We start from the raw sequence: 57671 nt of genomic DNA, 5'->3' as shown, positions 1-57671 counted from the left end.
GCGACCAGCTTTTCCAGTTTTGGGATTTGCCCAATGTTGGCGCACTCGTCGATGAGGCACCGCACATGAACCGGCAGCCGCCCGCCGTACACATCGTCGGCCTTTTCACAGAGCAGGTTGAAAAGCTGGGTGTAGCACATGGAGATTAAAAAATTAAAGGAATCGTCCGTGTCACTCATAATCAAAAACAGCGCCGTCCGGCGGTCGCCCAGGGTGTCCAGCTCCAGCTCGTCGTAGGACGTGACCTCCCGCAACTCCGCAATGTCGAACACCGCCAGCCGTGCGCCGCAGCTCACCAATATGCTCTTAGCGGTTTTGCCCGCGGCCAATTTATATTTGGCATATTGCCGCACCGCGAAGTGGTTGGGGTCCCGCTCTTTCAGCTCATCGAACATCAGGTCCACGGCGTTTTTGAACTCCTCATCGTCCTCCCGGACCTCCATGCTGTTGATCATCTCGATGAGGGTGGAGAAGTTCTGTTCCTCCACCGGGGCCTCATAGTGGATGTAGCCGATCAGCGCGCAGTACAGCAGCGTTTCCGCCTTGACCCAGAAATCGTCCCCGGCCTTGCCCTCTCCCTTGGTGTTGGCGATCAGCGTTGTCACCAGCTTCAAGATGTCCTTCTCCGAGTGGATGTAGCTGAAGGGGTTATAGTGCATGGACTTTTTGAAGTTGATGGTGTTCAGCACCTTGATCTGGTATGGCTCATACACGATTTTGCCGTGTTTGTCCTTCACCGGCTTGCCGTCCTTGCCCAGCTTGGGCGCACCCCGCTGGAGCATTTTGCCGCACTCCACCAGGATGGTGCCCTTGGGATCGGTAACGACGTAGGAGCTGTGCATCTGCATCAAATTCGGCTTGAGCCAGAAGCGGGTCTTGCCGGAACCGCTGCCGCCGATGACCAGCACGTTCTTGTTGCGGGCATACTTGGGGTTCTTGGGACGGCTGGACATGGTAAGCCGCTCGGTCTGGGTCAGAATGACGTTATTCTGGAACACCGGGTCGATGTAGGGGGCAATATCCTCATGGGTGCCCCATCGGGCCGAACCATACTCCACGTTGTGGCGGTATTTTTTGGCGTTCTTGCCTTTCAGATACACCGCCAGCCGCAGGCCAGCGCCGCAGCAAAGCCCCACCAGCAAATCCAGCGGGTGCAGGCTGGGCCACCAGCTCTCCAGCGCCACCGGCAGGGTGGAGAAGAATGAGAGCATCTTGGCAGACGCATCCGCGCCGGTCGCCAGCCGCCAGGCTTCCCCCAGGTTGGTTGCGAACAGGCCCAGCAGGAAGTAGGGCAGGTTCAGCAGAACCAGCTTTTTGATATTCAGCTGCTTCATCGTTCCAGCTCCTTCCGGCGGCTGCGGTCCACCACGGTATTTTTGAGCAGCTCCTTGAACTGGGCCAGTTTTGCCAGCACGGAGGGGCGCTCGCTGCGGTCGGCCTTCTTGACCTTTTTCTGGGTGTATTCAGAAAAAGCAGCGGTCAGCGCGTCGGCGTCCCGGCCCTTGAAGAAGATCAGATACTTGGGCGGCGAGGCGCTGCGGTCCTTTTTCACCGCATAGTCCACGCCGTACTTGCGGGCGATGCGCTCAAAATCCTTGATGGACGGGTCGTTGATCTCGATGTTGGAGACGCCCTGGTTCTGCCCGATGAGCTGCTTCACGGTCTGCTTGCCCTTGGGGGTGACGGGGGAATCCCGGCCGCGCTGCTTTTCCAGCTTTTTCTCCCTGCGGTGGGCCATGTACTTGGATATGGCGGCCTTGAACAGCCGCCCGGTGAACTTTGTCCCGCTGACGATCAGCGTCAAAGTCCTGTTTTCCACTTCCTCCTGCATAGGTCATCGCCTCCTTTCCACGGATTTTGCAGGGGTGGCGCTTGATACTAAGGCGGGACCACCAGCCGCCGCAGCAGATACCGGCCTGTCATACCGTCACCAGGATCAGCGATCGCAGTTCCGCAAAGTGCAGCTTGCCCTTGGGCGTCACCAGCGTGTAGGAGCCGGTGTGGCCGTTGCGGCAGAAATCCTTCACACAGAACAACCCCTCGTTGGCGCTCTTGGCGTAGGGCAGCACACAGCCAGAGGGGGTGCGGTAGACGTACCGGCGTTCCAGCAGAAAGCGGACGAAGCGCCGTTCCGGCACCTCCAGCTCCTTGGCGGTGGTGCGCAGGTTGGTGCTGTGCCGCAGGTCGATAAACAGGTCGTAGTAGACGGCCTTGCCTTGCAGCCGGGCGTTGTCCGCTTGCAGTGCCGCGTTTTTCTCACGCTCGGCCAGCAGGTCGGAGCAGAGCTTCAGCAGCGCCTCCGGCGAGGTGGCGACCTCCCACAGCTTTTCTCTGGTGAGGTAAGCTCCGTGCTGGCGGATGCTGGGCAGGACTTCATCGAACACCCAGCGTTCAAATCGCTCCGCCGAGGGCAGCTTGCTGTGGACGATGAGCCGGTAAACGTCGCCTTCGGGGATAAAGAGCATCTCCACCATCTGTACGGCGGGTGAGCCATCTGCCTTCTTGCCGGTCTGGACCCCTATGGAACATTTCGTTCCACAGCGGGTGTGGTCGCGGACGGCCTTACGGGGATTGGCATATCCCAAAGCAGTTGCTACATCCGTTCCGCAGAACAGCACCTTGCCGTCCTGCTCAAAAGTGCGGATGCTTCCAAACTCCGGGTTTTTGAAAATTTCCATCTGGTTCATATCGTGCCTCCTTGGGCGGTGCAGCAGAAAAGGCGGCCATTACCAGCCGCCTGCGTGCATATCGTGGTTGACCTGGGCCGTGTAGTGATTGTTCATGGTGGTGGGCGCGTTGAACAGCACGGTCAGCAGGTACTGCTTCATGTTGCGGACCTCGGTGGTGTTGTTGTGCAGGCACTCCATGACGAACTCGATGTGGGAGCTGTCCAGTTTCAAGAACCGGGACCGCACCACCTCATGGGGGAAGTCCGCCCCGGCGATCCGGGTGGTCTTACGCCTGGCGCAGACCGTTTCCACGATCAGCTCCACGATCTCGTCCAAATCCTCCCGGTAGGTGGCAAACTCCCGGCACAGGTGGTCGTACTCGATGTTCTCCAACACCAAATCCCGATAACTCTGCATTTCTTCCACCGACATTGCATCCCGTCCTTTCCGTTCCGGCGGCCTGGCCGCCGCAGTTTCCCGGAAGGGAATGGAATCGGTACTTGATCCCTGGGTATTTGATTTTTGGGTCTTTGATTTCTCTATATTTAATTCTGCGGGCTTTTCCGTATCCGGGCTATCCAGATACGGGTTTTCCGTATCTGGTGAAGCCGTATCCGGCTGGGGCTGCTCATAGATGACATACTCGGTGTCGCTGATGCGCCCCTGCCGGTCCCGCATCTGGTGGCGGACGATGTACCCGGCGGCTTCCAGCTCCCGCAGCGCCCCGCCGATGGCGTCCACGCCCTCCTTGCAGATTTTGGCGAGGCCGCGTGTGGTGTAGTTCCAGTCCTCCGGCAAGGACAGCATCATGGAAAGCAGCCCCTTGGATTTCAGCGACAGCGCCTTGTCGCGCAGGTGGTGGTTGCTCATAACGGTATAATCACGGGTCCGTTCAATACGAAAAACGGCCATTTCATCACTCCTTTCGGCATTCATGGCATGAAAAAAGCCGCAATCTTCAAAAAGACTGCGGCGGTCAGGTGCGGTCGTTCCGGCTGCGCCAGGAATACGGCGGCTTCGGCACAGGGGGCCGGGTAAAAACGTCCTGCGCGGTGCCGAAGGGCAGGCGCTGCATTACCTGGTCGATCTCGGTGCTTTCCATGTCATGCTGGGATTGGCAGTGTTCGCGGATGGCTTCTTCAATGTCTCTAACGGTACACATAGTTCAGTCCTTTCTTGGCAAGCGGTGGGTTTACGGGTGGCGGCGCTTTTTCTTCGGCTTGAAGTCGATGATGTGCCCCTCGACAACGTGGGCATGGCGCTTAATTTTGATCTGCTGGCTGCGCTGGGCGTCCAGGGCCTGCCGGTAGCCGTCCTCGGTGAGAAACAGGCGCACCTCGTCGCCGGGGCTGCCGTAAGGGGTGCGGGGCTTGCGGACCGCAAACTCCACCATCCAGCGGGTGCTGTCCTGAAATCGCTCCACAGCCAAAATGTTATGTCCTTTCAGCTCGCGGGCTGAAATATCCCTCATAGGCAACTCCTCTCTCAGCGTTCATGCTGTTGCTGGCGCTTGCGCTGCCACTGTTCCAGCAGCTTGATGATGGTCTCCTGCATCCGCTGGGGCGTATAGCTCCGGGGAAAATATTTGCGCAGGGTGTCGCTGGTGAAGGTGATCTTGTCCAGGTCGCTTTTCTTTTCTTCGCCCATGATGACCCGCATCATGTCGAGGGTCAGGTGGCCCTCCTGGCTGTACTTTTTCAGCCGCTGGGCCTGGGAGAGCGACGGCGTGGCCTGTTCGCTGTCCATCGCGTCCAGCAAATCCACCTGTTCCTCTTTTTTGAGGAAGGACAGCTCGTAGGCCGGATTGAAGGCGATTTTCTTCTCGTCCACCATGTCCAGCAGTTCGGGAATTAGCTCGGTGAGGCGGATATAACGAAAAATCTGGTTTTTACTCTGGCCGACCTGTTCAGCCAATACCTCGCTCGACTTCTTCCCAAAATCGTTCCCAACTTGGGAACAATTTTCTTTGGACGGTCTGCCAGCTTGTCGCTTCATAGCTTCCAGCTTCATCTTGTAGGCAAAAGCCCTTTCACTGGGGAGCAGGCTTTCCCGCTGCAAATTGCTGTCAACCATGATGATGGTGGCCTGGTCATCGTCCAGGTCGCGGACAATCACCGGCATGGTTTCTTTACCCGCCAGCTCGCTAGCTCGGTGCCGCCGGTGCCCGGCAACCAGCTCATAGCCGCCATTAGGGTCCGGGCGGGCAATGGCCGGGACCAGTACGCCGTACTGCCGGATGCTGTCGGCGGTCTCCATCATGGCCTCATCGTCCTTGACCTTAAAGGGGTGATCCTTGAATGGGTGCAGCTCCGACAAGGGAATTTCCATGACTTTTTCACGCTGGGCGTCGGCGCGGCTTTCCTCGGTGGAAAACAGGTCATCGACTGAGGCCAGCTCTACTTTTTTCGCGCTGCTTTTCAAGTTTTATCACCTCCCGCGTCAGATTTTTATAGGCTTCCGCCACCTTGCCGCCGGGGTCATGTGCGAAGATACTCTTGCCCTCGGCGCTGATCTCCTTGGCTCGAACCGAGTGGGGAATCTCGGTGCCGAACACCTTGATTTTGCTGCCGTAGGTCTCCCGCAGCAGGGCGGCGATCTCTTTGGCAAAGTTGGTGCGGTTGTCCACCATCGTCAGCAGAATACCGTCGATCTGGAGCTTGGGATTTAACTGCCGCTTGACCTTGTTGATGGTGGACAGCAGCTGTTCCAGGCCCTTGGCGGGCAGATACTCCGCTTGGACGGGGACTATGATCCTGTTGGCGGCGGCCAGCGCGTTGACCGTGAGCATTCCCAGGGAGGGTTGGCAGTCGATGAGGATATGGGAATACTGTCCCTTCACCGTGTCCAGATACTGCCGCAGAATCGTCTCGCGGCTCATGGCATTCACCAGGGATACCTCCATGCCGGAGAGCTGGATGTCGGCAGGCATCAGGTCCACGCCCTCCGGGTGGTGCAGGATGCCCTCGCCGGGTTTGATCGGGTCGTCCATGAGAATACGGCCCATCGCATCGGACAGGGTAAAGGGCAGCTTGTCCGGCTGCGGGTTGCCCAGGCTGATGGTGAGGCTGGCCTGCGGGTCAGCATCCACCAGCAGCACCTTCTTTCCGGCCTGCGCCAGCCCGATGCCTAAGTTGGCGCAGGTAGTCGTTTTGCCGACGCCGCCCTTCTGGTTGGCAACGGCGATGATTTGTGGGTTCAATGACTTCACCTCATTTCTGATTGGGTGTTGTCATGTGCCTGCATAACAGCCCTGGAAACAACAAAAGCCGCCACTTAAAACAAGTGACGGCTTCGCTTAAATCCAATATTCTGTTGTGTTTGGAATCAAAAGGTTTTGAGTTCCTTTCTGCTATTCATTTGTCGTTAATGAAACACCTCCTGCAATTCGACTTATTTCAGTATGATTTTTCGGTTTGGAAAAGGATGAAAAAATCAGACTGAAAACCTCAAAACCCTTGATCCTACGGGGCTTTTCCGGTTTGTCGTAATTATACCGTAAGGGCACAGCCATATCAGTCTTTTAATTGATATGGGATTTTCCGCCGTTGCTATTGCTGACCGAGTGGGACACGAAAGCATAGAAATCACTTACCGCTATGCTCATCTATTCCCGTCAAAACAAAAGGAAATGGCAGTTAAACTTGATTTTATGAATAAAGGAGTGTGATGATATGTCAGCTAAAAATGTAGACCGCCACAACCGTTTCCGCAGTATTACCGTAGGATTTCGAGTATCACCCGAAGAACAGGAAGAACTCAACAGAGCAGTTGCTCTTTCGGGACTGCCGAAACAGGAATACTGTTACCGCAAGTGTATGGGGCGTGAGGTAGTGGTTCAGCCAAATCCGAGAGTTTATAAGGCGCTGAAAACGCAGATGGCATTTATCCTTGAGGAATTACAGCGTATTGCCGCAGGTGAGAATGTCCAAACGGAACTGCTCGACACTATTGACCTTATTGCCTTTACAATGCACGGACTGAAAGGAGAGAATGCAAATGAATGATAAAAAAGAAATGACCGCCCGAAAATCATCTGTTGGCGCAGATGAAAGGCAGTCACTCAATGTATCTGTTAATAGTATAACCACATATCACTTGAAAATCAACACTTTTATTTTGAAAGGCGGTGGTATGAATGGCAGAACTTAAAATTATCAGTATGGATGAAGTCCAGAGCAAACAAGTGAACTGGCTTTGGTATCCATATATCCCATACGGAAAAATCACAATTATTCAGGGCGATCCCGGTGAGGGCAAAACAACTTTGGCGTTAAGACTGGCGGCGCTTCTCTCTAAAGGAGAAGCGCCGCCCTATGATGATACTGAGCGTGAGCCTGTAAAGATCATCTATCAAACTGCAGAGGACGGACTGGAAGATACCATCAAGCCGAGGTTGGAAGCGGCTGAGGCAGACTGTACGCAAATTAAAGTTATAGACGAATCGGAAGTCGCACTCAGTATGCTGGATGAACGCATTGAAAAAGCAATTATAGAAGTCGGTGCAAGGGTGGTAATCCTTGATCCGATTCAGGCGTATGTCGGTGCGAATATCAATATGAACAACGCTAATGAAGTCCGCAATGTGATGGCACAGCTGGGAAGAATCGCAGAAAAATATGACTGTGCAGTTCTGCTCGTCGGTCATATGAACAAAGGAAGCGGAAACAAATCTTCCTACCGTGGACTTGGTTCCATTGACTTTCAAGCTTCGGCAAGAAGTGTTCTGATTGTCGGGAGAATCAAAGACAATCCGCAGGTGCGAGTGATGGTGCAGGACAAGTCTTCCCTTGCACCCGAAGGTGAAGCGATTGCCTTTGAACTGGACAAAGAAAACGGATTTAGTTGGCTCGGTCATTACGATATCTCGGTTGACGATCTGTTAAGTGGCATTCCGAAAGAAAAGAAATCAGAGCAGGCTGAAAACTTAATACTCGAATATCTTTCAAAGGGCAAATACCCGCAGAAAGAATTGGTAAAGAAAGCACAGGCGATGGGAATTTCAAAGCGTGTGCTGGATGAAGCAAAGAAAGCACTAAATGTCCAATCGGTTAAAGAGGGCAGTCAGTGGTACTGGCAGCTTCCCGAAAAAACAGAGTGAAGTTTTTCAAGGTTGCAACATTGCAAAGACAGGCATATCTGCAACCTTGCAATGTTCTTTTTTCGGGAAGTAATAAAGTTTGGTGGAGAGTGCAGAGAACACCTTTTCAAAGGTGTTCTTTGCCCCTCGGAGAGCCCACGACATCTTTGCAGCCGAAGCGCTGAAAGTGTCATAGTGGGTTACACACTTTGAAAAAGTTGTGTAACTGCGGCTCCCCGAAAATACACCTTCGGAAAGGAGTGAGAAAATGGCGAAACAAAACTTCAGTGTCGCCCGTATCGAAACCCGTACAAGAGCAACGGTTGGCAAGTTTGAGCGACACATCGAGCGTAAAAATGACAGCTATGAAAATATGAATGTTGACCTCTCACGCACACCTATGAATGTAAGTTTTAAGAGCTGCGGAGAGCTGACCTATAACGAACATCTTGACCAAATGATTGCCGCAGGAGAGGTATCCTTGAAAGGGTTAAAACCTGATGCGACAGTCTTTGACGAGATGATTATGGATGTAAATACCGACTATTTCGAGCAGAACGGCGGCTATGAATATGCCTGTCGGTTCTATGAAGAAGCCTTCCATTTTGCAGAAAAGCTCTACGGTAAAGACAATATTGTATCTGCAGTAATGCACGCTGATGAACTGAATACAGCAATGACTGAGAAGTACGGCAGACCGATTTATCACTATCATCTGCATATTATGGCGCTGCCGGTGGTGGACAAGGATGTGCGCTGGACGAAACGATGTAAAGATCCTGAACTGGTAGGAAAGGTAAAAGAGGTCATTCATCAAGTGAGCCATTCAAAGAAATGGAAGTCCGAAAAGGCGCTTGATGAAAACGGAAATCCCATTCTGAACAGCAAAGGAAAGCCAGTCTATCACGCTTCCTATAGCATATTACAGGACAAGTTTTATGAGCATATGCAGGAAGCTGGCTTTAACGGATTCAGCCGTGGAGAGCGTGGAAGTACTGCTGAAAACTTAGCTTCACTTGAATTTAAAATCAAGAAAGACAAAGAGAAACTATCAAGTCTTCAAGAAAAAATCGCTGGAGAACAGGTACGGTATGAAGAAAATCACAATGCTTTTATGACCTTTCATGAGATTGACAGCTCAGGCAAAAAGTCGTTTACAGGCAAATATACCGTGTCGGCAGACGACTACGAAAAGCTAACCACCCTTGCAAAACAAAGCTACTCAGCGGTGTCCGAAGCAAAGAAATTACAGGAAGAAAATCAGTATCTAACAAGGCAGATATGGTCATTACAATCTGAAGTTTCACGGCTAAAAACAGCTTTATCTGAGCTGACGGAAAAATGCAGACCGTATCTGGAAGCGTTAAAAGCGGCGCCTAAAGCGGTCAAAGAATTTATTGACGGTATCCTTGAGAGGTTCAAGAAACAGGAAAAAAGTATTCTTTATGAGCCGATTCCTGCACCGAAAACACAGTCACAAGAGCGTGAAAAGCGTTCAAAAAATAAAAATTATGAAAGGTAGGAAAACAAAATGGCAAAGACGATTTTTGAAGAAATGGGCGGCACTTATGTACGGCAGGGAGATTATTATCTCCCTTGCCTCTCACTGTCCGAAGAAGAACAGAAGCCAGTGGGCGTGTGGGGACAAAGACACTTGAGGTATATTAAGGAGCATAAAAGGACTCTTTATGTGAATCTGCTGACTTCCTGCAAGCTGAACAGTTACCTTGCCGGGGTTAATGAACAGGCAGAAGAAATGTTTTCCCGGCTGGTAAAACAACTGGCGGAAAAAGAAAATGTAACAGAAAAGCTCAAAGCTGAAAATCAAATGCTTTGGGTGCAGAGGATGAATAACATTCGTAACAGAGCGAGGGAGATTGTAGATAAAGAATTGATTTATACAGTATAAACAAATTGACGGCAGGAGATCAAAACTGTCCCTGCCGTCAATAACTATTTTTTATTTGCCCAAAAAGTCAGATACATTTGAGAGACCGATTCAAGTAACACAAACAATATGTGTAAAATAATAAAGAGACAAATAGATACAATGAATTTCAATGATACAATGGGCAAAATAGTTTTTATAAGAGAAATAGCTATAAGCCCAACTAGGTATATTATTTCTACAATAACATTGTATGTTATATTAGAAAGCAAAATTTGAAATAGAGATAATTGCTTACCGTTAACAGGCTTATATTGTGTTTTGTTTGATTCGGTTTCTTTTAAGCATTGTATATTCTTGTTGTCAGCAGACACTAAAATTGTAATAATCGCTATAGAAAAAGAAATTAAAATTGCTACAATATTTATCTGCGTATCTATAAATCCAGAAAAGGTTGATATAACTTTTTCTGAATTACCTATATTAAAAAATATAGATAATAATAATGCAGCTAAAGCAATCAGCATTGGAATGAGAAATTTAATTAATACATTTTTCCTTGAAAAAAAGTAATCCTTTAGAGGAATAAAAATTATACTTTTCATTGTTTATCCCTCGTTTCTTCTATGAATTCTTGTGCTTTTTCAAAGAAATCCGAACTGTTTACTTCGTTGGTTACCATTTCAGCTGAAACTGATAAATAATGTTTCATTTTCATAAGCTCAGTATCAACTTCAAATTGACCGAATGAATTTGTTCCTTTAATAGTAACTTTCTTGATTTTTCCTGTTACCTTATTCTGAGAATTATCAAAATACGCCTTTATCAAATTTTCAGGGAACTTTTTAGCTCCTTTTGGGCGTTTAAGACATATTTCAACTTCATCAGCAATATCATTTCTTCCAGCAAACATCATAAAATCATCTTTGATATCTTCTTTGCTCACTACCAGCTTTAATATTGACATAGTTTTTGCTTTTTTGATTGATGAAAGAAAATCTTCTCCTGGCATAATTTCATACGATATCGAATAATGATATTTATCATCCGTATCTTCATTATAACTTACGAATTGAGTATTCAAATAGTCGACTATACAATTTAATGTCACACCATAATGGTTGCTTTCGTGAACAGTAAGCAATCGGTATTCTCCGGCGTTATAACGAATGCATAAATGGGTCTTTTCTTCATCGCCATCCTGCTTGCGCTTACGTGTGCCCAATTCAGTCATTGTTTCTGTGTCAATCTCATTTCTAACGTGATTATATTTTGCGGACTTAAAAATAATATTGTAATTTCCGTTTTTTAAATCTTCATATGAATCAAGCCATACAACTTTTTCTGAAGTTTTGATGTCCTTTTTTCTATCGGTCAGATTCTTCGCTGTAACATATGATAGTAATCTAGAAAATGAATCCAATATTTTTTGTATATCGTAAGCGGAAGAATCGTTACTATCCTTTTGTTTTGATATTGTAAGATAATAAAAGTAAATTGGAACATTTTTCTTTGGTTCTTGACTACTCATTTTTATTTTCCTCTCTTATAATACATCAGATAGCAGTTTCCAACTGTCACTTTTAATATCGTCAGAATATGTTTCTGTGCAAATGCAAAGTTCACTGCTTTGTTTATCTTGTCGAACAATACCGCCAAGCAGTTTATATTTGTCGATATAAGCCTTTAAGACTCCAAATTTTTTAGCAGTATACTTATCGATGTCTTCACTATCGCCAGACTTAGTAAATCCACCTTTTGTTTCGATTATCCATACCTTATTGTCAGTTGTTCCAATAATATAATCAGGATAAAATGATTTTTGCTTTCCAAAGTTATCCGTATAAACGATAGAAAAATATTCAATCCCCTTATCTCCGTTTTTGTAAAACCACTGAATGTTTTTGCTGTTTTCACAATAGCGTTCAAAAAGCTTCTCAGGTAAGGAACGCTTTTCGGCAGAGGAAAGATATCCTTTATATACATTTTTAGAAAATTCTGTCTGCGATTTCGAAGTCCCATCGTAGGTAAAAATCATTTCTAACGGAAAACCGATGGGTTTTTCTGTTGTTTTCGGAATTGTCAAAGCCAGTTGTAGGGATTCATCCGCCATAGCATCACGAACATCCTCAATCAATAAACGCTTATTATTGATTATGAAAGCATATAGCTCTCTTGTTTCGATTTTTAAAATTTTAGACTCACAACGCAATCCGTTAAGGAACAGTTTACGCATAATAGTATTCGTACTATTGTAATCCAAATTTACTTTATATCCTATTTCTGCGACACAATGATGATATTCTTTGCCGTGTTTATGTGTGTTCAACGGCTCGTGTATCGATATATCGTTCAATCCAGTTATATTTTCTTTTGATAAGGTACTTACAGCCCCCGACTTTGTAAAATCAATAATATCTTCAGAAAAGGAATAACCGTGTGCTTCCAACAGCGCTTTGTTTTTAGCAGTGTCACCTGTGATATGATATTTCTTTTCAAAATACTTGTGTATTACTTTAAGTGATAGTTTTGCATCACGAGGATATGGGACATCGGTTTTGTATTCGCTGATGAGTGTAAATGAACGATACTCCGGTTTTAAAAAAATCTTGTATGCGTCGAGCGCTCCTTGTCCTAAGCTCAGCTTTACGCTTTCTGTGAACTTCTCATCTAAAGTATATAGATAGCAGCTATCAAGCAAATCACTCTCATAGTGTTTTGCTTCGGGCATACGGCGAATTCGTCCGATAGTCTGAATTTCAAACACCTCGCTCATATTATCACGGAGCTTTACAAGAATCTGTGCACGAGGACAATCCCAACCTGTAGCCACAGCCTGTTTGATAATAACTGCAATAGGTTCTGCATTTGGTTCCTCAATATCTTCAAGGTTTTGTTTTTTGTCCGAAAGCCATACAGCAAGTAAATTATTTTCGTAAGTAATCCCTTTACTTTCAAAATATTCTTCAACTCTGTCAAGTAAAGCGTCAGACTTGTTTGGAATTTGTACGATAATAAGAGGGTTGATTTCTGATTTTTGATTCAGGTATTCAGAATGTAGTTCTCTCTGCTTATCTATCGCTTTATCAATCAAATATGTAATCTGATCATCCACATTTATGTGTTGCTCAAAATTCTCATTAATAATAAGCAACTTTTTAATTAAGCCCTCTGCAATAACATCCTCTTCGGGAATATCGATTAAAATGGCATTCTTATAATTTTTAGGCGTAGCTGAACATCGGATTATTTTATCTGAATGAAACAACTCAATAATATCATCCGCTTTGATTGTGTCGTTTTGATGGGACTCATCAACAATAATTTTAAAGCACAGCCCGCTATCAAGAGCGTTGCGTATGTGTTCGATAAAGTTTGTGCGCTCGCTGTCTTTCAAAGCATTGTTCCCTTTCTTAGTCAGCTTTTCCCAGTTAATAAAGCAAGCATCGTTTTCTTCAAATCCGGCAGTCATAATGTCGGAAATTAATTTTGTCTGACTTCCGTGGATATACCGATCCATTTTTTCTTTACTTTGTTCCTCAAGGTTGCCTTTACCGGGAGTAAGCCAAATAAATACCGTTTTATGATTGCTTTTTAAATATTCATCCATAAAATGAGTGAGTATAATGGTTTTTCCGCTTCCCGTACAGCTTTTGAGGATAATATCCCTATTCGGCTGTTCCATCGCTTCAGTTAAATCGGCGATAGCTTTTATCTGAAAGTTCGCAAGGATAATATCCATTTTTAGCCCTCCAATTCTTTGTAATAGTAGTCAGGAATGATATTTGCCGTAATCTTCCTATCCCTCAAAACTTGTGCTTGCTGTGCGTCTATCAGAATATCGTGCCCTAAATATAGTTTCCGACATTTGGTGTTGTTTTCAAGTTGAGAAATAAAGTTATCAAGTTCTTCTTCTGTAAGAACGATAGCTATTTCTGCGTTGTTTGTGAAGTTAACGCCGTTTTCAAGTTCGACAAGTTCACGGATATGCTTTAACAACTCGTCCGCATATTCATAATACATACGCTCACTTATGGGGATATAATCTACCTTGTAATATTTCAACGAAGCGGAGTAACCCTCTTTGTCAATAACGCGCTTGATACGCTCGTATGTGACCTCACGGCAGATGTTGTTTTCGTTGTTGGTGCAAAGGATAAATTTACGATTACCGCCATCTTCTGCATTTAGTTTCATCACTGCGTGTCCCGTTGTTCCACTGCCGGCGAAGAAGTCGAGAATTATATCGTTAGGATTTGTTCCAATCTGTAAGCATTTTTTTAGTAAAAACAATGGTTTTGGAAACGGAAAACGCTCTGCAAGACCGAGTTCACCAAGTTCTACAGTACCTTTTTCAGTAATGACATCTGTTTCAACCCATATTGATTTTGCCTTATAAGTTGTTTTACGATATTTTTCGTATATGTTAAATGCGCCATCTCTTTTGGCTCGAGCAACAACATTACTCATTTGTGTATCAGCATTTACATTTTCGCTAAATAATTTTGTTCCCCAACGCCAACAACTTTCTACTCCTGTTGAGTTATAAGGGAAAACTTCTATGTAATATTCGTCAGTTTGTGTTAATGAAACAGGGCAAAATCCATCTTTGTCAATAGTCAAAGGATTTACATATATCGGGTAAAACAAATTAGGACGGTTGTGTTTACCAAATTTAGGATTACGATTTCTTAACTCTCTTACATTGTATGCACTGATGCCGTCAAGAAGATTAAGGTCATTATCCTCATCAGTTTTATCAATCTCGTTAAATTCTGCTTCTGGAGAGCGTGTGTAAATAAGTAAATATTCGTGTGTTTTTGCAATTTGCTTATAGGTTTGCCCCCTCTTGTTTGACTGAACAATAACCTGAGAGAAAAAGTTTTCTTCTTTGAATATTTCGTCACACAACAATTTTAAGTCAGCCTGCTCGTTATCATCTATTGAAATAAATAGAATACCATCATCACTTAACAAATTTCGAGCAATTTTGAGTCTTACTCTCATAAAAGATAGCCATTTGCTATGTCTAAATGTATCAGTAGCATCCACTCTTGTATCATCATACGCAAAATCTTTATTTGCTGTATTATACGGCGGATCTATATAAATCATTTTTATTTTTCCCTTATGTGTCTTTTCGAGTAATTTAAGAGAAGCAAGGTTATCCCCTTCAATGAGAAAATTCATTTGTCCGCCGTTGTCAATGAACAGGTCTTTCTCTTCGGTCAGTACCGGTGTATGGGTATCAAGCACATCGTCGATTTCCTCACGGTGTTCTTCGAATACAAGTCCATATTTCTTGCCGTTTACATCTTTCTCTAAATCGGAAAGATAGGAAAGAAGATTGCCCGTGTTCTCATCCTGTTGAGCAGCAGAAATAAAGGTTCGGATTTCTTTGATTTTATTCAATAAGTCCTCACGCTTTTGTTTTGATATATTAGTGCTCATTGTTTTCATCCACCTTATTATTTTTGGGTATCATATGTTGCATATTTAGCAAAATATCATTGTATGCTTGTCGAGATGCTGCTTGTTCCTGCTGTTGCCGTATCATTCCATCTGGAATATATGGATTTTGAATGGTTTCCCAAGTAACCTTATCCTTATATCCCAAAGATTTTGCTATTGTTTCCAATAATTTATATTGAGCGTTCTGAATTTTTTTGAGTTGCACTTCATCTGGGTTCTTAACGCAATATTTGTCATATAAATCTTTCCAGGCATTACGGACTTTTTTATCATCTGAAAATACAATATCAATAATATTAAGGCAATGCACACTTTCCTGTGTCCAGCCATATATTCGAGAAGTCATAAGCACTTTGAAGATGTGCATTTTATCTTTTCTTATTTCTGCTCTATTTTGCAAATGTTGTCCAATCAAGACGGCAACTATAGGAATTACAATTATAGCTATTAAATTTAAAATGTCTTTACACTCCATTTTCTCGTCCTCCTAATTACATCCATTCGCCATTAGCGGCAGACCATTTTTCAGTAAATTTTTCACCTTTGACCGCCACTGTAAACGGTTTTGTCAAAAACGCCTCAATTATTTTTAACACCGTATTGAAATCATCAGTTTGAGTATCAATCTTCCGACAGAATGCTTTCCACTTTTTCTGCATAGCAGAATCGTCTGCAAAGCTCATAACCTGTTCAAACTGTTCAATCGTAAAGGCGTGTCCACGATTTTCAAAAGTTTTCTTCAGTGCTTCGGTGAGCACCTTGCCGTCAAAATCAAATTTATTAGCAAGATAGTAAATGTCATAATAATCCTTCATTCGGCTGGAAAATTCCATCAGACTGAGGATTGCGTCTATTTTCTCAGCAATCGTCGTTTCAAGAGAATATGTATTTACTACCGGCGCAGCGAAGTCGTCAAGCTGTGTCGGGATTTTTCTCTTTTCCTGTTTCGGCACGATAACATCACCCACACCAAAGTCTATACTAAACGGCGTTCGTGTGTTTTTAATACGAGCCACAATAGAAGCTCCGATACCGGCATATTTCTTTGCAACTGCAATGGGTGCAATATCTTTAATTTCAAAGGTAATAAAATCATTGCCGGTGGGCGTGGATATGATTTCTTCCAGTACAGGTTTTAGCTGTTCTGGAGTATTTGGTACTCTCCGAAGAAGAAAATCAACATCTACCGTTACTCTGCTGTCAAAGTCGGTAACAGAGTAAATAAACAGACCACCTTTAAGAACGAGATTTTCCGCATATTTGGATTTTTCCAAACGGCGCAAAAATTCTTCCTGACAAAAGAGCTGCAAACAAAGCTGATAGCTTCTTCCGCTTTCGGCAGCCTTATTTTTCAGTCGTGCAAGCACGGATGCGGCAATATCAGCCATTGAGCAGCACCTCCATTACATTCATAAGTTTTGTATAAACGCCCATATCCTTTGCGTATTTAGAAAGATTTGCGAGATTCTTTTTCGGATCTGCTACATAAGCGTTGATTGCTTTGTTGAACATTTCACTATCAAGCTTTGAACGATACTTAAAGCAATCACAGATTGTTCGCTCTCGGTCATAAACTTTTAATTCAACACCATTAAAGTCACCTACAGTAGCACCGTAATGGTAAAACTCGTTCTGAACATAATAAGCTTTGATAGGGACTTCCTGCATTGCTTTGATTGCTCTTGAAAAGGAACGGGGGACAGCAACTGTCCATTCACGAGGAGCAAAGTCACTGTACCCATAATAAAATAGAGCAGACTCTACACAAACAATTCCTTGCGGCAGGAGTTTAGAAATTAGAGCTTCTTCTTTTGGCTCTTCAGCGTTAGGCAGTTTGTAAAAGCCATTGCGAATACGCTCTATATAACCTTGATTGCAAAGGGAAACGACATCATAGTTTTTTAGCCCGACGGCAACAAAGTCTGCTGTCTTCGCAATGCTTCCGACTTTATTAAAAACATCAATTGCTATTTCGTGTTTATTCAATAGTTCACCGACTTTCTGCACGCATTTTTTATTATTTGCGTGATTATAGTATAGCATTAATCGATAAAAATTACAACTATTTTTACACGATTAACAAAAAATATGCGTGTAAAAAATCAAAAAGTTATTGCAAGGCATATCGCTTTGTGCTATAATACATTTGGCAAAACCAATCCGGTTGCACTTATTCTTTTCTCGCAACCATCGGTTTTATCGCACCTGATAAGATATTGATAAATTCTCGTCGTACAGGCAGTATAATATGGATTATCAGAATAATACGAAAACTACATCACACGGTTTATAAACAAAAAGCGTTAAGTTGTAGTTCTCGGCAACGAGTTTGAATAATTTGCATGTCGTAAAAACACTGTATTCATGTGGGTTTGCACACTTAAAGGAATATCAAAGACTTACCTGCACAAATCTGCTTACAAGAGGAAAACTGAATACTTACCTTGCCAACATTGACAGGTAGGCACAGGAACGCTTTGAAACACTTACAGAGCAGATGAAACACGCGCAGGGTATTTTACGGGAATGCCTGAAGGAAGAAAACGCCTTAGAATGGACAAAAAGAATGAATAATATTTGGGCGTGCAATGGAAATTGTGGAGAAAGAAAACATCTTCGCATGAGACCAAAGCGGCAGGGAGAAATCTCTGCCTTTTTTGCCTTTTTTGTTTGTTTCGTAATTGACAAATAACAAATTCATTGTATAATACAGTTATATAAATAGATTATATAACTGTATTATATAGGAGGTAGGAAATGCCAAAACAGAGAATTACAAAAGAAATGGTCGTTAATGCTGCTTTTGAGATTGCAAGGGAAAGCGGTATGGAGCAGGTTATGGTGAAAAATATTGCTGATAAAATAGGGTGTTCTGTTCAGCCCATTTACAGTTATTGCAAAAATATGGATGGGCTGCGGCAAGATGTGGTTGAACAGATCAATTGCTTTATACGGGAATATGTAGCAACGCACATTAACAAAGACGATCTGTTTCGGAGTACAGGTAATTCATACATTCGTTTAGCACAAGAGGAACCTCACTTATTCAGAATATTCATTTTACATCAAAGAGAGGGGATTTCTTCATTGAATGACTTGTATCAATCAGAAACGAATCCTCATATGGCTGAATTTATTGCGGAAAAATTGAATATCAGCATAAAACAGGCAAAACGGTTACACTTGAATATGCTGATTTATACCATCGGCATAGGCACTATATTTTCAGTAACTACACCGGGGATTTCCACCGATGAAATATATACGCAGCAAGAAGTTGCCTATGAAGCTTTTTTAAGGCAGGCATTATGTTCTAAAGAATAATCATAAAAGCTGATAAACTATTTTGAAAGAAAGGTATCGACTATGAAAAAAGGGATTATTATTTATCAATCGAAATATGGAGCCACAAAAAAATATGTTGAATGGCTACGCAAGATGACAGGTTTTGAATGTGTTGAAACTCCGAAAGCGTTGATTAGTGAAGTGATGAATTATGAAGTAGTCTTATTATGTGGTGGTATATATGCCTCTGGAATAGCAGGCTTGTCTTTCTTAAAAAAGAATATAAATAGTTTGAGAAATAAGAAAATAGCGATATTCTGTGTTGGTGCCTCACCTTATGACGAAAGTGCGTTTGCGGAAATCAAGACACACAATTTAACAGGGGATTTAAGAGAGATTCCGCTTTTTTATGGTAGAGGAGCTTGGGATGAAAGTAAGATGAAATTTATGGACAGGACTTTGTGTAAAATGCTTCAAAAGTCGGTGGCAAAAAGAAATCCAGACACATATGAACCATGGATGAAAGCACTTATGTGTGCAGTAGGACAAAGCTGCGATTGGACAGATGAAAAATATTTGTTACCCTTAATAGACTATCTTGAGAAATAAGGGTGCTTGCGAGAAAGGTGGTTACTCTGAACAAGGAAGCAAGGATTTTATGCCCTGTTTGCGGTGGGAAAAAACACACAATGATACGAGAAGATACAGAACTGAAAAATTTCCCTTTATACTGCCCGAAATGCAAGCAGGAAACACTTATCAATGTCAAAAATATGAAGATTTCACTTTTGGATAGCAAATCATAAAGTTGAAATTACATAGAAATTTTGAAACCGTCTCATTGCATAGGATTTTTCTTTGACTTATACTTGAGTACAGGAGGTGCTGACAATGGCAAATGAAGATAAAAAAGATTTTAATGCAATGCTACAATTCTACACGATAGCAAGGATATGCCCAAATTCCATACGATTACGGATAAGAAAAGCATAGAGAAGTATGGCGGAGATAAAATGTATTTTGCACCGCCGATTGAATATGACAAAGTAATGCGGCTTGTGCCTTTTGGTAAGTTGCTTACACTAGGTACGATTAGAGATTATTTTGCAAAACAAAGTGGAGCTGATTTTACGGAGCCGATTACAGCAGGAATATTTGTTTCGATTGTTGCATGGGCAAGTTATCAGCGTTCTGAAGATGAAACACCTTATTGGCGTACATTAAAGGCAAATGGGGAATTAAACGCAAAATATCCCGGCGGCATTGAGGCACAGAAAGAGAAGCTGGAAGCGGAAGGACATACGATTGTCCAAAAAGGCAGGAAGAATATCAGATACTATGTCAAAGACTATGAAAATGCCCTGTTTGCGTTATAGGTGTTTTTGGAAAGCGCTTTTAATATCTGTCAAGCGAAAATGAAAATGTCCCAAAAAAAATCAAACATTAGCACCGTTCATTCGGTGCTTTTGTTTTGCCACATAATTGAGATAAGAAGCATGTTTCCAAGGATGAGACATAGACGGTATATAGTACTTTCTTTGTTTAGGTTTCTCATATTGTACATCAAAAGTTTTAGACAGTTCTTCATGTTCAGGAATTTCTACCATAACGAAAAGCTGATCAAGAATATTGACATATAAACTTCCTTCAAAGGATTCGATGACCATGGCTGTAGTACCTTTTTTCAAGTATGTCCTGATTCCGTTTTTTGTAACAGGTATGTAATACTTGTTCTTATAGCGTATACAGTGACCGTTGTCTATTTTACGTGTACTCAATACAGCTAAGATTTGATTGATTTTTGTGTTCTCTGGTTGCTTTTCAAATACTGTTTTTAATCAAAAAGTAAAAGGATTTTTTCCAGAGAATGTGCGCAGGCATTCATTGCACTGATATCTGTTGTTTTTGAAAACGATGATACATTTACGATCAGTAAGCTTAGGATGATCGATTGCTTTAGGTTTTGAAAATCCGTGTAAATGAGTAAAGCCATGACAATATGGGCATCTAAGTTTTTCAGGCACTAAAGAGATGTGAAATACGGTTAAATCTTTTGAAGAGACTACTTCATTTTTTTGATCATCTTTTTGTCAATATTGAATAAATCTGTGATAAAATCGTACATAGGTATATTACCTCCTTCGTGTGTATTTTCTCGGCAAAGAAATGATAACACGAAGGCTTTTTCATATGTAAAAGTAGGGTATCCACACAAATGTTAAAGATACCCACACATAATGTTAAATAGGTTTGAAAATAGCAACACCAAAGTTGAAAGGTATGGCACACCCGCGCACGAATTTAAAGCGCCGATCTGAATTACATAATGAATGTAGTTAAGATTTTTTTGTTTAATTAAATAAACAAGTAAAATATATATTTACAAAACAATATTAAACATGTATAATTAAATTGTACAAAATAAAATGTGCTAAGGAGGATATTATGGCGAATAAAGAGTTTAGTAAAGCAATTAAGCGAATACGTAGTAACAACAAATTTACTATGCAAGAAATTGCGGATCAACTAGGCGTTACAAAAGGTGCAGTTAGTATGTGGGAAAATAAAGGAGTTGTACCTCGAGATGATATTTTATTAAAAATATCAAAATTATATAGTATTTCTATTGATGATCTATTAGGAAATCGAGTAGAAGATGAAATTGAAACAGTGAATAAAAAACTTTCATATATCCAACGTGGTTTGGAACAACTTGATGACCAACAGATTCAAAAAGCAGAAAAAATGCTAAAAGTTGTTTTTGACGATATATTTAATGATGATGAGGGGGAAGATGATGATTTATAGTGATTGCTTAAAACCAGATTTTAAAAAAGCGTTGGAAAAAGCAAATGATGTTTTAGTGTCTTCAATTGTTATAGAAACTTTTCCCTTTTCAATAAAAAAGGTTATTAAGGAGAAAACTAATATTGCATGTCGAAGTTACTTAAAAGCAGGAATGTATGGTATAGATATTAAAACATTTGGTTCTCAAGATGCAATTTATCAAAATTTAGAGGGAAAAGGAATAATTTTCTATAATGAAGAAATTTCTAGTAAAGAGAGACAACGTTTTAGTCTAAATCATGAATTTGGTCATATTCAATTGAATCATGATTTAGATAATAAAAATATGTATGGAATTTATGAAGTTGAAACGAACTTTTTTGCGGCACAGATGTTAATGCCAGAACAAATTATCAATGAGTTAATAAATAGAGGAAAGCAAATTACCGTTGAAAATTTGATGTCTTGGTTTAAAGTGTCTAAAACGGCAGCCAAAAAGCGATTGGATACACTTCGAAAAATAGACTTTAGTCATCGCTCTTATGACGAGAGAGTAATTGATGAAAGTATTGTTTTAAAGTATCAAACATTTATAGATTCAATTGCTCCAAAAAGAGTAGACTATTATGATCCATATATGGAAGAAGAATTACAACATGAAAGAGATTCATGGTATTGATATAAGATTCTTCTTTAAGGAGGTGATGCAAAATGGATGTAAATAAAAACACATCATTAAGTTAGTGGCAATAACTTAATAATGCGTTCTGAGATTCAAATATGCTATTTGCATAATGATTTCATCTCGTTAAGAATAACATATTTAAATCTCTTGGTCAAATCAATATGAAATTGTTAAATAAAATCAACTATGAGTAAATGTTGATAGAAAGGAAAAGGTATATTTATAAGTGGCATTTACATTGTCATGTATATATATTAGGTTGAAAAATGTTTGATTTATCGTCTAAATTTAATGAATTTTACAGTTCGCATGTTGTTTTATCTCAAGGAAACCAAGATAACTTATATGCAAAAAAGAACTTAAATATACAACGTTTGAAGGATGGACTAAAGGAATACAATGATGAATATGATACAGCGTATTCTATTGTAGAAACATGTGTACAAGGTAGTATGGCAATATCTACAATCATTCAAAATGATGAGGGTGATTATGATATAGATGTTGCAATTGTTTTTGATAAAACATCTCTTGGGGATAAAGGGGCTCAAGCAACTAGGAATATGGTTGCTAATGCACTCAAAAGAAAAACAAAACAATTCAATGCTGAACCAGAAGTGAAAACAAGTTGTGTTAGGATAAAATACGTAGAGGGTTATCATATTGATTTTGCTGTCTATAGAAGAACATATGATACTCAAAGTGATAGTTGGATTTATGAACATGCTGGAAATGAATGGACAAAAAGGGAACTTAAAGGTTTAACAGAATGGTTTCAAACACAAAATGACAATTCAGATGGAAAACTTAGAAAAATAGTTCGCTTGTCCAAAATGTTTTGTAAATCTCGATCTTCATGGAAAAATATGCCTAGTGGATTAATTCAAACAATTTTGTGTGATGAAAAGTTGCAAGATTCATATGAAAGAATTGATGAACTTTTTTATTATACGATGAAAGAAATTGTGAATAGATTAGAAATTGATACTTCTGTTATTGCTCCTGTTGATGATGGTAGAGATTTAACACCAAGAAAAAGTGATGAACAAAAAATGATTAATTTTAAAAATAGGTTAAAAAGTAAACTTGAAGATTTAGATGTATTATTTAAAGATGAATGTACTAAATCTGATGCGTTTCAAGCTTGGTATGGCTTTTTTAATCATCAGTATTGGAGTGATCAAATTAATGAAACTGCTAATAGTTCTTTAGGATTGTTAACAAAACCTATTTCTTCATATGTGGATACTGAAGAATATATTGAAGAATTATATCCAGTGAATCTTTCATATCGTTGTAATGTATCCTGTAATGTTAGTGGTGATGGATGGCGACCTAAACCTCTTTTAGAGTTTTTATCAACATTAAGGCGTTATTTGCCACATAATTTTAAAATAGAATGTGAGATGGAATATACAAATTGTCCAGTACCATATAAGGTTTTCTGGAAAGTTAAAAATGTTGGACCTGAAGCAGAACGAAGAAATCAGCTTAGAGGCCAAATTGTAGAAAAAGGAAATAGTATAGTAGAGCATAGCAGTTTTTTTGGGAATCATTATATTGAGTGTTATATTGTTAAAGAGGGCATCTGCGTCGCAAGAAAAAGAATAAATGTACCGATAGGAAGGATATAATATGAAGAAAATTTTGAAAAGTATTGTATTAGTGATTATATCAATAGCATTACTACTTACCATATTAATTTTTGAAATTAAGGATTGGCCTGCTGGAAGTAGTATTGCTGGTATATTTACTGGATTTTCTCTTCCAGCTCTTTGGTTCTCATTACAAAATATTTTTGATGATACTGATTGGAAAAATTCTCAAAGGAAACTTGAACGAGGTAAGCTTATTAAAAATGACACAATTATACGTGTTTCTTTTGCATATCTTTATAGAATTAAAGTCGATGATAAATATTTTTTGGTTAAAAATGAGCGAGGGACAGGAAAATATCAACCAGTTGGAGGTGTTTATAAATTTTATGAAAATGAAAAAATGTTGATGAAAAATCTTTTCCAAATTAAAGATGACGATAAAATATCTATTGACAGTTCCTCTCGCAATGATTATCGTCTTAGATTAGAAAATAAATATCTTCGCAAATTTATAAAGCATTTTGACAAGAGAGCTGAAAGAGAGAAAATATATAATCTAAGTAGAGAATTTGAGGAAGAAATAGTAGAAAAAGAAATATTGGATTGGAATCAAATTTCATATCGCTACTGTGGGAGACATATGACTACAGTGAAATTTAGTGAACATTTTCAAACCTATGAACTACTTTTAGCGGATATAGTAGAGCTTATTCTTACGGAGGAACAAGAAGCTGATTTGAGATTATTGATGGAAAATGAAAATGGGACTAGTTTATATTGTTTTGCAACAGCGGAAGAAATTGTTTCTTTAGGAGTTGATACTAAAAATAATAGACTTGCAGAAGTTATTGCAGATCATACAAAAAAGATTATTCAAGAAGAAGAAGGAAAGCTAATGAAAGTTTCATATGTTGGAGAGCAATATACAGTAAACCTTAGAAGTAAGTAAACTACTTTTAAATACTTACTTGTGAATTTGTTTTACTGAATGATTTAGAAAAATAAATTGATTTTTGTTTTTGCTGCCGTTTTGATACCATTAGGTCATATAGTCAGTATAATTGAGATAAAGCATGCTAAAAATAGTTAAATAGTATATGTTATGTGAACAAATATGTTTAATGTTTAATGGTGCTATCCAAGTCGAATAATTTGCATGTCGTAAAAACACTGTATTTATGTGGGTTTGCGCACTTAAAGGAATATCAAAGGCTTACCTGCACAAATCTGCTTACAAGAGGAAAACTGAATACTTACCTTGCCGACATTGACAGGGAGGCACAGGAACGCTTTGAAACACTTACAGAGCAGATGAAACAGTACGTTGTCTAAAGGAAGAAAACGCCTTAGAATGGACGAAAAGAATGAATAATATTTGGGCGTGCATTGGAAATTGTGGAGAAAGAAATCATCTTCGTATAAGACCAAAGCGGCAGGGAGAAATCTCTGCCTTTTTTGTTTGTTTCGTAATTGACAAATAACAATTTCATTGTATAATACAGTTATATAAAAAGATTATATAACTGTATTATACAGGAGGTAGGAAATGCCAAAACAGAGAATTACAAAAGAAATGGTTGTTAATGCTGCTTTTGAGATTGCAAGGAAAAGCGGTATGGAGCAGGTAATGGTAAAAAATATTGCTGATAAAATAGGGTGTTCTGTTCAGCCCATTTACAGTTATTGCAAAAATATGGATGGGCTGCGGCAAGATGTGGTTGAACAGATCAATTGCTTTATACGGGAATATGTAGCAACGCACATTAACAAAGACGATCTGTTTCGGAGTACAGGTAATTCATACATTCGTTTAGCGCAAGAGGAGCCTCACTTATTCAGAATATTCATTTTACATCAAAGAGTGGGGATTTCTTCATTGAACGACTTGTATCAATCAGAAACGAATCCTCATATGGCTGAATTTATCGCGGAAAAATTGAATATCAGTATAAAACAGGCAAAACGGCTACACTTGAATATGCTGATTTATACCATCGGTATCGGCACTATATTTTCAGTAACTACACCGGGGATTTCCACAGATGAAATATATACGCAGCAAGAAATTGCCTATGAAGCATTTTTAAGACAGGCATTATGTTCTGAAGAATAATCATAAAAGCAGATAAACTATTTTGAAAGAAAGGTATCGACTATGAAAAAAGGGATTATTATTTATCAATCGAAATATGGAGCTACAAAAAAATATGTTGAATGGCTACGCAAGATGACAGGTTTTGAATGTGCTGAAACTCCGAAAGCGTTGATTAGTGAAGTGATGAATTATGAAGTAGTCTTATTATGTGGTGGTATATATGCCTCTGGAATAGCAGGCTTATCTTTCTTAAAAAAGAATATAAATAGTTTGAGAAATAAGAAAATAGCGATATTCTGTGTTGGTGCCTCACCTTATGACGAAAGTGCGTTTGCGGAAATCAAGACACACAATTTAACAGGGGATTTAAGAGAGATTCCGCTTTTTTATGGTAGAGGTGCTTGGGATGAAAGTAAGATGAAATTTATAGACAGGACTTTGTGTAAAATACTTCAAAAGTCGGTGGCAAAAAGAAATCCAGACACATATGAACCATGGATGAAAGCACTTATGTGTGCAGTAGGACAAAGCTGCGATTGGACAGATGAAAAATATTTGGTACCCTTAATAGACTATCTTGAGAAATAAGGGCGCTTGAGAAAAAGTTGGTGACTCTGAACAAGGAAGAAAGGGTTTTATGTCCTGTTTGCGGTGGGAAAACACACACAATGATACGAGAAGATACAGAACTGAAAAAAACCTTTATACTGCCCGAAATGCAAGCAGGAAAGTTTCGTAGATGTGAAAGGAATGGCAGTACTTGTTCGTAGTGATAAAGATAAATAATTTTGCGGATGTATTTCCCGGATTTGAAAAAATGTTGATTTTGGGAAATAGAATAGTATATAATCTTAAAACTATTTACTTTCAATTGTAGACTCTACAGAAAGGAGGTAGTTTTATGAAAGGTATCGAACCAAAACATTTACCAATCGTTATTGTTGCTAGTGGCTTTTCTATTTCATTAATTATTTTCTACAAAAACTGATGAAATGGAAGCTCAAAAAGTATTTGTACAAATCACTAGTATAGTTGAGAAGTGTGTAGTTACTTTTTATGTGTGCCGGGTATAGCATACGTAAAAGGCAGTTATTACGTTTTTTGCAACAACTACTTCTAATGAAAAAAACTTTTCGAGTTGATTATTACAATCTTGATGTGATTATCTCTGTTGGTTATCATATAAATCAAAAGAGGAGTGCAGTTTAGAATATGGGTAAATAATATTATCAAAGAATATTTGAAAAAAGGATTTGTGCTTGATAATGATCGTTTGAAAGAATTAGGTGATAGATGATACTTCAAAGAATTACTTGAAAGGATTTGTGATATTCGTGCATCTGAAAAAGCATTTTATAGACAGATACTCGAGATATTTGCTACAAGTGTTGATTATGACTCAACAGTAGCTGCTAAAAAAGATTTTATTTCCTGACTACGTCTAAACTATAAATTCCTTTATCATTCATTCAAACAACTTCAACTGAACAGCATACTCTTTCGTCTCGAAAGTTGATAGATAAGTGAATATTTCTCGGTTATCATGGACAATACCGTTTTCCTCACAAAGCTGATGAAATAACTGCATCAGCTCTGCTTCTTTCGGACTGTCCACCTCATAAAGCATACTATAAGTGTTAATATATCTTTCCTTCATATGGGGAAACAAGCAATCCAGTTGCTCATAAAAATACTCACGATTCCCTTCGCGTAAGGTAAGCCCCATCCCAAAACAAATGATCCCATATACTTTTGCATCAATGCAGGCATGTAATATCCCCTTGATATTTTCCACCGTATCATTGATAAAAGGAAGGATCGGACAAAGCCACACAACTGTTGGGATCCCCTCATCCCTTAACTGTTTCAAAACAGCGATGCGCTCACTTGTCGGACATACATGAGGCTCAAGTTTACGGCATAAATTATCATCATAAGTAGTAAGGGTCATTTGTACAACACATTTTGTTTTTTCATTGATCGCTTTCAATAAATCCAGATCCTGCAAGACCCGATCAGATTTCGTTAATAATGTAAAACCAAATCCATAACGCCCTGCCAGCTCCAGCGCTTTACGCGTATAACCGAGATCCTGTTCAATCGGCTGATAAGGATCACTCATTGCACCGGTTCCTAGCATACACTTTCTACGCTTGCTTTTAAGTGCCTGTTCCAATAATAGAATTGCATTTTCCTTAACCTCAACATCCTCAAATGCATGCTCCATGTGATAGCACTTGCTTCTGGAATCACAGTAGATGCAGCCATGCGTACAGCCTCTATATAGGTTCATCCCGTTTGCAGCAGATAATATTCCTTTTGCTTTTACAAAATGCATGATCATTTCTCCTTTACATGAGCGAGTGCATATTTCTTCAAATATGTCTCATTAAGCAGATGATGTGTCTTAAAACACCCATTATAAAAAACCGCCCAATTATTGAAAACACAAGGCAGATTTTTCGCTTTTTCTAAAGTATCAACCGCGAATAGATGAAGAGGTATGTTATTTTTGCCGCAATATGTCCGCACTTGTTTGATACAGTCTACAACACAAGGACATTGGACACTATAATAAATCGTCAATTCTTTTTCCGCAATTTCCATGGTCTTGGCCGCAGCAGAAAAAGAAGGCATTTCTCCGCTAAAAGATAAAGCAAGCAATTCATACTCTTCATTGATTGCATCTGCTACCGTGAAACCAAATTTTAGAAAAAATTGCTTGTCCGCTAAAAACGGCTTTTTCTTTTTTGAACTAAGAACACAGATACCGGATTTTCCTTTTTTCTTTGCATCTAGAATACAGGATTCCATCAGTGCTTTTCCATACCCTTTCCCTTTGAAAGATCCGCTTACCCAAAGACAGTAGATGTACAAATAACTCTTCCCTTGGATTGGCACCCAAGCTGTCTCTAATGGTGCATATTCAATAAATACTTTCCCATTTACATCCAGCTTGCGGAAAATATGGCCTTCTGCAATACGATCAGCCAGCCATTTTTTCTTAGCTGTAACACCGGGCTGGTGTTTTTTATCTGTCATTGCACAACATAAGTGTTCTTGTTCCAACAGATTACCAGAGATCGTGATAAATGCTTCGCTCATAAATAGCCCTCCCTATTTCATTCACAATCCTATTATAGCAAGGGAATCTTGACACCCTGTGTCAGGATATATTTTTATTATATATTTTTTCTGCTTCTATTGCTAAGGCCTTACGCAGCCAAGAAGGCTCTAAAATTTCTACTGTTGAACCGAAAGAAAGCAGATATCCGATGAGCCAGTTATCTTGTGGCATTTCCACTGACACCAGCAAAGATCCGTTTTCTTTTTCTTTGATTTCAGTTGCCTCAAATTCATCATAAACGCGATATGCCATCTCTTTTGGGAAAAGGAGTACTGTTTTTGGATATGTTTTTTGAAGATCATCTATAGGATTTGGATATTCCATTGGCGCAAATGTTTCACTCAATAAGTGTAGTTTGAGCATACGACTCATCTTAAATAGGCGGAAGTCATTTTTATTTACACAAAAAGCTTTCAGATACCATTGTCTCGTCTTAAATACCATTTTAAGAGGGTAGATCGTCCGTTCCGTCTTTTGACCGTTTGTATTGACATAAACGATTTTTACTGCATGATGAGATAAAATAGCTTTTTTCAATAAGGAAAAAGATGTATCATCCTGCGATTTGATGCCCCATCTGGAGAAATCGACTTCAAACCAGTTATCAGATGGCTGTTGAAATAATGCGGATAATTTGGTCAAAGTCGCATTTTCCTGCAACGCATTGACAAGAGAAGTGCTTTGTAGGGCAGAAAGAATTTCTTGTTTTTCCTTGTCGGTGAGCATCGCTCGATTCAAAATATAGTTTTTATGGATCTGAACACCGCCGTTTCTGCCTGGTGTTACATAAATCGGAATACCGGCGCTGCTGATGACATCAATATCTCGATAGATCGTCCGTACAGAAACTTCAAATTGCTTAGCCAACACAGGAGCACTCGTACGTCCGTTTTCTAGAATATAGTATAAAATTCGAAACAATCTGCTTTCTTTCATACGTCCTCCTCACAATTTGATTATAACATATAAAGCATGACATATTTTATCGATGTTAAAGCGTTATGAAGTTCGCAACATTAGAAATCAAAACATAGAATTGACTTTTATAATTTCTACTGTGTACAAAAAATATGCTTTCCTAGTAAAAAAGAATGATAGCAATATACTGCGGAGAAACTGTTGTCATCCGATGCTTTTTTCTAACAGATAAATAGAATTGTAAAAACTATCATCATTTGATAAAGAAGTTTTTTAGAATTTGAAATTGAGAGCAAGGATACTGAAAATTTATGAAATGAAAAGGACAAGCGATAAGAAAGTACGGTCAAATGTAACTAGGATAAAGTTATGAATTATTTTTCGCAAAATATCTGGATTTATATCATATTTAATAATTTTAGAAAAGAATTGAAGAAAAATGATATTACTTCTAGAATTTTACGATAGAGGATCTATCATTGGGCGATCGGCTTCCAAATGGCTGATTTATAATAATGTATCAGAAATGTTTTAGAATGATAAAAACACTGGCATAATGCGTGCATTATGTTGATATTGCACATATAAAAGTGCTATAATTTATATATAATAAAAGTGGAGGTGTTACTATGGCGTCTACAAATTTGAATATCCGCGTTGATAAAGAAATTAAAATGCAAGCTGAAGAGATCTTTGATGCATTAGGAATCAATATGACTACTGCTGTAAATATCTTTTTAAGGCAAGCAATCCGTGAGAAAGGCATACCTTTTGAATTAAAGTTAAATATTCCAAATGAAATGACTATCGCTGCTATTACAGAGGGAAGAACTTTAGCATATGATAAAAATGCAACGGGTTATTCTTCTATCTCTGATTTAAGGGCTGCGTTAGAAGTATGAAATATGAAATTCGATTTACAACTCAATTCAAAGAGGATTTGAAGCTTGCCAAAAAGCAAGGGAAGGACATTGATCAACTTTTTTCTGTTATTGAACAGTTAGCGAATGGGAAGTCTTTGGAAGAAAAATATCGCGATCATGATTTAGGTGGGAATTACAAAGGGTGTCGCGAATGCCATGTGGAACCTGATTGGTTGCTTGTGTATGAAGTAATTGCAAATGTTTTGGTTTTAATACTTTATCGTGTATGCAGCCATGCTAATTTGTTTAAGTAAGAAACAGTTATGGCTTAGTATATTTCTAAACATAACTGTTTTTATATGTTAATTCATTTGATAGGTGATGTTTTTTATAAAGAATTGAAATTTACCTAGAGATGCTGCTACTTTTTGTGAACTGTTTTGTTAGTATTAGCAAGTAAAACGGTTCAACTTATTTTTAGTCAGCATTATGAGATAAGAAAACTGGCAAAGATTTCCAAGCAGGTTTGTTGCCCTTCTTAAATAAAGCAGATAATATCTTGCGAATGGGGGAATAGTTTGTATTTATAACACTTAAAGTGTATTTATGTGGCTGTATCGTTGAATTAAAATTTCATTTAATTAAAGAACACAGAAAAGACTACTTTAAGTGTTATTTAGGAGACTATATAATAAAATCACATTATAAGTGTTTTATGGCCGTCTATTACCTTTCATCAATCTTTTCGGTTATTTTATTCAGATATATGAACTTTTTGGAACCAGAGATAAGAAGGGATGCTAGACTGCACTTGCTTGTTTGATCATAAGCTCCATTCAATGAGATAAACTCTGCAACAAATAAAAAAACGAGCTCTGTTTGATCCCCGATAAAAGTATAAACAAAGTTCGATCAATTACCAAATGGCGGAGATGGTGGGAGTCGAACCCACGCGCCCTTGCGGACCTATCGCATTTCGAGTGCGACCTCTTCGGCCTCTTGAGTACATCTCCATTTCTACATCTGTCGATCTCTTTTCAAAATAAAAATGATTTGAAAAAGCAGAGAAAGCAGACCCATTTGATATAATACGCTGAAACTCATGAAAAATCAAGATAATCAAATCACATTTCACAAAATCTTATCGACAACTCTTTTTGTATTATCCTTTTTCTCACCCATTCCATCAATTCGCTAAGATTCTCATTCATCGGCACATAAAATCCTTTTCAATCTCTTCTTTTCCAACTTCACTTCACTATCAATAGTGAAGTTTTTCTATATTCAGTTTTTCTTCCCCCTTCTATATAATGAAATCAGAAAAACAGAAAGGAGGAGGTGAATGCATGCGTGCGATTCTGAGAGTGGATGATCGCCTGCTTCATGGCAAATTGTCTATCTCATGGACAAGCTACCTAAAAACAGACACCATTCTGATTGCCAATGAGAACGCCGTCAATGACGAATTTACCATGATGTCATTGCGCCTTGCCAAACCGCGCAACGTCCAAATCATCATTCAAGACATTCCCGACGCCATCGCCTATTTGAGAGAAAGCAGTGAAAGCGAGCGCCGCATTTTAGTCGTCGTCAAAAAAATTGTCGATGCCCTGCCGCTGCTCGAAGCGTTTTCCTTTTTCACATCGCTCAATATCGGCGGTCTGCGTTCCCGCAATGCCAAGATTGAAATTTCACCGGCTATTTTTCTAAATGAAGCAGATCTTGCGATCTGTAAAGAACTCAGCCGAACCATTGAAATTTATTTCCAAGAAATACCGGAACACCCAAAGATCCATTTTCAGGATTTGCAAATCAGCGAAAGCAGACAGATATGAAACAGTTGGATGAAAAACAAGTTGTCTTGATTACCCATAAAGGGGTAGGCAAAGGACTGTATGAAACCTTAGGATACTTTGTCGCCGATCTGTCATCATTTCACTACTTCGAGATCAGTGAAAACGAAACACTGGATCATGTGGAAGCACAGATCAACGCCATTATCGATCAAAAGCATACCTACTTTCTTGCGACCGATTTCGGTTTATCCAGCAGCACCCAGATTGCCGTACATGTTTCCAAAGGAAAAGAAAACGTCCATTTGCTGACCGGCGTCAATCTTATGATGCTGTTTACCCTTTTATCCACAAAGATGGATACTGATATCGAAAGTTATATCGAATACGTCCTGACAACTGCCAAACAAGACATCCGCTACTGGAATGTATCATAAACAGAAGGAGGACAACGGGATTATGGAAAAACCAAATATTTTATTAGGAAGAATTGACAATCGCCTCGTGCATGGGCAGGTAGGCGTTTCATGGACCAATTATCTAGGTGCCAATTTGATCATCGTTGCCGATGATGAGGTTGCGCAAAATGAGATTCAGCAGGAAATCATGGAAATGGTCGCTATGACATCAAGCGCCGATATCCGTTTTTTCAGCATTCAGGATACGATCGATCTCATATGGAACGCTGCTCCGGAACAAAAGATCTTCATCATTACCAAGACCCCGAAAGAAATGCGTGCTTTGATTGATAACAATGTGCCGATCGAACAGGTCAATGTCGGCAATATGCATTTCAGTGAAGGGAAAAGACAGATCAGTCAAAAAGTCTTCGTAGATGATGAAGACATGGAAAACCTGCATGCCATGCAAGAGAAAGGCGTGCGTGTCTATATCCAGGAAATTCCCGGGAAACTAGAAGAAGCACTAAAATAAAGGAGGAAAAGATATGATTACACTTACACAAGGGTTATTGCTTGCGTTAATGGCCTTTCTTGTCGGCTTTGATGATTTGATGGAAGCTTTTTTCGTCATGCGTCCGATCATGGTGGCAACTTTTACCGGTATTATTTTAGGGGATATTGAAACCGGTGTAATTGCGGGAGGATTAGTGGAGCTGGCATTTGCGGGATTGACGCCGGCTGGCGGAGCCTCTGTGCCGAATGGTACGATTGCCGGGATCATGACCGTATTTCTGGCAGTAACACAAGATATTTCCCCGGAAGAAGCATTTCCGCTGGCATTGCCGTTTTCCTTTTTGATGCAGTACCTAGGTACGATCAAAGGCGCCGCTTTTGCATTCTTTATGAAGCCGGCTGATGAAATGGCGGCAAAAGGCAATGTAAGAGGACTTGTCTTAATGCATATCGGCACTTTGGCGATTACCGGTCTATGCTTTGCGGTAGTTACATTCTTATGTACGTATGCAGCGCAGGATCTGATTTCCGATATTGTAGCCGCATTCCCGCAGCCGCTCATGAATGGGTTAAGCGTTGCAGGAGGCGTGCTGCCGGCAGTAGGTTTCTGTATGTTACTTTCGATCTTGCTCAAAAAAGAGTTTATCGCATATCTGATCATCGGTTTTGTGAGCGCCTGCTTCATCAGTTTCGGCAACATTCTGCCGGTTGCACTGATCGGGTTGGCACTTGCACTGTTAGATTATTTTAATCATGAAAAAGAAGCAAAACAGGCAAACGGAGGTGTGAAACGTGGAATCTAAAAAACTAACCAATCGCGATATTAACCGTCTGGCATTCAATTCTATTTTTTTACAAGCTTCATTCAACTATGAAAGAATGCAGGGAGCCGGTTGGGCAGCGGCAGTTGCACCGACTCTGGGGAAAATTTACGGTGATGACAAAGAAGGGCTTGGAAAAGCGCTTTCCCATCATACCAGTTTCATCAATACCCACCCGACCTTAGCGCCGTTTTTAATGGGGATCCTAATGGCGATGGAAGAAGCGCATGAGCCAAGAGAACTGATTGACGGCTTAAAGAATTCTATGTTTGCGCCGATTGCCGGTATTGGCGATGCCTTATTCTGGTTTACGGTGCTGCCGATTACTGCAGGTATCGCTTCATCTATTGCTCAGCAAGGCAGCGTACTGGGACCAGTACTGTATTTCATCGTATTCGCCGCATTCTTCTGCTGCCGTTTTCCGCTGGCAAGAATCGGCTATCGCTTAGGTACAAAAGCAGTCAGCACCTTAAAAGAACAGACCGCAAAAGTATCACGAGCAGCCACCATTTTAGGAACAACGGTAATCGGTGGATTGGTCGCATCGGTCATTTCCATCAATCTGCTTCCGGAAATCGTGTTAAATGAATCCAGTACGATTTCCTTACAGGCGGATTTGATCGATAATATTTTCCCTAACTTGCTCCCGGCAGTCATAACCGCAGGTGTTTATTACCTGTATAAGAGAAAGAAAGTTAAACCGACGATCTTGATTGCACTGATCATCGTCATTGCCGTGATTCTTTCTTATTTAAGCATCGTATAAAAAGGTATACAGGTATGCAGGATGATTCACTACATTATCACAGGGCATGCAAATTATGCGACAGCGATGCGCTCGGCAATCGAGGCGATCTGTGGGGAACAGGAGTGTCTTTCTTATATCGACTATGATACGACAAAACCGCTGGAAGAATTAAAAAGACAGTATTTGCAGACGGTAAAGCAGGGAGAACAATACATCTTTGTCTGTGATCTGGCAGGAGCGACGCCGTTTACGGTCAGTTCTATGCTGTTTCAAGACCATCAAAATGTAAGGATCGTTGCGGGAATAAATCTTGCCGCTATTTTAGAGGCAATCTATATCCGTGAAGATTCTTTAAGTGAAATTTGTAAAACAATGATAAACGCGACAAAAACAACAGCGCTCTGTTTCAAAATGAACGCAGAGCGCAAAAAGAAAAAGGAAGGTGGAATATAATGATTGATACAAGTGGGGTTGCCTTAGAGATCATAAAAGACTCAGAATCGGTCATTCGGGAGATTTCTCAGCAGCCGCGTATTTGGCGAGAAGTCTGGGAGTTGGTGCAGCAGCAGGAATCGGCCTTGCAAAACTTTATACAGGGGCATGATGTGATTCTTTTTACCGGTGCCGGCACCAGTGAATTTGTCGGGAACAGTATCTATCGTTCCTTTTACCAAAGAAAAGAACAGATTCTTTCCATTGGTACCACCGATCTGATCAGTCATCCTTATTATTATCTTGATCCTGATAAAAAAATCTTATTGGTAAACTGTGCAAGAAGCGGTAATTCACCGGAGTCAATGGCTTCCGTTGAATTAGCTAATCAGGTTTGTTCGCATATCGACCATTTGTTCATTACCTGTAATCCAAATGGCAAATTGGCGCAATATGCGAAAAACAATGATCATACATATCTATTGCTGATGCCGGAAGGTACCAATGATGCCAGTTTCGCAATGACATCCAGTTATACTGCAATGGTGCTCGCCGCTTTGTTGATCTTCGGTACGGAGACAGCGGAAACGAAAAAACACAGTGTTGAAAAGATGGCGGATGCCGGCAATTATATTTTAGAGGAATACGGCAGTAAACTGCGTAAACTCGTTAAAGAAACCGCTTTTGAAAGACTGGTGTATCTGGGCGGCGGCACTTTGAAAGGTGTTGCGCAGGAAAGTGCGTTAAAGGCCTTGGAAGTGACTGCGGGAGAACTGTCTACCATGTATGAATCACCGCTTGGCTATCGTCATGGTCCAAGCAGTTTTGTAAAGACCGATGATCATAATCTTATCGTCATGTATTTTGAAAACGATGCTTACGCCAATCGGTATGCAATGGATATGTTAAAAGAAATGAAGGAGTATCATAAACAAAACAGCTGTTTCATTGCACTTTGTACGCAAGATGAGCAGGCGCTGCATGAGGTTTGTGATACAGTCATCGTAATTGATGGTAAAGATGTGCCTTCGGCATATCTGACGCTTCCTTACGTAATGGTTGCGCAGATGCTTGCTGTTTATCGCAGTTGGGACTATGGCATCGGAAGTGATTATCCATTTGGGCATGACGATTCTGATGTCGGGATCAAGACCGTGATTTATCCTTACGTAGCGCAGGTGGGGAAATAAGTAGATCTGTACATGAGATGATTCATGTCAGATAGAAAAAAGACAGGCTCTTTTTTCACAACTCCCTTCTGTTTCTGCTTGATGAGCTGAAACATTTGTGTCAGATGACAGTGTATGTATATATGCTGTCATCTTTCCCATGTAAAAAGGAAAAGATTACCAAAATGCTTGCATGACTGGCAGGATCAAAGAGAATGCGATAAGATAAAAATAGAAATGAGGTGATAGCATGTATATCAGCAAACGACAAGCGATATTACTGAATCTGCTCTTAAAAAGCCAGGAGCCGATGACTAGTAAAACCTTGGCTGATGCAGTTTCAGTTACATCGCGCACCGTAAAAAAAGATCTGAAAGAACTGGCAGTTTTCGTATCGGCGTACGGTGCTTCTTTAATTGCCAAGCAAGGGATCGGTTATTATTTGACTTATGATACACCTCATCAGAAACAAAAACTGATCAAAGAATTAGATCTGAATGAAATGGCCCAGAATAATGTCATTCCAAACGGCTTTTCACAACGGGTCAATTATATCATACGTAAACTACTGACTATCGACTATTTCATTAAATTAGATGATCTAGCGGAAGAATTATTTATCAGTCGTTCCACGATCACCAATGATATGAAAACGGTAAAGGAACTGCTGAAGCGTTATGACCTCACTTTGATTCATCGTCCCGGAAAAGGTACGATGATTTTGGGAAATGAAGTGGCAAAACGTCGCTGCATTGCTGATTTTTTCTTTCATTCCGGAGTAGATGCAAAATTTTATGCGCTGGATCATGCAATGTTTATCGGCAACCACGAGGAAGTAACCAAACTGCAGAAAGAATTGTGCAAAGTGTTGGATGCTTATGGAATCCGTATGTCAAATCAGTCGCAGGAATATCTTATGATCCACATTATGATCATGATCAGACGCTTGACCTTCAGTGAATATGTGCAGATCGACAGTGGAGAAGCTGCCTTTTTGCAGGGAAGCAGTGCATATCAGGCAGCTTGTGCCTATGGTCATATATTGGAAGAATACATGGATATGACGCTGCCAAAAGCAGAAATCGCTTATTTAGCGCTCCACTTCATCAGCAAGAAGATGGATGAGATTCCTATTGGCGATGCGCGTTATGCTTGGCTGAATGAATTGATAGGGGAAATTACGGAGATGATGAAACAGGTTTTTGGGATCGATTTTTTCATCAGTGATGAGATCGCCTTATTTTTTAAGACACATATCGTGCAAATGGTCCAGCGTTATCAGATCCATTTGCCGATGCGCAACCCACAGGCAGCGCAGATCATGACCCGTTATCCTTATGCGGCACTGGCAACTGCTTTTGCCTGCCGTATCATCGAACAAAGAATACAAATCAAAATTGATATGCACGAATTTGCTTATCTTGTTTTATATTTCAACATGATCCTGATGCAGCAGCGCCGTAAAGAAAAAGCGGCATTGATCTGCGGCAGAGGCAGACCGGAATCCATTACCATACTCAATCAGTTGAGCGAAATTTTGAACCCACTTGGGGTGGAGGTAGATCTGCGTGATATCCAGCAGATCAATGAAAAAGAATTGTCTTCCTATCAAATGCTGGTGTCTACCGTACCGATTCGCGGTGTGCAGATACCTGTTTATTACATTGATTCCTATGAGGAAGGTTTGCAGGAAGTGAGAACGTTTTATCAAACACAGCGCTATCAGTCTTTAAGAATTGAAGAGTATTTGCATGAAGAACTGATCTGGAAAGATCTGGTGGCGGAAAATAAGACGGCTTTGATTGCCGCGTGCAATTTGAAAATGCGGCAATTACAGAAAAAAACGCTGTTTCATCTTGAGGAAATTGAGGAATATCGCTTCTTGACCTTCTCTAATCAATGCGCGATCGTTTTGACTGATACGTTAAGTGATGCAACCTTTATTTGTATGGCTACATTAGCGCATCCGCTGATGTTAGATCAAAAGCTGATTCAAATGATCGTCATGATCCAAGTAAGATCCTGTTTAGAACAAACAGCAGAACGCCTGTTTGACTTTGTTGCGGCGTGGCTAAAAGCAAATCATGATATGAATCAGCTGTTGAAGCATTTTGATTTGGAAACGATCAAGAAAAGTATACAGAGTTTCATTCATACGAAACAGCTATCATAAGCATCATCTCCTGTTTCTTGTTTGATCTAAGGAAGCAGATAATAGGAGAGTACCCTCTGATATCGTTTCCGCTTTTGCAGCACATTGCTTCCTTACACTTTCTTTCTGTCCAAAGATACTGAAGAATCTGTAAAAAGATAGGAGAAAGCGCATGCTGTTAAAGCAATCGATCGCTTGAGAATGAGAAGCAGATGAAACCATAGCCTTTGTACATAAAAAAGATTACAATATAAAAATACCGCTGCCGAAAGGAAAGAAGTCGAAGCGATATAGATTTTCGCTTTTCTTTACTTGGCAGCGATATTTTATTTATAAGGGCAAGTCCGCATGCAAGTGAAATGGACAATTACATAAGCGATCATGATCGGATCACGCTGCTTTGCCTGTTGCTCTTTCCTGCTTTTTCTGCCTCAAGATCAAGAATAGACTTACGATTAGGCAAAGTCCTTCACAGATCAGTGTTGAGAACCAGATTCCATCTCCGCCAAAACAGTAAGAGGTAAAAAACAGCGCAAAAGCAATCAATACAAATCCACGCAAAACGGAGATCAGGAAAGAATTACGGCTTTTTTCGACCGCTGCAAAATAACCGGCAATCACAATATTGTAGCCGATGACCAGATAACAAAGCGAGAAGCAGCGAAACGCATAGAGCGTATTTGAAAACAGCGGCTGCGAATCAGGCGATAAGAAGATCATCACGATCCATTTCGTACCAAATAAGCAGATGACAAGTGCGAAAAGCGAAGCGATCAGGGTGGAAAACAGGGCATATTTGAAAAAGGTATGATATGCATGAACATCCTGCTTTCCATAGTGATAGCTGACAAGCGGCTGCATGCCCTGTGATATGCCCGAAAAGGTCATCATGACCAAATTATAGACATATGTAATGATTGTATAGGTAACCAATCCCGCATCGCCGATATAAGTGAGGATCGCATGATTAAACATAAAAACGATGATACCGGCTGAAAGCTCCGTGATGAAATCAGCCAAACCGATTGGAATGATACGCTTATAAATGCGAAAATCAAATTGGAAGCGGCACCAGCGAATACTGCCTTTGTGTCTTAAGAAATGTATGAAAAAGACCGAGAACGTCAGCACCTGTGATAATCCGGTCGCAAGCGCGGCGCCGGCAATTCCCATATCAAACAGGATCATAAATACTGCATCTAATATAATATTGGTCAGCGCACCGATGAAAACTCCAAGTGTTGAAATCATCGGGAAACCATCGGTTTTCACCAAAACCTCCAGTGAATAACTGACGATATAGAAATAAGAGAACCAGACGATGATCCCCAGGTAATCTTTCACATAAGGCATCGTCGTTTCACTCGCCCCTAAAAATCGTGCTAGCGTTTCCAGATTCAAGACAGCGAAAACGGTAACCAGCAAGCCGCAGACAGATAAAAATACCGTATTCTTCGTAAATGTTTCATTTGCTTCACGCAGATCTCCCTGTCCGCGGTAGATCGCAACCACCGTTGAAGTGCCAACTGCGAAAAGCAGGGCAAAGGCAAAGATGAAATTGGTATAAGGAATAGAAATATTGACGGCAGAAAGAGCAGTTTCACCGACGATCTGCGCAACATAGATGCCATCTACCATCGTATAGAGATTAAAGATCAGCATTGATAGGACAGATGGGATCACAAATTTCAAAAACTGTTTTTTCGAGTTCAAGCTAACACCTCCGAGCAGGATAAAAACGTAAATTCCTCTCTTTTTCCTTCCTTGTATCTTATTGTAAACTCTAGTATAATACTAAGGTCAAGAGGTGATTTTATGAAACAGTATTATAAGATCAATGAAATTGCGAAACTATATAATATCGGTGTTGATTCACTGCGCTATTATGAAGAATTGGGGATTTTACAGCCAAAGCGGGGAGAAAATCGCTACCGTCAGTATTCCACGCATGATATATATCGGCTGAATATTATCAAAGACATGCGCAATCTGGGGTTTTCTATGGCTAAGATCAAAACATATTTAGAAAATCGCAGCATTGAAAATTCACTGCATTTATTTGAAGAAGAAATCAAGGTCATCGATCAAAAAATGGCGGAGCTGCAAAATATGCGTTTTGATATGGAGCGGCGAAAAGAAGAACTGTTGAAAACACAAAAGATGACATTTGACAAAATACAGGTAAAAAAGCTGCCGAAACGCAAATGCGTTACTTTGAAAACGACGACCAATGATGCCAATGACAATGATTTTCTATTAGCTAAGCTTAGCAAAGAATATGAAGAAAACCTGTTTGCGATCGCTAATTTCAATACCGGCTGTATCATTGATATTCATGCTCATCCTTGTCATTATAAAGATGTGCTGATCATGGGAGACACACTGCTTTCTTATGAATTTGAACTGCCGCAGGGCACTTATCTGACGCTTTCTTACCGCGGCAAGAAAGATCAAAACTTTGAACATTTGTATGAAATGATGGCCTATATGCGAAAAATGGGATATGAAGCCGATGGCGATGCACTGGAACTATTGATCATTGATGTGCATGAAACGATTGATCCAAAGGAGTATATCACGCAGCTGCAAATCAAGATCAAGAACGCAGATGAAAAAACTCTGTATTGCGGGAACAATAGATAATAAAAGAGGGGGAAAAACGCAAGAAAGATATAAAAAAAACGAATTTTGAACGCTTTTGGAAAAACAACAAAATTCGTTTGCTTGCATAATGGCAGGGGTGACAGGAATCGAACCCGTATCAGCGGTTTTGGAGACCGTTATACTGCCTTTGTACTACACCCCTATGATTGCTAGAACATTTTAGCATAAAAATAGTATTCCTGCAACTATTTTTTCATAAGCATTGTTTCATCTGGCCATGGCAAGTGCGCACTTATTCATATTGTCTGTAAAAGCAGTTTCACTTATAGGGAGATCGGATAAATACACACAATTACGGTATTTCGGCACCATCCTTATTCTATGATCAGATCGTTTCGGCAGGCACCGATCCAAATAATGTTTCACTTTTCCGATTGTCATCGCAATTTGGCGCAACTCATGGTATAATGCCATCGTTATAAAAAACGTGCAATAAAAAATTGCATGGAGGAGGAACATGAAAGAAATCACATTACAAACACAAAAGACGGTCGTTACAACGGTATGCCCGGAAATGAGCGCTAAGACGATCGGCAGCGGCGATGTAGAAGTATATGCGACGCCGATGATGGTCGCTTTGATGGAACAGGCCGCCAAAGAAGCGCTTGCCCCGTTTTTAGATGAGGGAGAAACTTCTGTCGGCATTGCAATGTCGATCACGCATGATGCCGCCACGCCAATCGGTATGCAGGTCGAAGCAACCGCAAAGATCGTTGCAATCGATCGCCGGATCATCACGTTCGATGTTTCAGCACAAGATGCCTGCGGCATGATCGGGAAAGGCACCCATCAGCGCTGTGTGGTAAAAGCAGCTTCTTTCCTCGAACGAACCCAACAGAAATTATCCAAATAAAAGAAATGGTTCAAATGCAAGAAGAAAGCTAATAAAAAGCCAATAAAAGGAATAAATGGGAAAGCATAGAAAAAACGGAAATCAAAAACACATAAACAAAACAAAGTGATGCGCATGCTTTGTCATCGAAAAGAGAATAGAGCAGGCGATCGCCTTTTTCAGAGGGATGGATAAGAAAAAATTGATCAAGAGCGAATCCCCTGATTGTCTGGCAGTCTTTTGACATCTCCTGTAAACACCCTGTTTTGTTTTTGGATCAGCCGCTTTCTCCATGTGGCACTTTTGTAACAAGCAGACGTCAAAAAAGGAAACAAGGTCTGCTTTTTTCATGCCCCATACCGGATAGAAAAGAAAAGACGAAGAAATTACTGCCGCTTCGCATAAATTGTGGTATCATAATAAATTATAGAAAGATACAAGCGCAGTTGCGATATAAGAGCAAACAAAACGCCTGTGATCAGATGCTGATTTCACAGGTATAAGATAGGGGATGAAAGACATGGCGGAATATGCAGAAAAAAATTTAATGACGGAAGGAATCATTTGGAAAAAGATTACCTTCTTTGCCCTGCCGCTGTTTCTGGGAAACCTTTTTCAGCAGTTATACAATACGGCAGATTCTTTGATCGTCGGGAATTTCCTCGGCAGCAACGCCTTAGCTGCAGTCAGTTCTTCAGGTAATCTCATCTTTTTGATGGTCGGTCTGTTTAACGGTATTGCGATGGGCGCAGGGGTCGTGATCGCTCGCTATTTTGGCGCGAAGGATTATGAACACATGAGCAAGGCAATTCATACGACCGTTGCCTTTGGCCTTTTTGCGGGTATCGCTTTAACGATCCTCGGCATGCTGTTGGCGCCGCAGATCCTGATCTGGATGGGAACGCCGGAAAATGTCATGCCCGATTCAGTCGCCTATTTCAGAATCTATTTTCTCGGTTCACTGGGACTTGTCATGTATAATGTATTTGTCGGCATATTGCAGGCAGTCGGTGATTCCAAGCATCCGCTTTATTATTTGATCGTTTCTTCGATCGTCAACATCGTGCTGGATATCGTATTCATCACCGTCTTTCATATGGGGGTAGACGGTGCGGCCTATGCGACCATCTTAGCGCAGTTTATCAGTGCGATCTTATGTTTGATCCAGTTGCTTCGCACAAAAGAAACTTATCGCGTAGAAATCAAGAAAGTGAAATTTGATCTGCCGATCTTAAAAATGGTGATTCGCTATGGGCTCCCTTCCGGCCTTCAAAATTCCATAATCGCGATTGCCAATGTCGTCGTGCAGTCTAATATCAATGCGTTCGGTGAGATGGCGATGGCAGGCTGCGGCGCTTTTTCAAAGATCGAAGGCTTTGCTTTTTTGCCGATTACCAGCTTTACCATGGCGCTGACGACCTTTGTCGGTCAAAATCTGGGTGCCAAGCAATATGGCCGTACCTTAAAAGGGGCAAAGTTCGGTGTCCTGTGCTCGATGATCTTGGCAGAGCTGATCGGTCTTGCGATCTTCTTATTTGCCCCGCTGCTCATAGTCGCTTTTAACAATGATCCGCAGGTCGTCTTATATGGAAGCGATCGGGCACGTACCGCCGCATTCTTCTTTTGCCTGCTTGCTTATTCTCATTGCATTTCCGCTATTTTGCGGGGAGCGGGCAAATCAATGGTGCCGATGGTCGTCATGCTGGTATTCTGGTGCGTCGTGCGAGTGGCGTTTTTGATGATCATGGTGCCGCTCACCAATTCCATCAATATGGTGTATTGGGTTTATCCACTGACATGGACGCTCAGTTCACTTGCTTTCTTCATTTATTATCAAAAAGTAGACTGGCTTCATGCCTTTGATCGTCAGTCATAGAAATGAGGTGTATCATATGAAACAATTTCAATGGGAACAGCTTGTATCAAGCAAACGCATTCCCCCTAATCAGCCCAAAAACGATCTTTCCCTTCTGCGCAGTGAAGTGGAAAGCGATTATTACCGCATCATCAACAGCGCTTCTTTTCGGCGTTTACAAGATAAGACCCAAGTATTTCCACTTGATCAAAGTGATTTTGTCAGGACTCGTTTGACCCACTCCATGGAGGTTTCCGCTATCGCCAAACTGATCGGCAGACAAGTGTGTGCCAAGATAAAAGCGATGCAGCCATATAGCCATGAGATCATTGAAACATTGGCAAGCGCATCACTGATCCATGATCTGGGCAATCCGCCGTTCGGCCATTTTGGAGAAACGGCGATCCGCAACTGGTTTAAGCAGCATCTTGATGAATTGACCTATCACGGCAAAACGCTGCATGCGCTGTTAAAGGAGCAGGAACGCTGCGATCTGATGAATTATGAAGGCAACGCCCAGTCCCTGCGTATTGTAAACGGTCTGCATCATTTACATGGGAAAAACGGCATGCATCTTACTTCAGGCGTGTTGGACACCATCATAAAATACCCGTGCAATTCTTTAGAAGCAAGGAAAGAACAGGAAAAACCGAAAGCGCAGCGCAGCTTGCTGAAGAAAAAGATCGGCTATTACGCGAGTGAAGCAACTGTCTTTCAGGAAATAAAAAACAATACCGGCACTCTGCACGCCCGTAACCCTTTGACCTATATATTGGAAGCCGCTGATGATCTCGCCTATACCTTCTCTGATTTAGAAGATGGCTATAATAAAGGCTTATTTACGACCGATGATCTGAAAGCTGTCCTCCTAGCAAGTGATGATGAAAAAGGCTTGGCAAAGCTGGAAGAAAAGCTGAAGCAGACGACTTCCTCTCATGTGGCTTCCTATTATCCACATGATGGCAATAAGCAGGCTGTATTCAGTTGGCTGACATTAAAGCAGCTGTATTGCATCTCTGCTATTACCGATGCCTTTGTGACACATTATGATGCAATCATGGAGGGGCGCTTTGAAAAAGAGCTCATCGCGGTATGTGCACATGCGAAACTGATCTTGAACTTAAAGACATTCGCCTTTCAAAAGATCTACAATACCAGCTCGATCATTCAATTAGAGCTCATGGGCAATGAGATCATCTCTTATCTGATGGACTGTTTTGTAAATGCGCTGCTTCCTTTTGACAGCGAAACAGAAACGATGAGTGAAATGGAAGAAAAATATGTTTCACTGCTTTCGCATAATTATATGGATCATTATTTTATCGTTACGAAAGATTTGCCTGATGAGGAAAAAGTGTATCATCGTCTGTTGATGGCTGCTGATTTTATCGGCGGTATGACAGATCATTATGCAAAAACGCTGTATCAGCGTCTACGCGGCATCAATCTGTAATGGCATGTTCGTTAAATAGGATCAAATGATCGCGATAGTGCAGATGATTTGATCTGGGCACTGCCAAGGCATAAAAAGCTGCAGAACAATCATAAATAGGAAATCTAAACGATATTTTTCGTATCATCTGTATCGAATGGCACATTCTAACAAGGGAGGATCCGGCATTTGTGTGTTGCAACCGTTTTATAAGGACAAAAAAAGACATATTTCTTTATCATATCATTTGACGGATCAGATGAGAATGTGTATACTTGAAGCATGAGGTCATATGACTGACGGAACAGTGGAATAACCACATGGGAGTATGACAGAATCAAAGGCCGACCGTCTGGGCGTGAAGGAAGTCCGGCAGTGCGGTCTTTCTTTATAGACAGAAAGAGAGGACAGGTATATGGTGAAAGAATGGAACGGTTTTCAAACAGGAAAATGGTGTGAAGAAATTGATGTACGCGATTTTATTCAGTGCAACTATACACCGTATGAAGGCGACGACAGTTTTTTGGCAGAAGTAAGCGAAGCGACCGACCGACTTTGGAAAGAGGCGCTGGCGCTTTGTCAGAAAGAACAGGAAAAAGGCGGTGTGCTGGATGCGGATACCGCTGTCGTATCTACTTTGACATCGCATCAGGCCGGCTATTTGGATCAAAAGCTGGAAAAGATCGTCGGTTTTCAAACCGATGCGCCTTTGAAACGCGCCTTGCAGCCATTTGGCGGCATTAAGATGAGCGAAAGCGCCTTAAAGGCATATGGCTATGAGATCGACAAAGAGATCAAAGAGATCTTTACAAAATATCGTAAAACACATAACCAAGGTGTCTTTGACGCTTATACACCGGAAATGCGCAAGGCTAGACACTGTGCGATCATTACCGGTCTGCCGGATGCGTATGGGCGCGGCCGTATCATTGGCGATTATCGCCGCGTTGCATTATATGGAATCGATCGGCTGATCATAGACAAGCAAGAAGCGCTGGCTGCTTTAGATGGTACGATGACCGATGCGAAGATCCGCAGTCGGGAAGAGATTGCCGAACAGCTGAGAGCTTTGAACGATATGAAGAAGATGGCGGAGATCTACGGCTGTGATATTGCCAAACCGGCACAGACGGCGCAGGAGGCGATCCAGGCAGTTTATTTCGGCTATCTGGCAGCGGTGAAAGATCAAAACGGGGCGGCGATGTCCTTGGGCCGTGTATCCACTTTCTTGGATATTTATATTCAGCGTGATCTGGAACAGGGCGTGCTGGATGAAAAGGGCGCGCAGGAACTGATGGATCAGTTTGTCATGAAGCTGCGTTTGATCCGTTTTATGCGTACGCCGGAATACAATGAACTGTTTTCAGGCGATCCAAACTGGGTAACGGAATCGATCGGCGGTATGGGAACAGATGGCAGAACACTGGTAACCAAAAACTCATTCCGTATTTTACATACGCTTACCAATTTAGGGCCCGCACCGGAACCGAATCTGACCGTGCTTTGGTCGAAAGATCTGCCGGAAGGCTTCAAGCGCTACTGTGCGAAAATGTCGATCAAAACCAGCGCCATTCAGTATGAAAATGATGATCTGATGCGTATCGATATGGGTGATGATTATGGTATCGCATGTTGTGTATCCTGCATGCGGATCGGAAAAGACATGCAGTTTTTCGGCGCGCGCGCCAATTTGGCGAAAGCACTGCTGTATGCGATCAACGGCGGTATGGATGAAAAGAAAAAAGAACAGGTATCACCGCGTTTTGAACCGATCACATCTGATTATCTCGATTATGAGGAAGTCATGAAAAAATATGATCAGATGTTGGAATGGCTTGCCGGCTTATATGTCAATACATTGAATGTCATTCACTATATGCATGATAAATACAGCTATGAAGCAGCGGAGATGGCGCTTCATGATCAGGATGTTCGCCGTTTCTTTGCGACCGGTGTAGCGGGATTATCCGTCGTTGCGGACTCTTTATCTGCAATTAAATATGCCAAGGTAAAGGTCGTGCGTGATGAAGATGGCATCGCGGTCGATTTTATCCGTGAAGGCGATTTCCCGAAATACGGCAATAACGATGATCGGGTAGATGCGATTGCCAAGGATATCGTCAAGCGTTTTATGATGAAGATCAAAAAGCACCATACTTATCGTGAAGGTGTGCATTCTATGAGTATTTTGACGATCACCAGCAATGTGGTATATGGCAAAAAGACCGGTGCGACACCGGATGGCAGAGCGGCCGGAGAAGCTTTTGCGCCGGGGGCCAATCCAATGCATGGACGAGACTGCAACGGGGCGTTGGCATCGCTGGAATCAGTTGCGAAATTGCCGTATGACTATGCGCGCGATGGAATTTCCAATACTTTCTCGATCGTACCGGCGGCGCTGGGAAAAGACGATGCGAGCCGTGAGGCTAACCTGATCACATTATTAGATGGTTATGTCAAAGCGAACGGACATCATTTGAATGTCAATGTGTTTGATCGTGCGCTGCTGCTTGACGCACAGGCACATCCGGAAAAATATCCGCAGCTGACGATCCGGGTTTCCGGCTATGCGGTTAACTTCAATAAATTAACCAAAGAGCAGCAGGATGAAGTGATCAAGCGTACGATGCACGAACATTTTTAGAAACGTGAGCGGCGTTATTCACGTTCCTTCCTTGCAGATAAAAAGGAAGGACGCCATGCTTCGCTAAAAAGCAATATATCTTTCAAAAAATAATGCCTCTAAAGCAGAGTTAGGCGGAAATGCTCTTTGCTTTAGAGGTTTTTTATGCAGAAGCTTTTTGCGGCGTTAAAGGAAATACCCTTGTTATAAGCAATGTTATGTGGATATCATGATTTGTATAGAAAAAGATAGTGATCAAAGCGGGCAAGCAAGAAGTGCTTGATTTTTGTCATGATATTTTTTACTATTAAGAAATAGAAAGAAGGTGCGCTTGATGAAATATACGGTAGTCGGCATGCTTGCGCATGTAGATGCAGGAAAAACCACTTTATCGGAAAGTCTGCTTTACCAAAGCAAAACGATCAGAAAATGGGGCAGGGTCGATCATGGCAGCACCTTTTTTGATTATGATCAGCAGGAGCGAAAGCGCGGCATCACCATTTTTGCCAAACAGGCGCGGTTAAAGTGGAAGGATACGCTCATCCAGTTATTGGATACACCGGGTCATGTGGATTTTTCAGCAGAGATGGAACGGACATTAGGCGTATTGGATTATGCGGTCGTGATCATCAGTGCTTTAGACGGCGTACAGGCGCATACGGAAACGATCTGGAAGCTATTGAAGCATTATCAGGTGCCGACTTTCCTGTTTATCAATAAAATGGATATTACTTATGCTTCCAAAGCACAGCTGCTTCAGGAAATCAAAACGAAGCTGGGTGATGCCTGTGTAGATTTTACGGATATGGATGATGCTTTTTATGAACAGGCCGCGCTTTGTGAAGAAGCGCTGCTGGAAGAATATGCGCAAACGCTGCATATCAGCGATGCATCTTTACAAAAGGCGATCATGGAAAGAAAGCTGTTTCCTTGTTTTTTCGGGGCAGCCTTGAAACAGCAAGGTGTCGTCGCCTTTTTAGATGCACTGGATCGTTTTACGATACAGAAAACCTATCCGGATACATTCGGGGCAAAAGTATATCAGATCACTCATGATGAACAGGGCAGCATCTTGGCACATGTAAAAATAACCGGCGGGATCCTGCGGGCAAAGCAAGTATTGGGAAACAAAGAAAAGATCGATCAGCTGCGGCGTTATCAGGGAAATGATTTTCAGATCGTGCAGGAGGCAAAAGCGGGAGAGATCATTACCTTGAAAGGGGTACGACATCTTTATGCCGGGGCAGCGTTAGGGTATGAAAAAACAGAAAAACCGATGCTTGCCGCTTATCTTAATTATGTGGTGGAACCGCTGCAGCAGGTGGATTTGTTTCAGCTGCATCGTCAATTGAAAGAGTTGGCAAAAGAAGATCCACAGCTTCACGTAACTTTGAAAGACGGTACTTTGTTCATCCGTCTGATGGGAGAAATTCAAATTGAAGTAATAAGGCAGCTGATCGAAGCGCGATATGGTGTGTCGGTGGCATTAAGAGCGGATAAGGTGGCATACATGGAAACGATCCGGACGGCGGCAGAAGGTGTCGGCCATTTTGAACCGCTGCGGCACTATGCGGAAGTGCATCTGCTGCTAGAACCATTGCCACAGGGAAGCGGTGTAGAAGTACGCTCTGTCTGTCCTTATGATGAATTGGCGAAAAACTGGCAGAGGCTCATTCTCGATCATTTGGAAACAACGCAGTTCCCGGGCGTGCTTTGTGGGATGCCGCTGACCGATGTACGCATCACGCTGTTAAGTGGAAAAGCGCATTTGAAGCATATGGAGAGCAATGATTTCAAAGAGGCGTGCAATCGGGCGCTTCGTCAGGCGCTCATGAAGGTGGAAAGTGTGCTTTTGGAACCATATTATGCCTATGAAATGGAAGTGCCCAGCGCGCTTGTCGCCAAAGCAATCTATGATGTGGAAGCGATGCAGGGAACATTTGCCCTTGTAAGCGATAATGGAGAAAGTGCTGTTTTAAGCGGTCGTGCGCCGGTTGCCAAGCTGCATGGCTATCAGGGGAAACTGCATGCTTACAGCAAAGGAAAAGGAAAACTGTTCTGTTCGTTTGCCTGTTTTGCGCCTTGTGAAAACGCAGAAGCCTTGATCACGCAGATCGGTTATGATCCACAAAAAGACAGCGCATTTCCCTGCGGTTCTATTTTCTGCAAGCACGGCGCCGGTTTTTATGTGCCATGGGATGAAGTGGAGCATTATATGCACTTGCCTTATCAATATCAAAAAAAGGAAGCGGTGTTATCGCCGATCACCCATGAAACAAGCAAGCGGACGTATGGAGAAGAAGAACTGGAAGCGATCTTTCAAAGAACTTATCGCACCAAGGCGAAAGAGAATAAAAAGGCTTTCCACAAAACCGAAAAAATGAACAAGGAAACGACTGCCAAACAGCCAAGTGAGCGATGTTTGCTAGTAGATGGCTATAATTTGATCTTTTCATGGCCGCAGCTGCAGCAGATGGCAAAGGACAATATGGAAGGGGCAAGAAAACGGCTGATCGATATGATGGGGAATTATCAAGGCTATCACGGCGGCTTGTTGATATTGGTGTTTGACGCTTATCAGGTGGAGCGATCACAACCGATGATGCACAAAGACGGCGATATTTATGTGGCATATACGAAATATGCACAAAGCGCCGATCAGTATATCGAACAGGCAACCCATGAACTGGCAAGCAACTATCAGGTACGGGTGGCAACCTCCGATGGTGCGGTGCAGTTGATCAGCATGAGCCAGGGCGCACAGCGAATTTCCGCAAGAGAGTTCTTGAAAGAGGTGGAAGAAACCGGCGCCTTCTTATTAAAGGCCCACCAGCAACAAAATACCTATCATTTTGCACAGCCATTGGCGGCATTGAGAAAGCAGGATCATGATGCGGGACGCTCAGAAAAAGAGGATGAGCAAAATACTTCGTGATCAATGCAAGTGCATCATCCACGCAAAAGAAAGGATCAGGAGCGCAAATGGCAGAAGAGAGCGGATCTTTTCTGCTTTTTTTTGATTTTACTGTGAGGTTTATCCTTTTGATTACGTATGATAGGTGAAAGGGAAAGGAGTGAGCGCATGGACCATGGAGCAGAAAACTATGCCCGTTTTCTAAGCGGTGATGAAGATGGGTTCGTAGCAATCGTAAAAGCGTATAAAGACGGACTGCTGCTTTATATAAACAGCTATGTGCACGATATTTATGCGGCGGAAGAGCTCACGGAAGATACATTTGTGAAATTGGGCATCAAAAAGCCCAAATACAAAGGGCAGGCGGCGTTCAAAACATGGCTTTATGCGATTGCGAGAAATCTTGCGATCGATTATCTTCGCAAGCACGCAAAGCACCGGGAACAATCATTAGAGGGATACAGGGAAATCGGCGATGAACGAAACGAAGCGGAAGGGCTCTACCTGCAAGAAACACGCAAACGCTTGCTTTATCAGGCGATGGATCAGTTGAAACCGATTTATCAGCAGGTATTGTGGCTCTTGTATTTTGAAGGATTTTCACACAAGGAAATTGCGAAGATCTTGAAAAAAAGTGTGCACAATGTGGAAACGATCGCTTATCGCGCAAGGCTTTCTCTAAGAGCAGTTTTAGAAAAGGAGGGATTTTCAGATGAAGACATATGATGAAATGGCGAACAGTGCGCTGCGGCGGATCCATGCTCATGAGCAGCGTAGAAAAAAACAGTTTTGTATCGGCGCCGCACTGTCATTTTTAGTGGTGCTGGGCGGTTTTGGCATCTGGCAGCAGGGACAGGGACAAAAGCAGGAAACATTCAGTGCGGTCAAGGAAAAACAAACGCCACCGGCAGAAGAAGCACCGGTGTATGAAAAAGGCGGCGCTGATCAGTTGGGTTGGATCCGCTATGAAGGAAAGGAATATGTGCAGGTGGCGGGTGCAGATGTCTCACAGCTTGTCATCGGCGATTACATCGGACAGGCAAGTGAAATGCCGGGATCATACGAAAAAGACGCACAGACATCGCTTGGAATAGACGGTGCGCTATATCAAGTCGATGGACATGCAAAGTGGCTGCTGCTTCGTTTAGAAAATGGCGGTGAAGTGCTGCTCAGTGCATCAGGATCGTAAAAAAATGCCGTAGCGAATACGGCATTTTTAATTCGGTCGCTGGCGCAGGGTCAGCTGTACCTTGTGCTTTTCTTCGTCAATGCGATACACCCATACTTTTAACAGATCACCGACGGATACGACTTCGCTTGGATGCTGGATCCGCTTGTCTGAGAGCTGTGAAATATGGATCAAACCGTCTTCTTTCAGCCCGATATCGACAAATGCGCCGAAGTCCACGACATTGCGTACGACGCCCTCTAAGGCATCGCCGATCTGCAGGTCCTCCATCGTGAGGATATCGGTGCGTAAAAGCGGCCCGTCGTTTTGATCGCGGTAATCTCGCAGCGGTGCTTTACAAGCGTCTAAGATATCCTGCAAGGTATAGCGATCACAGTGCAGTTCGTCACAAAGCTTCGCAGGATCGGCTGTTTCCAGTATGGCTTTGGCATGTTCAGTGCCGATGTCGCCTGCTTCTAAGTGCAGCTTACGCAGCAAAGTGTTGGCAAGCGCATAGCTTTCCGGGTGGATCGCTGTGCGATCAAATGGATGCCTGCCGTTTTCGATGCGCAAAAAACCGGCTGCCTGTTCAAATGCCTTTGGCCCGATGCCTTTTACCTTGGCGAGTTCGGCGCGTTCTTTGATCTTACCATGCTGCTCCCGATAAGCGACGATCTGCTTGGCCATGGCACCGCTTAATCCCGCTACATGCTTTAACAGCGTTTCCCCGGCAGTATTGACATTGACACCGACCAGATTGACGCATTTATCAACGACAAAGTCCAGACGTTCTTCCAAACGCGCGTCCGGCAAGTCATGCTGGTACTGCCCGACACCGATCGAACGCGGGTCGATCTTGATGAGTTCACTTAAAGGATCTAATAGACGGCGGGCAATGGAAATTGCGCTTCTTTGTTCAACATGCAGGTCGGGAAATTCACTGATTGCCTGTTTTGACGCACTGTAGACACTGGCGCCTGCTTCACTTACGATCGTATAGGCGACATCTAGATGCGCTTCCTGGATCAGCGATGCGATAAAAGCTTCACTTTCTCTGCTGGCAGTACCGTTGCCGATCGCGATCAGATCAACGTGATGATCTTGACAGAGCTGGATGATCTTCTGCTTGGCTTGAGCAAGCTTGGCGTTTGGCTGGTGTGGGTAGATCACATCGATTGCCAACACCTTGCCGCTTTTATCAATGACCGCTAATTTACAGCCGGTACGAAAAGCGGGGTCAAGTCCTAAGATGGTCTTTTCCTTCATCGGCGGCTGTAACAGCAGTTTTTCTAAATTCATTGAAAAGACATCGATGCTTGCCTCCTGTGCTTTGGCGCTTAATTCACTTCGCACCATGCGCTCGATGGAAGGAAAAGCCAACCGTTTCAATCCATCCTGTATCGCTTTTTCGACCAGTTCGCTTGCTTCTCCCATCTGTTTGCGAAATATCCTGCGTTTTGTCCAATCCAGCAGATAATCTTCATCAAAGGAAAGCGAAACCTGCAGTACCTTTTCTTTTTCGCCACGGTCGATCGCCATGATCCGATGCGGCGCCAAGGTGGAAATGCGTTCCTCATAGGCATAATACATGCGATAGATCTTAGCTTCATCCTCTGCCTGTTTCTTTTTTATGCTTACAAGCTTGCCATAGCGCATCATGGAATCATAGATCTTATTTCGCACTTTTTGATCTTCCGCGATCTTTTCCGCAATGATGTCCATCGCTCCCTGTAAAACGGCTTCTTCACTTGCAAATGCTTCGCATATATGCGCTTTGAGCAAAGCATGATCTATTTTTAAGGGACAAGCGAGCAAATGCTCTGCCACCGGCTGTAAGCCTGCCGCGATCGCAATCCCTGCCCGGGTCTTCTTTTTCTGCTTAAAGGGACGATAAATATCTTCTACCTGTGATAATTTCGTACATGCCATCACTTCCGCTTTTAACGCTTCGTTTAGTTTGCCTTGCGTTTCGATCAAACGCAGCACATCTTCCTTGCGCTTGGCTAAATGTAACTGATACTGATGCTTTTCGGCAATGATACGGATTGCTTCCTCATCTAATGCACCGGTCATTTCTTTACGATAGCGTGCGATAAAAGGCACGGTTGCGCCTTCTGATAGTAATGACAATACGGCTTCTGCCTGTTTTGTTTGGATATGCAATTCTTCTGCGATTGCTTCAATGATGCTCATAAAACCTCCTGCGATCGCTTTGATCGATCTTGTACCATTATAGCGAAAACAGAATGCGCCTTGCAAATAAAAAATGAAATCTGTTTTTGATAGGAACATATCGCTTTCTGAAAGACATGCCGCTTCCTTATAAAATGACTTGGAAATTATATAAAAATATACTATAATTGTGCAGTAAAGCAAGATTTCATCAAAGCTTATGCACGATAGATAAAACAGGGGTGTCGAAAATGAGTGAATGGATCGTCAGCGCAGATCGAATCGAAAACTTTGCGCGCTTAAAAGAAGCAGGAGCAGATGCGGTACTGATCGGTACTGATTTTTATTCTGCAAGAGCGATGGCGTGCATAGCGCTGAGCGACTATCCCAAAGCTAAACAGGAAGCACAGCGCCTGTCTTTGAAGCTGTATGTGCTGATGAACCGCATGTTTGCGGAAACCGAGCTGGATGCGATGCGTGCACATTTGCATTTGTTGAAGGAATTAGATGTAGATGGGATCTATTATGGAGATGAAGGGGTGCTTTGGGAAAGCATGCGTTTAGGCATGCAGGATAAACTGATTTATCATCCCGATACGCTGCTGACAAACTCCTATGACGTAAATTATTATTTACAGGAAGGCATCCAGCGGGTCGTGCTTGCCAAAGAAATCACTTTGGAAGAAATCAAACAGATCGCCCATCACAGCATTCCTTCCCGCATTGAGCTGCTTGTGCATGGACGAGTCAATGTGATGCACTCGAAAAGATGGCTGTTAAGCGCCTATATGGAACATCTGGGAAAACCATGTGATCTGCATGCGCGTAAAGATCTTGCGATCATTGAAACAAAGCGGGAAGAAGCGATGCCGATTTTAGAGGATGATCTGGGTACCCATGTGTTTTCCGGCTATACGTTGGCTTCTTTTGAAGAGCTAGACGAGCTGTTGGAAGTCGGTTATACGCATTTTAGGATCGATGGGATCTTTTATGATATCGATTGGGTATGCGAAGCACTGCGTTTGTATCGAAGCGTAGAAGCAAAAGAAAGCAAGGGCAGAGAGGTTTTTAGATCGTATGCGCAGACACATCGTGAAGCGCACGTCGGCAGCGGCTTTTATTATAAGAAAACAGGATTGCATAAAGGATAAGACTATGAAGAGAGAAAGAGTTGAATTGTTATCTCCGGCAGGAGATCTGGAACGATTGAAAATTGCCGTTATGTATGGTGCCGATGCGGTCTATATCGGCGGAAAACAGTTTTCGCTGCGTTCACGGGCAAGCAATTTCGGTTTAACGGAGATCGCGGAAGGGGTGCGCTTTGCCAAGCAGTACGGTGCACGGATCCATGTAACGGTCAATATGCTTCCTCATGAAGCGGATCTGGAAGGTTTGAAAACGTATTTGCGGGAACTGGAAAGGATCGGCGTAACTGCGGTGATCGTCGCTTCCGCAGCCATCATGCAGATTGCCAAAGAAGTGGCGCCGCGTTTGGAAGTGCATGTTTCCACCCAGCACTCTACCACCAATTCATCGGCGATCGCCTATTGGGAAAAGAAGGGCATGGATCGGGTGGTGCTGGCAAGAGAGTGCAGCCTTGATGAGATCATCGCCACGACAAAGGCAAGCAATATTCCGATCGAAGCGTTTATCCATGGCGCGATGTGCATTTCTTATTCGGGACGCTGCGTGCTTTCCAACCATATGACCGATCGTGATGCCAACCGTGGAGGCTGTGCGCAGAGCTGTCGCTGGAAATATCGCCTGTATGAAAACGGGGAAGCGATCCATGATGAAGCAGATCCTTTTTCGATGAGCTCCAAAGATATGATGGCTTGCCGCTATATCCCTCAGCTCATTGAAGCGGGCGTTGCCTCTTTTAAGATCGAAGGCAGGATGAAATCGGTTTATTATATCGCAACCTTAGTAAAGACCTATCGCATGCTGATCGACGAGTATTATGAAAAAGGTGTGATCAGTGAGGAGCGTATGGCTTATTATGAAAAAGAGTTTGCCAAGGCGGAAAATCGACCCTCCGGGGTAGGTTTTTATGCAGGTATGCCGCGTGCGGCAGGGCATTTATATGAGGAAAGCAGAAATCCATTGATTCAGGAATTTATTGCCTATATACTGGATTATGATGAAAAAACACAGATGGCCTATATCGAGGTGCGCAATCATTTCGCGGTCGGTGCAGGTGCGGAAGTGTTTGGACCAAACTGTTTGAATCGTCCCTTTGTGATAAGCGACTTGTTCGATGAAAACAAAGAAGCGCTCAGCGTAGCGAAAACACCGATGCAGCGGCTTTATATGAAAATACCGTTTTCGGTAAAACGTCATGATATGATCAGAAGGAGAAGAAGCATATGAAATTAAGCAATCGTTTCTTTTATACGTTAAGAGAAAATGTAAAAGATGAAGAAAGCACAAGCGGCAATCTGCTGGTGCGGGCAGGAATGATCAAAAAGTCAAGCAATGGCATTTATATGATCATGCCGATGGGGAAAAGAGTATTAGCAAAGATCGAACAGATCGTAAGAGAGGAAATGGACGCGGCAGGCGCACAGGAACTCATGATGCCTTGTTTGATCCCGGAAGAGGTTTATGAAAAAAGCGGAAGACGTGATGCCTTTGGCTCTAATATGTTTTCCTTAAAAGATCGTTATCGGAAAAACTATGTTTTAGGACCGACCCATGAAGAACTGTTTACGATGGCGGCGATGATGAACGGACGCTCTTATAAAGATTTTCCTTATAATCTTTATCAGATCAATACGAAATACCGGGATGAAACAAGACCGCGTTTCGGATTGATCCGCGTACGGGAATTTATCATGAAAGATGCGTATTCTTTTGATATTGATGAAGCGGGGCTGGATGTTTCCTATGGCAAGATGTTCCGCGCTTATCAGAATATCTTTGATCGCTTAGGACTGCACTATAAGATCGTAAGAGCGGATACCGGTGCGATGGGCGGCATGTTGTCGGAGGAATTTCAGGCAATCTCCGCGATCGGCGAAGATGTGGTGGTCGGCTGCAGCAACTGTGATTTTTCCTCTAATCTGGAAATTACGGAAGTCGTTTCTACTGCCGCACCAAGTGAAGAAGCGTATCGGGAAATGGAACTGGTCCATACGCCGCAGGCAAAAACGATCGATGAAGTGGCGGCGTTCATGCATGAGCCGGCAGATCGCTTTGTCAAGACGCTACTTTATCGCGTAGATGGAAAACTGTACGCCTTTTTATTGAAGGGCAAGCGAGAATTGAATGAAACAAAGGTATTGAAGCTGTTGCATGCCAATGAAATGGAACTGGCTTCTTTTGAAGATGTGGAACAGGCGACGAACGCCAAGGTCGGCTTTGCGGGACCGATCCATTTGGAAGTCCCGATCATTATGGATCGTGAAGTGGCGGGTATGCGCAATTTTATTACCGGTGCCAACAAAACCGATCATCACTATAAAAATGTGAATCTGAAAGATTTTACGGTAGAAACCGTTGCCGATATTGCGGCAGTG

Annotated in this window: 58 protein-coding genes, 2 tRNA genes, 5 pseudogenes and 1 riboswitch (2 of these 66 only partly in view); of the genes and pseudogenes, 41 read left to right on the top strand and 24 right to left on the bottom strand. The window is 42.0% G+C overall.

Going from position 1 to position 57671, the window contains the following annotated elements; genetic code table 11:
* The 8 genes from C1712_RS05580 to C1712_RS05545 form a co-directional block, all read right to left on the bottom strand.
* A protein-coding gene (locus C1712_RS05580; RefSeq protein WP_102267555.1) for a VirD4-like conjugal transfer protein, CD1115 family crosses the window boundary here: on the bottom strand, positions 1–1334 show its 5' portion. Its footprint begins 496 nt before the window's first position; 1334 of the gene's 1830 nt are visible here — the first part of the coding sequence; the start codon lies at positions 1332–1334; its stop codon lies beyond the left edge, outside the window.
* Positions 1331–1831 (bottom strand): PcfB family protein, encoded by a 501-nt coding sequence (locus tag C1712_RS05575; protein WP_102267554.1) that lies wholly within the window; start codon positions 1829–1831, stop codon positions 1331–1333. Before C1712_RS05575 ends, C1712_RS05580 begins: the two co-directional genes overlap by 4 nt.
* A gap of 88 nt (positions 1832–1919) precedes the next feature.
* Entirely contained in the window at positions 1920–2687 is a 768-nt protein-coding gene (locus C1712_RS05570; RefSeq protein WP_102267552.1) for a BRO family protein, read from the bottom strand.
* A 39-nt stretch (positions 2688–2726) separates the two neighbouring features.
* Positions 2727–3581: a DUF6017 domain-containing protein gene (locus tag C1712_RS05565; RefSeq protein ID WP_102267550.1), complete on the bottom strand. Its 855-nt coding sequence runs from the start codon at positions 3579–3581 to the stop codon at positions 2727–2729.
* 64 nt (positions 3582–3645) lie between these two features.
* On the bottom strand, positions 3646–3771 hold the full coding sequence (locus tag C1712_RS13105; RefSeq protein WP_281254628.1) for a hypothetical protein: 126 nt from the start codon (positions 3769–3771) through the stop codon (positions 3646–3648).
* A 90-nt stretch (positions 3772–3861) separates the two neighbouring features.
* Positions 3862–4140 carry a DUF5720 family protein gene (locus C1712_RS05555; protein ID WP_007045875.1) on the bottom strand — a complete coding sequence of 93 codons (279 nt, stop codon included), beginning with the start codon at positions 4138–4140 and terminating at the stop codon, positions 3862–3864.
* 14 nt (positions 4141–4154) lie between these two features.
* The gene (locus tag C1712_RS05550) at positions 4155–5090 is read right to left on the bottom strand and encodes a ParB/RepB/Spo0J family partition protein (protein WP_040917437.1); all 936 of its coding nucleotides are present in this window, start codon (positions 5088–5090) and stop codon (positions 4155–4157) included.
* The gene (locus C1712_RS05545) at positions 5047–5868 is read right to left on the bottom strand and encodes a ParA family protein (RefSeq protein ID WP_102267545.1); all 822 of its coding nucleotides are present in this window, start codon (positions 5866–5868) and stop codon (positions 5047–5049) included. Before C1712_RS05545 ends, C1712_RS05550 begins: the two co-directional genes overlap by 44 nt.
* Before the next feature lie 303 nt (positions 5869–6171).
* Between C1712_RS05545 and C1712_RS05540 the strand changes: the two are divergent.
* The 6 genes and pseudogenes from C1712_RS05540 to C1712_RS05520 form a co-directional block, all read left to right on the top strand.
* A pseudogene (locus C1712_RS05540) lies at positions 6172–6336 on the top strand (site-specific integrase); the annotation flags it as partial.
* A gap of 4 nt (positions 6337–6340) precedes the next feature.
* A complete protein-coding gene (locus C1712_RS05535) occupies positions 6341–6673 on the top strand; it encodes a plasmid mobilization protein (RefSeq protein WP_102267543.1) in 333 nt (110 codons plus the stop codon).
* On the top strand, positions 6666–6818 hold the full coding sequence (locus C1712_RS12650) for a hypothetical protein (protein WP_180963083.1): 153 nt from the start codon (positions 6666–6668) through the stop codon (positions 6816–6818). The genes C1712_RS05535 and C1712_RS12650 overlap by 8 nt, the downstream gene beginning before the upstream one ends.
* A complete protein-coding gene (locus C1712_RS05530) occupies positions 6805–7767 on the top strand; it encodes an AAA family ATPase (protein WP_102267541.1) in 963 nt (320 codons plus the stop codon). Before C1712_RS12650 ends, C1712_RS05530 begins: the two co-directional genes overlap by 14 nt.
* A 247-nt stretch (positions 7768–8014) precedes the next feature.
* Entirely contained in the window at positions 8015–9268 is a 1254-nt protein-coding gene (locus C1712_RS05525) for a plasmid recombination protein (RefSeq protein ID WP_102267539.1), read from the top strand.
* 9 nt (positions 9269–9277) lie between these two features.
* Positions 9278–9655: a TnpV protein gene (locus tag C1712_RS05520; RefSeq protein ID WP_102267537.1), complete on the top strand. Its 378-nt coding sequence runs from the start codon at positions 9278–9280 to the stop codon at positions 9653–9655.
* A 44-nt stretch (positions 9656–9699) separates the two neighbouring features.
* Here C1712_RS05520 and C1712_RS05515 read toward each other — a convergent pair whose 3' ends face one another.
* From C1712_RS05515 to C1712_RS05485, 7 genes are read right to left on the bottom strand one after another with little or no spacing between them, the layout of a single operon-like run.
* The gene (locus C1712_RS05515) at positions 9700–10239 is read right to left on the bottom strand and encodes a hypothetical protein (RefSeq protein ID WP_102267535.1); all 540 of its coding nucleotides are present in this window, start codon (positions 10237–10239) and stop codon (positions 9700–9702) included.
* The gene (locus tag C1712_RS05510) at positions 10236–11165 is read right to left on the bottom strand and encodes a hypothetical protein (RefSeq protein WP_102267533.1); all 930 of its coding nucleotides are present in this window, start codon (positions 11163–11165) and stop codon (positions 10236–10238) included. Before C1712_RS05510 ends, C1712_RS05515 begins: the two co-directional genes overlap by 4 nt.
* Before the next feature lie 15 nt (positions 11166–11180).
* A complete protein-coding gene (locus C1712_RS05505; RefSeq protein WP_102267531.1) occupies positions 11181–13376 on the bottom strand; it encodes a DEAD/DEAH box helicase in 2196 nt (731 codons plus the stop codon).
* Positions 13377–13378: 2 nt separating this feature from the next.
* Positions 13379–15085 (bottom strand): site-specific DNA-methyltransferase, encoded by a 1707-nt coding sequence (locus tag C1712_RS05500; RefSeq protein ID WP_102267529.1) that lies wholly within the window; start codon positions 15083–15085, stop codon positions 13379–13381.
* Complete coding sequence (locus C1712_RS05495; protein WP_102267528.1) at positions 15075–15581, bottom strand: DUF6680 family protein; 507 nt, start codon at positions 15579–15581, stop codon at positions 15075–15077. The genes C1712_RS05500 and C1712_RS05495 overlap by 11 nt, the downstream gene beginning before the upstream one ends.
* A gap of 16 nt (positions 15582–15597) precedes the next feature.
* The gene (locus C1712_RS05490) at positions 15598–16494 is read right to left on the bottom strand and encodes a nucleotidyl transferase AbiEii/AbiGii toxin family protein (RefSeq protein ID WP_102267526.1); all 897 of its coding nucleotides are present in this window, start codon (positions 16492–16494) and stop codon (positions 15598–15600) included.
* A complete protein-coding gene (locus tag C1712_RS05485) occupies positions 16487–17113 on the bottom strand; it encodes a type IV toxin-antitoxin system AbiEi family antitoxin domain-containing protein (protein ID WP_245858068.1) in 627 nt (208 codons plus the stop codon). Before C1712_RS05485 ends, C1712_RS05490 begins: the two co-directional genes overlap by 8 nt.
* Positions 17114–17863: 750 nt before the next feature.
* Between C1712_RS05485 and C1712_RS05475 the strand changes: the two genes are divergently transcribed.
* The 4 genes from C1712_RS05475 to C1712_RS05460 all read left to right on the top strand — a co-directional run bounded on the left by C1712_RS05475 (position 17864) and on the right by C1712_RS05460 (position 19767).
* Positions 17864–18430 carry a TetR/AcrR family transcriptional regulator gene (locus C1712_RS05475; protein WP_102267524.1) on the top strand — a complete coding sequence of 189 codons (567 nt, stop codon included), beginning with the start codon at positions 17864–17866 and terminating at the stop codon, positions 18428–18430.
* A 42-nt stretch (positions 18431–18472) separates the two neighbouring features.
* Positions 18473–19000 carry a flavodoxin domain-containing protein gene (locus C1712_RS05470; RefSeq protein WP_102267522.1) on the top strand — a complete coding sequence of 176 codons (528 nt, stop codon included), beginning with the start codon at positions 18473–18475 and terminating at the stop codon, positions 18998–19000.
* Positions 19001–19002: 2 nt separating this feature from the next.
* A complete protein-coding gene (locus C1712_RS05465) occupies positions 19003–19197 on the top strand; it encodes a cysteine-rich KTR domain-containing protein (protein ID WP_425435997.1) in 195 nt (64 codons plus the stop codon).
* A gap of 147 nt (positions 19198–19344) precedes the next feature.
* A complete protein-coding gene (locus C1712_RS05460; RefSeq protein ID WP_281254627.1) occupies positions 19345–19767 on the top strand; it encodes an MGMT family protein in 423 nt (140 codons plus the stop codon).
* Positions 19768–19827: 60 nt separating this feature from the next.
* On the opposite strand, the pseudogene C1712_RS13220 reads toward C1712_RS05460, so the two are convergent.
* A pseudogene (locus C1712_RS13220) lies at positions 19828–20226 on the bottom strand (ISNCY family transposase); the annotation flags it as partial.
* A gap of 3 nt (positions 20227–20229) precedes the next feature.
* Positions 20230–20415 (bottom strand): transposase family protein, encoded by a 186-nt coding sequence (locus tag C1712_RS13215; protein ID WP_425435996.1) that lies wholly within the window; start codon positions 20413–20415, stop codon positions 20230–20232.
* A gap of 421 nt (positions 20416–20836) precedes the next feature.
* Between C1712_RS13215 and C1712_RS05450 the strand changes: the two genes are divergently transcribed.
* The 10 genes and pseudogenes from C1712_RS05450 to rhuM all read left to right on the top strand — a co-directional run bounded on the left by C1712_RS05450 (position 20837) and on the right by rhuM (position 26991).
* Entirely contained in the window at positions 20837–21199 is a 363-nt protein-coding gene (locus tag C1712_RS05450; RefSeq protein ID WP_102267519.1) for a helix-turn-helix domain-containing protein, read from the top strand.
* Positions 21189–21857 (top strand): ImmA/IrrE family metallo-endopeptidase, encoded by a 669-nt coding sequence (locus C1712_RS05445; protein ID WP_180963082.1) that lies wholly within the window; start codon positions 21189–21191, stop codon positions 21855–21857. The genes C1712_RS05450 and C1712_RS05445 overlap by 11 nt, the downstream gene beginning before the upstream one ends.
* A gap of 272 nt (positions 21858–22129) precedes the next feature.
* A complete protein-coding gene (locus C1712_RS05440; protein ID WP_102267515.1) occupies positions 22130–23497 on the top strand; it encodes a nucleotidyltransferase in 1368 nt (455 codons plus the stop codon).
* 1 nt (position 23498) lies between these two features.
* A complete protein-coding gene (locus C1712_RS05435) occupies positions 23499–24410 on the top strand; it encodes an SMODS-associated NUDIX domain-containing protein (protein ID WP_102267513.1) in 912 nt (303 codons plus the stop codon).
* Between the two features lie 179 nt (positions 24411–24589).
* Positions 24590–24793: a TnpV protein gene (locus C1712_RS13210; protein WP_425435995.1), complete on the top strand. Its 204-nt coding sequence runs from the start codon at positions 24590–24592 to the stop codon at positions 24791–24793.
* 214 nt (positions 24794–25007) lie between these two features.
* Positions 25008–25574, top strand: a complete 567-nt coding sequence (locus C1712_RS05425; RefSeq protein ID WP_102267511.1) for a TetR/AcrR family transcriptional regulator — start codon at positions 25008–25010, stop codon at positions 25572–25574.
* A gap of 42 nt (positions 25575–25616) precedes the next feature.
* Positions 25617–26144, top strand: a complete 528-nt coding sequence (locus tag C1712_RS05420; protein ID WP_102267509.1) for a flavodoxin domain-containing protein — start codon at positions 25617–25619, stop codon at positions 26142–26144.
* A gap of 20 nt (positions 26145–26164) precedes the next feature.
* Positions 26165–26248, top strand: a pseudogene (locus tag C1712_RS13205) (cysteine-rich KTR domain-containing protein); the annotation flags it as partial.
* Between the two features lie 13 nt (positions 26249–26261).
* Positions 26262–26342, top strand: a pseudogene (locus C1712_RS05415) (cysteine-rich KTR domain-containing protein); the annotation flags it as partial.
* Between the two features lie 412 nt (positions 26343–26754).
* Positions 26755–26991, top strand: a pseudogene (gene rhuM / locus C1712_RS05410) (RhuM family protein).
* 30 nt (positions 26992–27021) lie between these two features.
* Here rhuM and C1712_RS05405 read toward each other — a convergent pair.
* From C1712_RS05405 to C1712_RS05395, 3 genes are all read right to left on the bottom strand, one after another.
* Complete coding sequence (locus C1712_RS05405; RefSeq protein ID WP_245858067.1) at positions 27022–27849, bottom strand: SPL family radical SAM protein; 828 nt, start codon at positions 27847–27849, stop codon at positions 27022–27024.
* A gap of 47 nt (positions 27850–27896) precedes the next feature.
* Positions 27897–28598: a GNAT family N-acetyltransferase gene (locus C1712_RS05400; RefSeq protein ID WP_425435994.1), complete on the bottom strand. Its 702-nt coding sequence runs from the start codon at positions 28596–28598 to the stop codon at positions 27897–27899.
* Positions 28599–28722: 124 nt separating this feature from the next.
* Positions 28723–29619, bottom strand: a complete 897-nt coding sequence (locus tag C1712_RS05395) for a helix-turn-helix transcriptional regulator (protein WP_102267505.1) — start codon at positions 29617–29619, stop codon at positions 28723–28725.
* Between the two features lie 611 nt (positions 29620–30230).
* Here C1712_RS05395 and C1712_RS05390 point away from each other — a divergent pair.
* Positions 30231–30503: a type II toxin-antitoxin system RelB/DinJ family antitoxin gene (locus tag C1712_RS05390; protein WP_102267503.1), complete on the top strand. Its 273-nt coding sequence runs from the start codon at positions 30231–30233 to the stop codon at positions 30501–30503.
* The gene (locus C1712_RS05385) at positions 30500–30778 is read left to right on the top strand and encodes a type II toxin-antitoxin system YafQ family toxin (protein ID WP_102267501.1); all 279 of its coding nucleotides are present in this window, start codon (positions 30500–30502) and stop codon (positions 30776–30778) included. The genes C1712_RS05390 and C1712_RS05385 overlap by 4 nt, the downstream gene beginning before the upstream one ends.
* 610 nt (positions 30779–31388) lie before the next feature.
* On the opposite strand, the gene C1712_RS05380 is transcribed toward C1712_RS05385, so the two are convergent.
* Positions 31389–31477, bottom strand: a tRNA-Ser gene (locus tag C1712_RS05380).
* 333 nt (positions 31478–31810) lie between these two features.
* Here C1712_RS05380 and C1712_RS05375 point away from each other — a divergent pair.
* From C1712_RS05375 to C1712_RS05340, 8 genes are all read left to right on the top strand, one after another.
* On the top strand, positions 31811–32299 hold the full coding sequence (locus C1712_RS05375; protein ID WP_178200118.1) for a PTS sugar transporter subunit IIB: 489 nt from the start codon (positions 31811–31813) through the stop codon (positions 32297–32299).
* Positions 32296–32694: a PTS sugar transporter subunit IIA gene (locus C1712_RS05370; protein WP_102267497.1), complete on the top strand. Its 399-nt coding sequence runs from the start codon at positions 32296–32298 to the stop codon at positions 32692–32694. Before C1712_RS05375 ends, C1712_RS05370 begins: the two co-directional genes overlap by 4 nt.
* A gap of 22 nt (positions 32695–32716) precedes the next feature.
* Positions 32717–33190 carry a PTS galactosamine transporter subunit IIB gene (agaB, locus tag C1712_RS05365; protein WP_102267495.1) on the top strand — a complete coding sequence of 158 codons (474 nt, stop codon included), beginning with the start codon at positions 32717–32719 and terminating at the stop codon, positions 33188–33190.
* A gap of 13 nt (positions 33191–33203) precedes the next feature.
* Positions 33204–33974: a PTS sugar transporter subunit IIC gene (locus tag C1712_RS05360; RefSeq protein ID WP_102267493.1), complete on the top strand. Its 771-nt coding sequence runs from the start codon at positions 33204–33206 to the stop codon at positions 33972–33974.
* Positions 33964–34758 (top strand): PTS system mannose/fructose/sorbose family transporter subunit IID, encoded by a 795-nt coding sequence (locus C1712_RS05355; RefSeq protein WP_102267491.1) that lies wholly within the window; start codon positions 33964–33966, stop codon positions 34756–34758. The genes C1712_RS05360 and C1712_RS05355 overlap by 11 nt, the downstream gene beginning before the upstream one ends.
* A 21-nt stretch (positions 34759–34779) precedes the next feature.
* Positions 34780–35193, top strand: coding sequence for a PTS sugar transporter subunit IIA (locus C1712_RS05350; protein WP_102267489.1), 414 nt, complete (start codon positions 34780–34782; stop codon positions 35191–35193).
* Positions 35193–36362 carry an SIS domain-containing protein gene (locus tag C1712_RS05345; RefSeq protein WP_102267487.1) on the top strand — a complete coding sequence of 390 codons (1170 nt, stop codon included), beginning with the start codon at positions 35193–35195 and terminating at the stop codon, positions 36360–36362. The genes C1712_RS05350 and C1712_RS05345 overlap by 1 nt, the downstream gene beginning before the upstream one ends.
* A 229-nt stretch (positions 36363–36591) precedes the next feature.
* Complete coding sequence (locus tag C1712_RS05340) at positions 36592–38514, top strand: BglG family transcription antiterminator (protein ID WP_102267485.1); 1923 nt, start codon at positions 36592–36594, stop codon at positions 38512–38514.
* A 369-nt stretch (positions 38515–38883) separates the two neighbouring features.
* Here C1712_RS05340 and C1712_RS05335 read toward each other — a convergent pair whose 3' ends face one another.
* The gene (locus C1712_RS05335) at positions 38884–40206 is read right to left on the bottom strand and encodes an MATE family efflux transporter (protein WP_102267483.1); all 1323 of its coding nucleotides are present in this window, start codon (positions 40204–40206) and stop codon (positions 38884–38886) included.
* Between the two features lie 102 nt (positions 40207–40308).
* Here C1712_RS05335 and C1712_RS05330 point away from each other — a divergent pair, with 102 nt between their 5' ends.
* On the top strand, positions 40309–41136 hold the full coding sequence (locus C1712_RS05330; RefSeq protein WP_102267481.1) for a MerR family transcriptional regulator: 828 nt from the start codon (positions 40309–40311) through the stop codon (positions 41134–41136).
* A gap of 89 nt (positions 41137–41225) precedes the next feature.
* Here the strand turns inward: C1712_RS05330 and C1712_RS05325 are convergent.
* A tRNA-Trp gene (locus C1712_RS05325) sits at positions 41226–41299 on the bottom strand.
* Between the two features lie 315 nt (positions 41300–41614).
* On the opposite strand from C1712_RS05325, the gene C1712_RS05315 reads away from it, so the two are divergent.
* From C1712_RS05315 to C1712_RS05280, 7 genes are all read left to right on the top strand, one after another.
* Positions 41615–42010: a thioesterase family protein gene (locus tag C1712_RS05315; RefSeq protein WP_102267477.1), complete on the top strand. Its 396-nt coding sequence runs from the start codon at positions 41615–41617 to the stop codon at positions 42008–42010.
* A gap of 499 nt (positions 42011–42509) precedes the next feature.
* Entirely contained in the window at positions 42510–43865 is a 1356-nt protein-coding gene (locus C1712_RS05305) for an MATE family efflux transporter (RefSeq protein ID WP_245858066.1), read from the top strand.
* Positions 43866–43881: 16 nt separating this feature from the next.
* On the top strand, positions 43882–45297 hold the full coding sequence (locus C1712_RS05300) for a deoxyguanosinetriphosphate triphosphohydrolase (RefSeq protein ID WP_102267473.1): 1416 nt from the start codon (positions 43882–43884) through the stop codon (positions 45295–45297).
* A 261-nt stretch (positions 45298–45558) separates the two neighbouring features.
* Positions 45559–45641, top strand: a riboswitch (ZMP/ZTP riboswitch).
* Between the two features lie 50 nt (positions 45642–45691).
* A complete protein-coding gene (pflB, locus tag C1712_RS05295; RefSeq protein WP_102267472.1) occupies positions 45692–47920 on the top strand; it encodes a formate C-acetyltransferase in 2229 nt (742 codons plus the stop codon).
* Between the two features lie 313 nt (positions 47921–48233).
* Positions 48234–50834: a translation factor GTPase family protein gene (locus C1712_RS05290; protein ID WP_102267470.1), complete on the top strand. Its 2601-nt coding sequence runs from the start codon at positions 48234–48236 to the stop codon at positions 50832–50834.
* A 147-nt stretch (positions 50835–50981) separates the two neighbouring features.
* Positions 50982–51539, top strand: coding sequence for an RNA polymerase sigma factor (locus C1712_RS05285; protein WP_102267468.1), 558 nt, complete (start codon positions 50982–50984; stop codon positions 51537–51539).
* A complete protein-coding gene (locus C1712_RS05280; protein WP_102267466.1) occupies positions 51526–52002 on the top strand; it encodes a hypothetical protein in 477 nt (158 codons plus the stop codon). Before C1712_RS05285 ends, C1712_RS05280 begins: the two co-directional genes overlap by 14 nt.
* A gap of 27 nt (positions 52003–52029) precedes the next feature.
* Here the strand turns inward: C1712_RS05280 and C1712_RS05275 are convergent, their stop codons facing one another.
* Complete coding sequence (locus tag C1712_RS05275; protein WP_102269767.1) at positions 52030–54174, bottom strand: Tex family protein; 2145 nt, start codon at positions 54172–54174, stop codon at positions 52030–52032.
* A 230-nt stretch (positions 54175–54404) separates the two neighbouring features.
* Here C1712_RS05275 and C1712_RS05270 point away from each other — a divergent pair, with 230 nt between their 5' ends.
* The 3 genes in view from C1712_RS05270 to C1712_RS05260 are tightly spaced (at most 4 nt apart) and all read left to right on the top strand, a layout consistent with a single transcriptional unit that may run on beyond the window.
* Positions 54405–55304, top strand: coding sequence for a peptidase U32 family protein (locus C1712_RS05270; protein WP_102267464.1), 900 nt, complete (start codon positions 54405–54407; stop codon positions 55302–55304).
* 4 nt (positions 55305–55308) lie between these two features.
* Entirely contained in the window at positions 55309–56523 is a 1215-nt protein-coding gene (locus tag C1712_RS05265; protein WP_102267462.1) for a peptidase U32 family protein, read from the top strand.
* On the top strand, positions 56520–57671 hold the 5' portion of the coding sequence (locus C1712_RS05260) for a proline--tRNA ligase (RefSeq protein ID WP_102267460.1). 534 nt of this gene lie beyond the right edge of the window; the window shows 1152 of its 1686 coding nt (coding positions 1–1152); its start codon is at positions 56520–56522; its stop codon lies off the right edge, out of view. Before C1712_RS05265 ends, C1712_RS05260 begins: the two co-directional genes overlap by 4 nt.

It is taken from the genome of Massilicoli timonensis, assembly GCF_900199515.1.
Taxonomy (GTDB): Bacteria; Bacillota_I; Bacilli_A; order Erysipelotrichales; family Erysipelotrichaceae; genus Massilicoli; species Massilicoli timonensis.
This window is presented reverse-complemented; position numbering and strand designations above follow the sequence as displayed.

What these genes read in the sequence shown, in the direction of transcription:
- C1712_RS05575 (WP_102267554.1), bottom strand. Translation starts at nt 1,831, where the DNA reads ATGCAGGAGGAAGTGGAAAACAGGACTTTGACGCTGATCGTCAGCGGG.
- C1712_RS05570 (WP_102267552.1), bottom strand. Translation starts at nt 2,687, where the DNA reads ATGAACCAGATGGAAATTTTCAAAAACCCGGAGTTTGGAAGCATCCGC.
- C1712_RS05565 (WP_102267550.1), bottom strand. Translation starts at nt 3,581, where the DNA reads ATGGCCGTTTTTCGTATTGAACGGACCCGTGATTATACCGTTATGAGC.
- C1712_RS13105 (WP_281254628.1), bottom strand. Translation starts at nt 3,771, where the DNA reads ATGGAAAGCACCGAGATCGACCAGGTAATGCAGCGCCTGCCCTTCGGC.
- C1712_RS05555 (WP_007045875.1), bottom strand. Translation starts at nt 4,140, where the DNA reads ATGAGGGATATTTCAGCCCGCGAGCTGAAAGGACATAACATTTTGGCT.
- C1712_RS05535 (WP_102267543.1), top strand. Translation starts at nt 6,341, where the DNA reads ATGTCAGCTAAAAATGTAGACCGCCACAACCGTTTCCGCAGTATTACC.
- C1712_RS12650 (WP_180963083.1), top strand. Translation starts at nt 6,666, where the DNA reads ATGAATGATAAAAAAGAAATGACCGCCCGAAAATCATCTGTTGGCGCA.
- C1712_RS05530 (WP_102267541.1), top strand. Translation starts at nt 6,805, where the DNA reads ATGGCAGAACTTAAAATTATCAGTATGGATGAAGTCCAGAGCAAACAA.
- C1712_RS05525 (WP_102267539.1), top strand. Translation starts at nt 8,015, where the DNA reads ATGGCGAAACAAAACTTCAGTGTCGCCCGTATCGAAACCCGTACAAGA.
- C1712_RS05520 (WP_102267537.1), top strand. Translation starts at nt 9,278, where the DNA reads ATGGCAAAGACGATTTTTGAAGAAATGGGCGGCACTTATGTACGGCAG.
- C1712_RS05515 (WP_102267535.1), bottom strand. Translation starts at nt 10,239, where the DNA reads ATGAAAAGTATAATTTTTATTCCTCTAAAGGATTACTTTTTTTCAAGG.
- C1712_RS05510 (WP_102267533.1), bottom strand. Translation starts at nt 11,165, where the DNA reads ATGAGTAGTCAAGAACCAAAGAAAAATGTTCCAATTTACTTTTATTAT.
- C1712_RS05505 (WP_102267531.1), bottom strand. Translation starts at nt 13,376, where the DNA reads ATGGATATTATCCTTGCGAACTTTCAGATAAAAGCTATCGCCGATTTA.
- C1712_RS05500 (WP_102267529.1), bottom strand. Translation starts at nt 15,085, where the DNA reads ATGAGCACTAATATATCAAAACAAAAGCGTGAGGACTTATTGAATAAA.
- C1712_RS05495 (WP_102267528.1), bottom strand. Translation starts at nt 15,581, where the DNA reads ATGGAGTGTAAAGACATTTTAAATTTAATAGCTATAATTGTAATTCCT.
- C1712_RS05490 (WP_102267526.1), bottom strand. Translation starts at nt 16,494, where the DNA reads ATGGCTGATATTGCCGCATCCGTGCTTGCACGACTGAAAAATAAGGCT.
- C1712_RS05475 (WP_102267524.1), top strand. Translation starts at nt 17,864, where the DNA reads ATGCCAAAACAGAGAATTACAAAAGAAATGGTCGTTAATGCTGCTTTT.
- C1712_RS05470 (WP_102267522.1), top strand. Translation starts at nt 18,473, where the DNA reads ATGAAAAAAGGGATTATTATTTATCAATCGAAATATGGAGCCACAAAA.
- C1712_RS05460 (WP_281254627.1), top strand. Translation starts at nt 19,345, where the DNA reads ATGCCCAAATTCCATACGATTACGGATAAGAAAAGCATAGAGAAGTAT.
- C1712_RS05450 (WP_102267519.1), top strand. Translation starts at nt 20,837, where the DNA reads ATGGCGAATAAAGAGTTTAGTAAAGCAATTAAGCGAATACGTAGTAAC.
- C1712_RS05445 (WP_180963082.1), top strand. Translation starts at nt 21,189, where the DNA reads ATGATTTATAGTGATTGCTTAAAACCAGATTTTAAAAAAGCGTTGGAA.
- C1712_RS05440 (WP_102267515.1), top strand. Translation starts at nt 22,130, where the DNA reads ATGTTTGATTTATCGTCTAAATTTAATGAATTTTACAGTTCGCATGTT.
- C1712_RS05435 (WP_102267513.1), top strand. Translation starts at nt 23,499, where the DNA reads ATGAAGAAAATTTTGAAAAGTATTGTATTAGTGATTATATCAATAGCA.
- C1712_RS13210 (WP_425435995.1), top strand. Translation starts at nt 24,590, where the DNA reads ATGGTGCTATCCAAGTCGAATAATTTGCATGTCGTAAAAACACTGTAT.
- C1712_RS05425 (WP_102267511.1), top strand. Translation starts at nt 25,008, where the DNA reads ATGCCAAAACAGAGAATTACAAAAGAAATGGTTGTTAATGCTGCTTTT.
- C1712_RS05420 (WP_102267509.1), top strand. Translation starts at nt 25,617, where the DNA reads ATGAAAAAAGGGATTATTATTTATCAATCGAAATATGGAGCTACAAAA.
- C1712_RS05405 (WP_245858067.1), bottom strand. Translation starts at nt 27,849, where the DNA reads ATGAACCTATATAGAGGCTGTACGCATGGCTGCATCTACTGTGATTCC.
- C1712_RS05400 (WP_425435994.1), bottom strand. Translation starts at nt 28,598, where the DNA reads ATGACAGATAAAAAACACCAGCCCGGTGTTACAGCTAAGAAAAAATGG.
- C1712_RS05395 (WP_102267505.1), bottom strand. Translation starts at nt 29,619, where the DNA reads ATGAAAGAAAGCAGATTGTTTCGAATTTTATACTATATTCTAGAAAAC.
- C1712_RS05390 (WP_102267503.1), top strand. Translation starts at nt 30,231, where the DNA reads ATGGCGTCTACAAATTTGAATATCCGCGTTGATAAAGAAATTAAAATG.
- C1712_RS05385 (WP_102267501.1), top strand. Translation starts at nt 30,500, where the DNA reads ATGAAATATGAAATTCGATTTACAACTCAATTCAAAGAGGATTTGAAG.
- C1712_RS05375 (WP_178200118.1), top strand. Translation starts at nt 31,811, where the DNA reads ATGCGTGCGATTCTGAGAGTGGATGATCGCCTGCTTCATGGCAAATTG.
- C1712_RS05370 (WP_102267497.1), top strand. Translation starts at nt 32,296, where the DNA reads ATGAAACAGTTGGATGAAAAACAAGTTGTCTTGATTACCCATAAAGGG.
- agaB (WP_102267495.1), top strand. Translation starts at nt 32,717, where the DNA reads ATGGAAAAACCAAATATTTTATTAGGAAGAATTGACAATCGCCTCGTG.
- C1712_RS05360 (WP_102267493.1), top strand. Translation starts at nt 33,204, where the DNA reads ATGATTACACTTACACAAGGGTTATTGCTTGCGTTAATGGCCTTTCTT.
- C1712_RS05350 (WP_102267489.1), top strand. Translation starts at nt 34,780, where the DNA reads ATGATTCACTACATTATCACAGGGCATGCAAATTATGCGACAGCGATG.
- C1712_RS05345 (WP_102267487.1), top strand. Translation starts at nt 35,193, where the DNA reads ATGATTGATACAAGTGGGGTTGCCTTAGAGATCATAAAAGACTCAGAA.
- C1712_RS05340 (WP_102267485.1), top strand. Translation starts at nt 36,592, where the DNA reads ATGTATATCAGCAAACGACAAGCGATATTACTGAATCTGCTCTTAAAA.
- C1712_RS05330 (WP_102267481.1), top strand. Translation starts at nt 40,309, where the DNA reads ATGAAACAGTATTATAAGATCAATGAAATTGCGAAACTATATAATATC.
- C1712_RS05315 (WP_102267477.1), top strand. Translation starts at nt 41,615, where the DNA reads ATGAAAGAAATCACATTACAAACACAAAAGACGGTCGTTACAACGGTA.
- C1712_RS05305 (WP_245858066.1), top strand. Translation starts at nt 42,510, where the DNA reads ATGGCGGAATATGCAGAAAAAAATTTAATGACGGAAGGAATCATTTGG.
- C1712_RS05300 (WP_102267473.1), top strand. Translation starts at nt 43,882, where the DNA reads ATGAAACAATTTCAATGGGAACAGCTTGTATCAAGCAAACGCATTCCC.
- pflB (WP_102267472.1), top strand. Translation starts at nt 45,692, where the DNA reads ATGGTGAAAGAATGGAACGGTTTTCAAACAGGAAAATGGTGTGAAGAA.
- C1712_RS05290 (WP_102267470.1), top strand. Translation starts at nt 48,234, where the DNA reads ATGAAATATACGGTAGTCGGCATGCTTGCGCATGTAGATGCAGGAAAA.
- C1712_RS05285 (WP_102267468.1), top strand. Translation starts at nt 50,982, where the DNA reads ATGGACCATGGAGCAGAAAACTATGCCCGTTTTCTAAGCGGTGATGAA.
- C1712_RS05280 (WP_102267466.1), top strand. Translation starts at nt 51,526, where the DNA reads ATGAAGACATATGATGAAATGGCGAACAGTGCGCTGCGGCGGATCCAT.
- C1712_RS05275 (WP_102269767.1), bottom strand. Translation starts at nt 54,174, where the DNA reads ATGAGCATCATTGAAGCAATCGCAGAAGAATTGCATATCCAAACAAAA.
- C1712_RS05270 (WP_102267464.1), top strand. Translation starts at nt 54,405, where the DNA reads ATGAGTGAATGGATCGTCAGCGCAGATCGAATCGAAAACTTTGCGCGC.
- C1712_RS05265 (WP_102267462.1), top strand. Translation starts at nt 55,309, where the DNA reads ATGAAGAGAGAAAGAGTTGAATTGTTATCTCCGGCAGGAGATCTGGAA.